The sequence below is a fragment of the Kitasatospora sp. NPDC041917 genome (assembly GCF_055589745.1).
The window spans coordinates 1-56,574 of record NZ_JBVJBI010000029.1; the positions used below are offsets into that span (position 1 = coordinate 1).

Sequence of the window (56,574 nt, forward strand, 5' to 3'; positions counted from 1 at the left end):
GATCAGGTCCGGCTCCAGGGCCAGCGCCATCGCGATCATGATGCGCTGGCGCATGCCGCCGGAGAACTGGTGCGGGTAGTCGTTCACCCGCTGCCTGGCGGCCGGGATGCGCACCCGGTCCATCAGCTCGATGGCCCGCTCCCGGGCCTCCTTGCGGGAGACCCCCCGGTGCGCCCGGAACATCTCCCCCAGCTGGTAGCCGACGCTCAGCACCGGGTTCAGCGCCGAGAGCGCGTCCTGGAAGATCATCGCGATCTTCTGGCCGCGGATCCGCCGCCGCTCCTCCTTGCTCATCCTGAGCATGTCCTGGCCCCGGTAGAGGATCTCGCCGCGCGGGATCCTGGCCGGCGGCATGTCCAGGATGCCCATGATCGCCTGCGCCGTCACCGACTTGCCCGAGCCGGACTCCCCCAGCACCGCCAGCGTCTCCCCCGCCGCGACGGAGTAGTTGACGCCGTTCACGGCCCTGGCGACGCCGTCCCGGGTGACGAACTCGACGTGCAGGTCCCGCACGTCGAGCAGCGGCCCCTGGTACGGCGCCTCCTGCACGCGCCCGGTGGTGTCCACCGCTGTACTCACGATGCGCTCCCTCGCTCAGCGAAGCTTCGGATCGAGGGCGTCGCGGACCGCGTCGCCCATCATGATGAAGGCCAGCACGGTGATGGAGAGCGCCGCGGCCGGGAAGAACATCACGTACGGCGCGGTCCGGATCACCTTCTGGGCGGAGGAGATGTCGATGCCCCAGGAGATGGTCGGCTCCTGAAGACCGATGCCGAGGAAGCTCAGCGTCGCCTCGGTCGCGATGTAGCCGCCGAGCGCGATGGTCGCCACCACGATCACCGGCGCGACCGCGTTCGGCAGGATGTGCCGGAGCATCAGCCGTCCGGTCCCGGCCCCGAGGGCCCGGCCCGCCGTCACGAAGTCGGACTGTTTGACGGTCAGCACCGCACCGCGCATGACGCGGGCGATCTGGGTCCAGCCGAGGACGGCCAGGGCGACCACCACGGTCCACACCGTGCGGACGGTGAACGCGTTCAGCAGCACCAGGGCGCCGAGCAGCAGCGGGATGCCGAAGAAGATGTCGACGATCCGGGAGACCACCGCGTCGACGGCCCCGCCGTAGTACCCGGCGACCATGCCGGTCAGCCCGCCGAGCAGGGTGACCGCGGCGGTCACGAAGATGCCGACGGTGATCGAGGCCCGGGCGCCGTAGACCACCCGGGCGTAGATGGACCGGCCCTGGGCGTCGTAGCCGAACCAGCCGGCGCCGAAGAAGTCCGTCCAGTCCGGCCGCCGGAGGTAGTCGTGCACCAGGTCGGCCCTGCGCGGGTTGGCGTCGGTGAAGGCCCAGGGAAAGATCGCGATGAGCACCAGCAGCACGATCAGCACGACCGAGAGCAGGAAGATCGGCCGCCGGCGCAGGTCCCGCCAGGCGTCGCCCCAGAGGCTGCGGGCCTCCTCCCGCTTCTCCACGTCGGATTCGACCAGGGTCTCCTGCTCCACCGCCATGCCCTGCTCCCCCGCGAAGTCGAGACGGGAGACACCAGGCTTGGGATGCGGTTCGTAGGAGTCCTCGTCGTGGATGTCAGACATAGCGGATCCTCGGGTCCAGGACCGCGTAGAGCAGGTCGACGAGCAGGCTGGCGACCAGGTAGATGATCACCAGGACGGTCACGATGCCGACCACGGTCGGGCCTTCCTTCTGGTTGATCGCCCGGTACAGGACGTTGCCGATGCCCTGCACGTTGAAGATGCCCTCGGTGACGATCGCCCCGCCCATCAGCGCGCCGAGGTCGGTGCCGAGGAAGGTGACCACCGGGATGAGCGAGTTGCGCAGCAGGTGGCGGGAGATGATGGTCCGCCGGGGCAGGCCCTTGGCGGTCGCGGTCCGGATGTAGTCGGCCCGCAGGTTCTCGCCGATGGAGGTCCGGGTGAGCCGGGCGACGTACGCGAGCGAGAGCGAGCCGAGGACGACCGCCGGCAGGATCAGCTGGGAGAGGTCGTAGCTGTCCTGCACCGTCGGCGTGACCCAGCCCAGGTTGGTGGCGAACACGGTCTGCGCGATGTAGGCCAGCACGAAGACCGGGATCGAGATCACCACCAGGGTCAGGATGAGCACCAGGGTGTCCGCGATGCTGCCGCGCTTCAGCCCGGAGAGCACGCCGAAGGCGAGGCCCACGATCATCTCGAAGAGAAAGGCCATCAGCGCCAGCCGGATGGTGACCGGGAAGGCGTCCGCCATGATGTCGGAGACCGGGCGGCCGGTGAAACTGGTTCCGAAGTCCCCCTGGAAGAGGTTCCCCATGTAGTGCAGGTACTGCTTCCAGAGCGGCTGGTCGAGGTAGTACGTGTGCTTGATGCTCGCGACCACCGACGGGTCTGCGGCCTTCTCGCCGAACAGCGCGACCACCGGGTCGCCCGGCAGCGTGTAGACCATCACGAAGATCAGCAGCGTGGTGCCGAAGAACACCGGGATCATCTGCAGCACCCGCCGCAGCACGTAACTGCCCATCCGAGCCTCCTTCCTGTGTGGCCGACCGGGCCGGGCCGGTCGGCCGGGAGACCGCGCCCCGCCCTCCGCGCGGGGAGGGCGGGGCCGGTGCGCGGGGATCAGGGTCCGGGGATCAGGGCCCGGGGATCAGCCCTTGACCTCGACCTGCGTCCAGGCCGGGTTGCCGAAGGAGTCGAAACTCACGTTCTGCACGTTGGTCGAGTAGCCCGAGTTGGTGCGGTAGTACCAGAGCGGGACGGCCGGCATGCCGCTCTGCAGCACCGCCTCGGCCTGCTGGTAGCCGGTCACCGTGTCGGCGACGCTGGCGGCCTCGTCGGCCTGGGTCGCCGCCTGGTCGAACTGCGGGCTGCTGTACCCGGTGTCGTTGGACGCGGCACCGGTGCGGTACACGTCGGCCAGGAAGTTGGCGTTCAGCGGGTAGTCCTGCACCCAGCCGGTGCGGAAGGCGCCGTTGAGCTGGTGCGCGGTGATGGCCTGGCGGGCGGTCTTGAAGTCGGGCTTCGGGTCGCCGAGGCAGTCGACGCCGGTGTTCTGCCGGATCGAGTTGCAGACCGCGTCGACCCACTCCTTGTGGCCGCCGTCCGCGTTGTAGGTGATCAGCACCTTGTTGCCGGGGACGCCGCCGCCCTGCTGGATCAGCTGCTTGGCCTTGGCGGGGTCGAAGTTGCAGAAGTCCCCGCAGGTGCCGGCCTTGTAGCCCTCGACGCCCTCCGCCACCCAGGCGCTGGCCGGCGCGCGGGAACCCTGCAGCACCGTCTTGGTGATGGTCGCGCGGTCGATCGCCATCGACAGGCCCTGGCGCACCTGGGCCTTCTCCGGGGCGGCCCAGTCGGCCTGGTAGAGGGTGAAGCCGATGTTCTGGATGGCGCCCTGCGGCGCGTCCACCGCGCGGTCGCCGAGGTCGCTCTTGTACGTGGCCAGCGCGGACGGCGGCACCTGGTCCATCACGTCCAGGTTGTTGGACTGGAGGTCGGCGTAGGCGGCCTCGGACGTGGTGTACATCTTGAAGACGACGCCGCCGTTCTTCGGCTTGTCCACGCCCTGGTAGTCCGGGAAGCTCTTGGTGACCACCTGGCTGTTGTGCGCCCAGCTGACGAACTGGTACGGGCCGTTGCCCACCGGCTTCTGCCCGTACCCGGCCGGGTCCTTGAAGAAGCCCTCGGGCAGCGGCGAGAAGGCGATGTAGCCGAGCTTGTACTCGAAGTACGAGACCTTGTGGTTCAGCTTGACGGTGAAGTGCAGGTCGTCGGTGACGGTCAGTCCGGACATCTTGTCCGAGGTGGGCTGGCCGGAGGCCGGGTGGACGTCCTGGTAGCCCTCGATGTCGGAGAACCAGGAGCTGTTGATCTGGTTGTTGGCGGGGTTGGCGCCCCAGTTCCAGGCGTCGACGAAGTTCTGGGCGTGCACCGGGGTGCCGTCGTGGAACTTCCAGCCGTCCTTCAGGGTGACGGTGAAGGTCAGCGAGTCACTGGTGTCGATCGCGTCGGCGACCTGCATCCGGATCTTGGCATTGGTGGGGTCGTAGTCGACCAGCCCCTTGAAGAGGTTCTGGATGATGCGACCACCGCCGACCTCGTTCGCGTTGGCGGGCTGCAACGGGTTCTGCGGCTCGTTGCTCTGGTAGCTGAAGGTCTTGCTGGCGTCCGACGAGCCGCTGCCTCCTCCGCCGTTGCTGCTGCACCCGGTGGCCACCAGGGCCACGGACGTCGCAACGGCGAGGACCCATCGAGCACGGGCGGCTTCGGGCATGGAGGTCCCTCCTCAAGGTGTGTGTCGCATCACATCCCATGAGAAGCGCGCCCCGGCGACGGCGCGAGTCAGGTGCACCCGCACGGGTGCCGTGACCCCCTGCCGAGTTGACGCGGCGCCGGATCGACGCAGCACCGGATCAACGCGGCGCCGGATCAACAGAATGCCGGAAGGGCCCGTGGCGCGAACGCCACGGGCCCTTCCTGGGACCAGCGGGGGAATCAGGCCGCGGCCTGCTCCCGGACCTCGGGGAAGTGGCAGGCCGACTCGTGCGCGGCCGGGCCCTTCAGCAGCGAGGGGACCGCGAGCAGCGGGACCTCCTCGGAGCACCGCTCCTCCGCCTTCCAGCAGCGGGTGCGGAAGCGGCAGCCGGACGGCGGGTTGGCCGGCGAGGGGATGTCCCCGCTGAGCACGATCCGGTCGCGGGTCTCGCGCGCCGCCGGGTCCGGCACCGGCACCGCGGAGAGCAGCGCCTGGGTGTACGGGTGGGTGGCGTTCTCGTAGATCTCCTCGTCCGAGCCGATCTCGACCATCTTGCCCAGGTACATCACGCCGACGCGGTCGGAGATGTGCCGGACGATGGAGAGGTCGTGCGCGATGAACATGTAGGAGAGGCCGAACTCGCCCTGCAGCTGCTCCAGCAGGTTGATCACCTGCGCCTGGACGGACACGTCCAGCGCGGAGACCGGCTCGTCGCAGATGATGATCTCCGGCTTGAGCGCGAGACCGCGGGCGATGCCGATGCGCTGGCGCTGGCCGCCGGAGAACTGGTGCGGGTACCGGTTGATGTACTCCGGGTTCAGACCCACGACGTCCAGCAGGTCCTGGACGGCCTTGCGGCGGTCGCCCTTGGGCGCCACCTCGGGGTGGATCTCGAACGGCTCGCCGATGATGTCGCCGACCGTCATGCGCGGGTTGAGCGAGGTGTACGGGTCCTGGAACACCATCTGGATGTTCCGGCGGACGGCCTTGAGGGCCGCCCCCTGGAGCGTGGAGATGTCCTCGCCCTTGAAGAGCACCTGGCCGGAGGTGGGCCGCTCCAGGTTCATCAGCACCTTGGCCAGCGTGGACTTGCCACAGCCGGACTCGCCGACGATCCCGAGCGTCTCGCCCTTCTTCAGCTCGAAGGAGATGCCGTCGACCGCCTTGACCGCGCCGACCTGCTTCTTCAAGAGGATGCCCTGGGTCAGCGGGTAGTGCTTGACCAGGTCCTTGACCTCCAGGATGTTCTCAGCCATGGAGGGTCTCCTTCCAGAGGTGGCACGCGCTGCGGCGGCCGGTGAGCTCCTTGCCGTCCTTGTCCGTCACGTGGTGCAGCGCCGGGGTCTCGGTGCGGCACAGGTCGGTGGCGACGTCGCAGCGGGGGTTGAACGCGCAGCCGGCCGGAACCTTGAGCAGGTTCGGGGGCAGGCCCTTGATCGCGTACAGCTCCTGGCCCTTCTGGTCCAGGCGCGGGATGGAGCGGAGCAGGCCCTTGGTGTACGGGTGCGCGGGGTTCGCGTACAGGTCGTGCACCGGGGCGGTCTCCACGATCCGGCCCGCGTACATCACGGCGATCTTGTCCGCGACGTCGGCGACCACGCCGAGGTCGTGGGTGATCAGGATCAGGCCCATGTTGTACTCGGCCTGGAGCTCGGCCAGCAGGTCCATCACCTGGGCCTGGACGGTGACGTCCAGGGCGGTGGTGGGCTCGTCCGCGATGATCAGGTCCGGCTCCAGGGAGAGCGCCATCGCGATCATGATGCGCTGGCGCATGCCGCCGGAGAACTGGTGCGGGTAGTCGTTCACCCGCTGGCGGGCGGCCGGGATGCGCACCCGCTCCATCAGCTCGATGGCCTTCTCCTTGGCCTCCTTCCTGGAGGCCCCCTGGTGCACGCGGAACATCTCGCCGAGCTGGTAGCCGACGCTGAGCACCGGGTTCAGCGCGGAGAGCGCGTCCTGGAAGATCATCGCGATCTTCCGGCCGCGGATCCGGCGCCGCTCCTCGCCGCTCATCGTGAGCATGTCCTGGCCGCGGTACAGGATCTGGCCCTGGGTCACCTTGCCCGGGGGCATGTCCAGGATGCCCATGATGGTCTGCGCCGTCACGGACTTGCCGGAGCCGGACTCGCCGAGCACGGCGAGGGTCTCGCCGGCCGCGACGGAGTAGTTGACGCCGTTCACTGCCTTGGCCACGCCGTCCCGGGTGTGGAACTCCACGTGGAGGTCCTTCACCTCCAGGAGAGGAGTGCCGACTTCGAGCCGGTCATTCTTCTGGTTGTTCTCGATCACGGTGGTCATCGGGTCGTCACCTCTTCTCTCAGCGGAGCTTCGGGTCGAGGGCGTCGCGCACCGCGTCGCCGAGCATGATGAACGCCAGCACGGTAAGGCTCAGCATTCCGGCGGGGAAGAACAGGGCGAACGGTGCCGTGCGGATCACCTTCTGGGCCGAGTTGATGTCGATACCCCAGGAGATGGTCGGGTCCTGAAGACCGATGCCGAGGAAGCTCAGCGTCGCCTCGGTGGCGATGTAGCCGCCGAGCGCGATGGTGGCGACGACGATCACCGGGGCGATCGCGTTCGGCAGGATGTGCTTGAACATGATCCGGCCGGTGCCGGCGCCGAGCGCCTTGGCCGCCGTCACGAAGTCGGCCTGCTTGACCGTGATCACCGAGCCGCGCATGACACGGGTCATCTGGGTCCAGCCCAGGGCGACCAGCGCGAACACCACGCTCCAGACGGTGCGGTCGGTGAAGGCGTTCAGGACCACCAGCGAGCCGAGCAGCAGCGGGATGCCGAAGAAGATGTCGGTGATGCGGGAGATGATCGTGTCGACCCAGCCGCCGAAGTAGCCGGCCACCATGCCGGCGAGGCCGCCGAGGATGGTCACGCCCAGGGTGACGCAGATGCCGACCACGACCGAGGCGCGGGCGCCGTAGACGACGCGGGCGTAGATGCTGCGGCCCTGGAGGTCGTAGCCGAACCAGTCCGCCTGGAAGAAGTGGCTGTAGTTCGGCTTCGACAGGTAGTGGTTGCGCAGGTCGCCGGCCCGCGGGTCCACCGAGGTGAACAGCCCGGGGGCGATGGCGATGACGATCAGCAGCAGGATCAGCAGCCCGGAGATCACGAAGATCGGCTTGCGACGCAGGTCGTGCCAGGCGTCCGAGCCGAGGCTGCGGGCTTTCTCCTGCTTCGGCGCCGGGGCGTCCGCCGCGCGCTGGGCCGGGATGTCCCCGGCGGTCTTCTTCTCGGTCAGGTCAGGCATAACGGATCCTCGGGTCCAGGACCGCGTAAAGCAGGTCGACGATCAGGCCGGCGGCCAGGTAGACGATCACGAGGAAGGCCACGAAGCCGGAGACGGTCGCGCCCTCCTTCATGTTGATCGCTTGGTAGAGCGCGTGACCCACGCCCTGGACGTTGAAGATGCCCTCGGTCACGATCGCGCCGCCCATCAGGGCGCCGAGGTCGGTGCCGAGGAAGGTGACCACCGGGATCATCGAGTTGCGGAGCAGGTGGGTGCCGATCACCTTGCGGCGCGGCAGGCCCTTGGCCACCGCGGTGCGCACGTAGTCGGCCTTGATGTTCTCGGCTATGGAAGTACGGGTGAGGCGCGCGACGTAGGCCAGCGAGAGCGAGCCGAGCACCACGGCCGGCAGCACCAGCTGGGTGATGTCGTTGCTGTCCTGGACGGTCGGGGTGACCCACTTCAGGTTCTGCCCGAAGACCGTCTGGAAGATGAAGCCCAGCACCGGGACCGGGATCGAGATCAGCAGCAGGGTGAGGACCAGGGCGCCCTTGTCGAACATCTTGCCGCGGCGCAGACCGGCGTACAGGCCGATGCCGATGCCGAGCACGATCTCGATGGCGAACGCGAACAGCGCCAGCCGGGTCGTGACCGGCAGCGCCTCGGTGATCTTGTCGATGACCGGGCGCTGGTCCAGACCGGTGCCGAAGTCACCGGTGAGCAGCTTGCCCATGTAGTCGAAGTACTGCTGGATCAGCGGCTTGTCGAAGCCCTGCTGGTGCTTGAGAGCGGCGAGCTGCACCGGGTCCGGTGCCTTGTCGCCCCACAGTGCTGCCACCGGGTCACCAGGCAGCAAGTGCACCATGAAAAAGATGAGTGCGGTCGTTCCGAGGAACACCGGGATCATCTGGAGCAGTCGCCTTGCGACAAAGCGCCCCATCGTGCCTCCATGTATGGCCCTGCCGAGCCCGTCAACTCGGCAAGAGAAAAGTCGGCGTGCCAACGGCCGGTGCCAGTCCTCGCCCTCGTGGGGATGGACGGGCACCGGCCGTTGTCACCGGGTCAGGCGGTGCCGACCGATTACTTCTTCTTCTTGACCTCGACGTCGGTGTAGACCGGGTCGCCGAAGGAGTTGAACTTCACGTTCTGGACGTTCTTGGAGTAGCCGGAGCTGGTCTTGTAGTACCAGAGCGGGATGGCCGGCATGTCCTTGGCCAGAACGGCCTCGGCCTGCTGGTAGAGCTCGGCGGTCTTCTCGACCGTGGTGGCGGCGTCCGCCTCCTTCGACAGCTTGTCGAACTCGGGGCTCGAGTAGCCACCGTCGTTGGCCGCGGCACCGGTGCCGTAGACGTCACGCAGGAAGTTGGCGTTCAGCGGGTAGTCCTGCACCCAGCCGGTCCGCATCATGCTCTGGACCTGCTTGTTGGTGATGATGTCGCGCGAGGTCTTGAAGTCCGGCTTCGGGTCACCGAGGCACTCGACGCCGGTCGCCTGGCGGATGGAGTTGCAGACCGCGTCCACCCACTCCTTGTGGCCACCGTCGGAGTTGTACTGGATGAGGACCTTGCCACCGGGGACGCCGCCACCCTCGGTGATCAGCTGCTTGGCCTTCTCCGGGTTGTACTTGCAGGCGTCGCCGCAGGTGCCGGCCTTGTAGCCCATGACGCCGGGCGCCACGAACGAGTCGGCGGGCAGGCGGTTGCCGTTCAGCACGGTCTTGGTGATGGTCTCGCGGTCGATCGCCATCGAGAGGCCCTGGCGGACCTTCTCCTTGCCCTGCTCGCTCCAGCCGCCCTGGTACAGCGCGAAGCCGATGTTCTGGATGGCGCCCTGCGGCTGGTCGACCGCGCGCTTGCCCAGGTCGTCCTTGTACTTCGGCAGGTCGGTCGGGTCGACCTGGTCCAGCACGTCCAGCGTGTCGGACATCAGGTCCTTGTACGCGGCCTCACCGGCGGTGTAGTTGCGGAAGACGACACCGCCGTTCTTCGGCTTGTCGATGCCCGTGTACTTGTCGTACGCGGCCAGCGTGATGGCCTTGTTGTGCTCCCACGAGACGAACTTGTAGGGGCCGTTGCCGACCGGCTTCTGGCCGTAGCCGGCCGGGTCGGCGAAGAAGCCCTCGGGCAGCGGGAAGAAGGCCGAGTAGCCGAGCTTGTACGTGAAGTACGAGACCGGGCTGGTCAGTTCGATCGTGAAGTGGGTGTCGTCGACGACCTTCAGGCCGGACATCTCGGTGGCGGTCGGGTCACCCTTCTCCGGGTGCACGGCGTCGTAGCCGACGATGTCCGAGAACCAGTCCGAGTTGATCTGGTTGTTCTTCGGGTTGGCCGACCAGTTCCAGGAGCCGACGAAGGACTTGGCGGTGACCGGGGTGCCGTCGTGGAAGGTCCAGCCGGACTTCAGCGTGACGGTGTAGTTCTTGGCGTCGGTGGTCTCGATCTTGTCGGCCACCTGGTTGCGCAGGGCACCGGTCGCGGGGTCGTAGTCGACGAGGCCCTTGAAGAGCTGCTTGACGATACGGCCGCCCTGGTTCTCCATGGCGTTCGCCGGCTGGAGCGGGCGCTGCGGCTCCGCGCTCTGGTAGCTGAAGCTGGCCCCGGGGTCGACCGCAGCGCTGTCGGAGCTACCCCCGGAGGAGTCGCTGCTGCTGCACGCAGTCGCAGCGAGGGCGACAGCAACAGCTGCGACAACCCACTTGGCCTGGCTCGCACCGCGCATCGGTGTGCCTCCTGAATTCGACGTTGCAACGAGGAGGGCACTGCGGAACGGTGATCACCGGGCCCGCTGTGCCGTCCGCGCTCGTGGTTTCGGCGCGCACCCCTGCGCGTTCACCCTTGACCCGAGCCTGACTGCACCCACTATCCGTCACGCACGGACACGAAAGTGACCAGTGACGATCTCAATTAGGTCACATGAACAGTCGGTAAGTTTCGAAAACCGGACATTTGAGACATAGCCAGACAGGCACCAAACGGACAGTCGTCACGGATGACGAACTGTCACGTCCGCTCAGCGGACACTCGGCTGTGATGAGCGCTATTCCGTGAATAGCGGCCCCGACAACTTGGAGTAGTTGAAAAAGTTCGCCCCCCTCTCCATGGGAAAGGGGGGCGAATCATTCCGGCCAATGGCCGTTCAGTGCGTCCGGATCACGCCTTCTTGGCGCGCGAGGCAGTGCGTCCGCGGTCCTTCTGGTCAAGGACGACCTTACGGATGCGAACCGTCTCCGGGGTCACCTCGATGCACTCGTCCTCGCGGCAGAACTCCAGCGACTGCTCCAGCGAGAGCTTGCGCGGCGGGACGATCGACTCGGCCACGTCGGCGTTCGCCGACCGCATGTTGGTGAGCTTCTTCTCCTTGGTGATGTTCACGTCCATGTCGTCGGCACGCGAGTTCTCACCGACGATCATGCCCTCGTACACCTCGGTGCCCGGCTCGCAGAAGAGCACGCCGCGCTCCTGCAGGTTGGTCATCGCGAAGGCGGTGACCACGCCGGCCCGGTCGGCGACCAGCGAGCCGTTGTTGCGGGTGGTCAGGTTGCCGAACCACGGCTCGTGACCCTCGTGGATCGAGTGGGCGATGCCGGTGCCGCGGGTGTTGGTGAGGAACTCGGTGCGGAAGCCGATCAGGCCGCGGGACGGCACGACGAACTCCATCCGGACCCAGCCCGAACCGTGGTTGGACATGTTGTCCATCCGGCCCTTGCGGATGCCCATGAGCTGCGTGACCGCGCCCATGTGCTCCTCGGGCACGTCCACCGTGAGGCGCTCGACCGGCTCGTGGGTCTTGCCGTTGACCTCCTTGGTGACCACCTGCGGCTTGCCGACGGTCAGCTCGAAGCCCTCGCGACGCATGGTCTCGATCAGGATGGCCAGCGCCAGCTCACCGCGGCCCTGCACCTCCCAGGCGTCCGGACGCTCGGTGTCCAGGACGCGCAGCGAGACGTTACCGATCAGCTCGCGGTCCAGGCGGTCCTTCACCTGGCGGGCGGTGACCTTGCGGTCCACCTTGCCGGCGGCCTTGGCGTCCGCGCCCTTGCCGCTGCCACCACGGCCGACCAGCGGGGAGGTGTTGGTGCCGATGGTCATCGAGATGGCCGGCTCGTCCACCGTGATCAGCGGCAGCGCGATCGGGTTCTCCGGGTCGGCCAGGGTCTCGCCGATCATGATCTCGCCGATGCCGGCGACGGCGCAGATGTCACCGGGGCCCGCCACCTCGGCGGGCTTGCGGGTGAGCGCCTCGGTCATCAGCAGCTCGGAGATGCGGACGTTCTGGATCGAGCCGTCACGCTTGATCCAGGCCACGGTCTGGCCCTTGCGCAGCTCGCCCTGCTCGACGCGGAGCAGCGCGATGCGGCCGAGGAAGTTGTCGGCGTCCAGGTTGGTGACGTGGGCCTGGAGCGGCGCGGCCTCGTCGTAGCTGGGGGCCGGGACGTGCTCCAGCAGGGTGGAGAAGAACGGCTCCAGGCTGGTGCTGTCGGCCGGGACGGTGCCGTTCTCCGGCTTGGTCAGCGAGGCGACACCGTCACGGGCGCAGGCGTAGACGATCGGGAACTCGATCTGGTCCTCGTCCGCGTCCAGGTCCAGGAACAGGTCGTAGGTCTCGTTGATGACCTCGTCGATCCGGGAGTCCGGACGGTCGGTCTTGTTGATGCAGAGGATGACGGGCAGGCGGGCCGTGAGCGCCTTGCGGAGCACGAAGCGGGTCTGCGGCAGCGGGCCTTCGGAGGCGTCGACCAGCAGGACGACCGCGTCCACCATCGACAGACCGCGCTCGACCTCGCCACCGAAGTCGGCGTGGCCCGGGGTGTCGATGATGTTGATGGTGATCGGCGCGCCACCATCCTTGGGGTGGTACTTGACCGCGGTGTTCTTCGCGAGAATGGTGATGCCCTTCTCGCGCTCCAGGTCGTTGGAGTCCATCATCCGGTCATCGAGGTGCTGGTGGGCGGCGAAGGCGCCGGCCTGCTTGAGCATGGCGTCGACCAGCGTGGTCTTGCCGTGGTCGACGTGGGCGACGATGGCGACGTTACGGATGTCGTTGCGCGTGGGCATGCCTAGCGGATTCTCCCGGAATCGTGGGTTACGGCGCCCGGCCGCGAGACGCGCACTTGCGACCTCTTCGGTCGCCGCCACCCGTTCCGCCTGCTACTACCGGTCCACCCGCCGGGCATATCGACATGCCTCGGCTTCCTCCTATCGTACGGGGAAGCGCCCAGGTGAGCAGAAACGGGCAGGTCGCACGGGATCAAGATCACAGGTGGGTCACATGCCCTTCACCCCGCGGCCCGCCTCCGACACTCTTCCGTCCGTGATCCAACACCTCCGGGCCTCGCTGCCCTGGCTGTTCCGCGCCGTCGGCACCGTGCTCCTGTACCTGGCGATCCTCCACGGCCTGCCGGGCCCAACCGCTCTCGGCTGCGCGATCGGCTTCCTGGTGGGCCAGGAGCCGCTGTCCGACCTCTGGTTCCTGCTCACCCACCGGCTCTGCGGCGGGCGGCTGTACTGCGCCTCGTACGGCAGGGGCCGGGCCCTGTGGAGCGGCTCGGTCGCCGGGGTGCCCGTCGAACTGGGGCTGCGGCCGACGAGCGGATTCCTGTTCCCCTGGGGCCTGCTGCCGGTCCGCGCGCCCCGGCTGCGGCTGTGGCTCGCCTCGGTCGCACGGTTCGGAGTCCACGCGGGGCTCGGAGCCTGGCTGGCGGCCTCCGCCACGGAACTGCCCCGGGGCATCGGCCTCGGGCTGCTGTTCTCCCTCGCCATGACCGCGGTGACCACCGCGACGAGCCCGGTCAACTCCCTCTGGGCCGTGTTCGTCATGCCCTTCCGGCCGGGCTCCGTGACGGTCGACGCCGAGTCGCCGAGCGCCGTCGAGGCCGAGCGGTTCCTGGTCCGGGGCCGGATCTCCGAGGCGCGCCGCGAGCTGGGCAAGGGCACACCCATGGTCCTCACCGCTGCCGGGATCGCGCTGGCCGAGGGCCGCTACGAGGAGGCCGAGCGGCTCACCGACGAGGCCTTCGAGCGGGGCCACACGCCCGCCGACTCGAGTGTGGCCTTCATCGCCGCCATGGCCCTCGTCGGCCGCGCCGACGCCGGGGAGCACTCCCCCGCGCGGGCCGGAGCACTGCTGGAGCCGTATCTCGTCCGACTGGGCGTCCACGACCGGACGCTCGCCCGCGACTTCCTCCCGGCGGCCGAGCTCGCCCGGTTCCAGAACGATCCGCGGGCCGCCGTCCGAGCGGCCCGCCGTCTGTCGAACGCGGTCGGCTCCCGCTTCCACCGGTCCCTGGCCTGCTGCTCCCTCGCCGCAGCCCTCATCGCCGACGGGCGTCCGGAGGAGGCCCGCGAGGCGCTCGCCCGGGCCCGCCGGGAGTGCCCCGGACTGGCCCGGATCGCCGAGGTCGAACGCATGCTGGAGCCGGTCGAGGCGGCCCGGTGAGTGTCCCGATCGTCCTGGCGCGCGGCACCCGGTTCAGTGCCGGGCAGTGGAGCCCCCAGCTGTCCGCGCTGCGGGAGGAGTTCCCGGTGGTGGCCGTCGACCTGCCGGGGCACGGGGCCAGGCGCGGCGAGCCGTGGAGCCCGACGGCCGCCTGCGCGGCGGTCGCGGCGGGCGTCGAGGAGCTGGGCCGCTTCGAGCCGGGTGCCCTGCGCCGGATCGAGGCGCCGGTGCTGATCCTGAACGGGGAGAAGGACCCCGCCTTCCGCTCCGGCGAGCGGGCCCTCGCCGCCGCCCACCCGCGCGGGCGGGCCCGGGTCCAGCTGGTTCCCCGGGCCCGGCACCTCGCGAACCTCGACGCTCCGGAGGCCGTAACTGACGCCGTGCGCCGCTTCGCCCGGGAGCTCTAGCGGAGCAGGCCCACGTCCTGGAAGCGCGGCCACCCGTAGCCGTACGCGCCCGCGCCGGCCACCCCGGTCCGGACCCCGACCAGCTCCGGCCGCTGGTAGAGCGGGACCGAGTGGCCGAGCTGCCAGATCCGTACGTCCGCCTCCTGGAGCAGGCCCAGCCGGGCCTCCGGGTCCGGTTCGGCGGCCGCCCGGTCGAACAGCCGGTCGATCTCCTCGGTACCGCTGCGGCCGAAGTTGCCGCCCGGCTCGGGCACGCCGTCCAGGTCCGGCCGGGGCTTGGCGTAGACGGAACGCTGTTCGACCGCCGGGCTGGGGCCGGCCGGCCAGGAGAGGAGCGCGAGGTCGTAGTCCCCGGCCGCCAGGTGCTCCCCGACGAAGGACTCGGCGGGCGCGGGCACCCGCTGCACCGCGATCCCGGACTCCCCGAGGCCTGCGATGAGCGCGTCGGCGGTGCGCTCGGCGGTCGCCGAACCGGCCGGGACGAGCAGCGAGAGGGCGAGCGGCTTGCCGTCCTTGGCCCGGGTGCCCCCGCCGGCGGGCCGCATCCAGCCCGCCTCGTCCAGCAGCCGGCCCGGGTCCGCCGGACCGGCCGCGTCGCTGTTGTCCCGGTAGCCCTGCTGGTCGCCCGCGAACAGGTGGCTGCCCAGCGGGGCGGCGGGCAGGCCGAGCGGGGTGAGCGCGGCGTCGGCGATCCGCCGCCGGTCGACGGCCCGGGTGAGGGCGCGGCGCACCAGCGGGTCGGTCAGCGGGCCGCGCGCCGCGTTGAGGGTGAGCTGGGTGAGCGAGGCCGCGGCGGCCCGGTGGACGGTGACGTCGGGCAGCGATTCGGCCCGCCGCAGCGCCAGTGCCGCCGCCTCGGGCGCGGCCGCGGGCGGCGGCGCGGCGGAGGCTGACACGGAGGTGGAGGCAGAGGCGGAAGCGGAGGCGGACGGCTCGGGAGGGGCGGCCGGCGCCGCCCGGTCCACCGCCGCGGTGAGCGGGGCGATGTCCAGGCGCTCCTGGTCCAGCGCGTCCAGCCGCTGCTCGGGCCGCACGGCGAGGAAGTCGATCCGGTCGGCCTTCGGCGGATCGCCCCACCAGAGCGGGCTGCGCACCACGGTGACCGTCCCGCCCTCGGCGTCGTACCGGGAGAGGGTGTACGGGCCGGCGTCCGGCCGGCCGCCGTCGGCCGGCGTCCGGGGAGCAGCGGCCGGACCGGCCGTCTCGGCGGCCGGGTAGAGCGGGCCGAACAGTGCAGGCCACTCCGCGTACGGCCGCCGGAAGGTCACCCGCACCTCGTGCGGGTCGGCGCCCTGGGCGACCGAGTCGATGGCGTCGTACCCGGCCGCCTTCCCGCTCCGGCGGGCCGGGTCCGGGCCGGACAGCGCGGTCCGCTGGGCGTCGAGGTCGGCGGCCGAGATCGGGGTGCCGTCGCTCCAGACGGCGCTCGGGTTGAGCCGGTAGGTCACCACCTGCGGCTGCTCCCCGGGCGGGGTGGAGTCGACGCCCGCCAGGTAGTCGGGGTCGGGGACGAGCCGGCCGTGCTCGTCGGGCCGGAACAGCGAGGGGTACAGCGCGTGGGCGAGCAGCGCCGAGTCGGCGGTCGCCGCGCCCTGGTAGACGTTCAGCGTGGCCGGGACGCCGTCCACCGCCCAGCGCAGCGTGCCGCCGTCCTGGACGGCGGTGCGATCGGCGGGCCCGACGTCCCCGGTGGTGGCGGTGGGGTCGGCCGGGGCGGGCACGGGGGCGGGGGCACGGGGGCCCGGGTCGTCGGAGCAGCCGCCGAGAGCGGCGGAGAGCAGCAGCGCGGCGGCTGCGGCGGTGAGCTGGCGGACGCGCATGGCGGCTATCGAACGCCGCCGCGGGTGCCCGGGCCGCGCCGACACGGCGGGCCGCCGGGCGACTGCACCCGTCCGGCCCACCGTTGCGGGCGGCTAGAGGGCCAGCTCGAACCAGACGATCTTGCCCTTGGGCGTGCGCCGGCTGCCCCAGCGCTCGGCCAGCAGGCTGACCAGTTGCAGGCCGCGCCCGCCCTCGTCGGTCTCCTGCGCGCGCCGCTGCCGGGGCTGCGCGTAGCCGTCGTCCCAGACCTCGCAGACCAGGCTGCGCTCGCGCAGCAGCCGCAACCGGATCTCGCCCCGCCCGTGCTTGAGCGCGTTGGTGACCAGCTCGCTGACCAGCAGCTCGGTGGTGTCGACCAGCTCGTCCAGCCCCCGGGCGAGCAGCCAGCTGCACGCCAGCTCCCGGGCCTTGGCCACCGAGGTGGGCTCGGGCGGCAGGAACCAGTTGCCGACGGCGTCGTCGGGGAAGGCGTGCACCTTGGCCATCAGCAGGGCGATGTCGTCCTCGCCGTGGTGCGGGTTGAGCTCCCCGAGCACGTGGTCGCAGAGGTCCTCCAGCCCCTTGCCCTCGTGGGAGAGCGCGGAGCGGAAGGCCCGCAGGCCCTCGTCCAGCGGGTGCTTGCGGCTCTCCACCAGGCCGTCGGTGTAGAGGCCGAAGACGGCGCCGTCCGGGAGGTCGATCGCGACCTCCTCGAAGGGCTCGCCACCGACGCCGAGCGGCAGGCCGGGCGGTACGTCGAGCATCCGGGCGCCCTCGCCGGGGCTGAGCAGGACGGGCGGCAGGTGGCCGGCGTTGGCGATCCAGCAGCGCCGGCTGACGGCGTCGAAGACCGCGTAGACGCAGGTCGCCAGGTAGACCTCGCGGGCCTCCTCGTCGGCGGTCGAGGTGAGCCGGCCGTACGGGGTGGGCGGGCCGACCGGCACCGAGTCGTCGCCGAGGCCGCGGGCGATCTCGTCCAGGGCGGTGAGCACCTCGCCCGGTTCCAGGTCGAGCATGGCCAGGGTGCGGACGGCGGTGCGCAGTTGGCCCATGGCGACGGCGGCGCGCAGGCCGCGGCCCATCACGTCGCCGATGACCAGCGCGGTGCGGTTGCCGGGCAGCGGGATGACGTCGAACCAGTCGCCGCCGACCTCGGTGTTGTTGTTGCTGGGCAGGTAGCGGCAGGCGATCTCCAGGCCGCTGGCGGCCGGGTTGCCCGGGGGCAGCAGGCTGCGCTGGAGGATCAGCGCCCGCTCGTGCTCGCGCCGGTAGAGCCGGGCGTTGTCGATGCAGACGGCGGCGCGGGCGACGAGTTCCTCGGCGATCGCGACGTCGCGGGCGTCGAAGGGCTCGCTGCCGATCGCCCGGGAGAGCTGGACGAGGCCGAGCACCTGGTCGCGGGCGACCAGCGGGACGATCAGGGTGGAGCGCAGCAGCGGGTCGCGCCCGGGCTCGGGGACGACGCTGCGGCCGGTGCGCAGCGCCCGGGCGTGCGGGGAGCGGCGGGGGTAACAGAGGGTGCCGCCGGCCTCGGCGATCGGCAGGCCGGTCACCGAGCCGAGCACCGAGGAGGCGCCGCCGACCACGCTGGAGACGGCGACCCGGCGCAGTTCGCCGCTGCCGTCGGTGAGCACGGTGTCGCCGAGCCGGCCGGCGCTGGGCACGGTCTCGCCGGAGAGCAGCGCGGTGTAGAGGTCGACGGTGGCGAGGTCGCAGAACGGCGGGACGACGACGTCCAGCAGTTCCTTGGCGGTGGTCTCCAGGTCGAGCGTGGAGCCGATGTGCGCGCTGGCCTCGTTGAGCAGGGCCAGGTTGCGGCGCACGCCGTCGGCCTCGCGCTCGGCGACGTGCCGGCTGGTGACGTCGGAGACCTGCCCGGCGACGCCCATGGTCTGCCCGGCGGAACCGTTCAGGCGGTACAGCGAGACGGCCCAGAGCCGGTTGCCCTCGCGGGTCGGGACGGCGCCGTGGAAGCGCAGGTCGAAGACGGGCTCGCCGGTGGCCAGCACCTTGCGCAGGGCGGCGGAGAGCCGGTCGGCCTCGGACGGCGGGAAGAGGTCGTGCGGGGTGAGGCCCTCCAGGTCGGTGGGGACCAGGCCCATGCCGGAGGCGAAGGCGTCGTTGACCCGCTGCAGCCGCAGCCGGTCGTCGAACAGCACGAAGCCGGTGGGGGTCTGCCCGAAGACGGCCTCGGAGGCGGCCAGGTCGGTCTCGATCCGGCGCAGCCGTCCGAGGTCGACGGCCAGGCAGGTGGCGCCCGCCGTGGGCAGGGAGCTGTCGGGCATCAGGTAGAGCTCGGCGAGGCCCTCGCCGCCGTCGGCGTCCCGGTACGGGGTGGTGCCGACCCATTCCTCGCCCGCCAGGGTGCGCTCCAGCCGGGCCCGGCCGCGCTGCCAGAGCTCGCGGGGGACGAAGGTGGAGATCGGGTCGGCGCCGACGGCCTCGGCGGCCGGGACCCCGAAGAACTCGGCGGCGCGCTCGCTCCACTGGCTGATCCGCCCGTCGGGGCCGATCGCGAAGGTGGCGACCCGGATGTAGTCGTAGATCGAGCCGGGGTCGCCCGCGCCCCACGGCCGGTCCTCGGCGACGGGGTGGTGGCCGCGGCCGACGGGCGCGCCGTCCGGTACGGGCAGGTGCGAGGAGCCGGCCTGCCCGGGTACAGCGGCATGACCGCTGCTCCTCGGCGACACGCTCCGCGCCGGAGTGCTGTTCAACGGACCGACCCCTCCAACCCGCGACCGTCCGGATGTCGAGAAGACCGAGTATTCATCATCGAGGGGTACGTTCACACGCCCTCAACATCACAACATCAGATCGGGCGAAGGTTTTTGTCCTACCGCCCGCGCAACCACAATGCCACGCCCGCGCCCCCTTCCGGAGCGCGCGCTCCCCCTGAGCGCCCGATGGCATATGCGGCACCCCCTCCTCGCTGTTCGCTCCGCTCACGATCCGTCCGGCTCATTACCCGGCAGCGCCTGCTCGAACCAGACCACCTTGCCGATCCCCTCGGCCCGGGCGCCCCAGTGCAGGGCCAGCCGGTGGACCAGCTCCAGACCGCGCCCGCCCTCGTCGGCCTCGGCGGCGTGCCGCTCCTGGGGCGGGTCGGGCAGCGGATCGGAGATCTCGACCAGCAGCGTCTCGCCGAGCGTCAGCCGCACCCCGATGGGGGCGCTGGCGTACCGGACGGCGTTCGTCACCAGCTCGCTGACCAGCAGCTCGGCGATGTCGGTGAGCTCCTCGACGCCCCACTCGGCGAGCGTGGCGCGGACCAGCCGGCGTGCCCGGGAGACGGCGGTGGGCTCGGCGGGCAGGGTCCAGCCCGCCGTCGGGGTGCCGGCCTGGCCGTGGCCGAGCCGGGCCAGCAGCAGCGCGACGTCGTCCGGCTCCCGGCCCTGCTCCATGGTGTCCAGCACCGCCTCGCAGGCGGCCTGGATGGAGGCGTGCGGCTCCTGGAGCACCGTGATCAGCCGGCCGAGGCCGACGTCCAGGTCCTTGTCCCGGGACTCGACCAGGCCGTCGGTGCACAGCGCCAGCAGGCTGCCCTCGGGGATCTTCAGTTCGACCGATTCGAACGGAACTCCGCCCACCCCGAGCGGGGCGCCGGAGGGCAGGTCGAGGATGCGGCCGGCGCCGCCGCGCAGCGGGCCGCCGTTGCGGGTCGGCTCCGGGGCGGCCTCGCCCGGCACCACCAGCACCGGCGGGATGTGCCCGGCCTTGGCGACGGTGAGCCGGGCCGTCGTCGGGTCGAAGACCGCGTAGACGCAGGTGGCCAGCAGCGCCTCGTCCGGGCCCTGGGCGAGGTCGTCGGCCAGCTCGTGGACGTGCCGCAGCAGGACGTCCGGCGGCAGGTCGAGGGCGGCCAGCACCCGGACGGCGGTGCGCAGCCGTCCCATGGTGGCGGCGGCCCGCAGGCCGTGGCCCATCACGTCGCCGACCACCAGCGCGGTGCGGTCGCCGGGCAGCGGGATGACGTCGAACCAGTCGCCGCCGACCTCGGTGCCGCTGCTGCCGGGCACGTACCGGTAGGCGACCTCGACGCCGGTGGGCTGCGGGACCTGCTGCGGGAGCAGGGTCCGCTGGAGGGTGAGCGCGGCGGTGCGTTCGCGGGCGTAGAGGCGGGCGTTGTCCAGCGAGCTGCCGGCCCGGTCGGCCAGCTCCACGGTGAAGGCCAGGTCGTCCCGGTCGAAGCCCTCGCGGTAGCCGGACCGGCTGACCAGCAGCAGGCCGATCACGATGCCCCGGGCGCGCAGCGGCACGACCAGCATCGAGTGCACGCCGAGGTCCCGGGCGGCCTGCATCTTCGGGTCGCCGGGGTAGGTCACCTCGTCCAGCTGGTCGGCGCCGGACAGCGGCTCGGGCACGCCGGTGCGCAGCACCCGGCCGCAGACGGAGTCCTCGGCGAAGGTGATCCGGGCGCCGCGGCGCAGCATCACGTCCACCTCGGGGCCGTCCTGGACGGAGGCGGTGCCGAGCTGGAGCAGCGAGGTGCGCCGGTCGTGGCCGTGCCGGGGCAGGTCGTCGCCGTGCGCGACGGCCTGGAGCAGGATCACCGCCGAGTGGTCGGCCAGCCGGGGGACGACCGAGCCGGCCAGCTCCTGGGCGATCCGGGAGGCGTCCAGCAGGTCGCCGACCCGGGAGCCGAACTCGTTGAGCAGCGAGAGCCGGCGCCGGGCGTGCTCGACCTTGGCGACCGCCCGGTAGCGCTCGGTCACGTCCATCACGGTGCCGGAGATGCCGAGCACCCGGCCGGAACGGTCGGTCATCCGGCTGTAGGAGATCGAGCGGTAGCCGGCCCGGGTGGTGACCGGGGAGGCCAGGGTGACGTCGATGACCGGCTCGCCGGTGGCCAGCACCTGGCGCTGGATGGCGGTGATCTCGTCGGCGGCCCGCTCCGGCAGGGTCTCGCCGGTGGTGCGGCCGACGTGGTCGTCCAGGGCGACGCCGTTCATCTCGGCGAGGGTCTGGTTGACGGCGGTGTAGCGCAGGTCGGTGTCCATGATGGCGATGCCCAGCGGGGACTGCTCGAACAGCGCGTCGCGCACCGCGAGGTCCCGCTCGACGGCCTGGACGGCGGCCGCCTCGGCCATGTTGACCTGGAGGAACGGGGTGCCGTCGCCGTCCACCAGGAGGGAGATCCGGGCGTCCACGGCGACCGGGGAGCCGTCCCGGTCGCGCAGCTCGGCGGGGCCGGCCCAGCGGCCGTGCCGCAGGGTGTCCTGGATCGCGCGCCGGATCCGGGCGACCTGCTCCCGGTCGGGGATCAGCTCGTCGATCCGGCGGCCGACCAGCAGCTCGTTCGGCCAGCCGAGCAGTTCCTCGGCGGCCGGGCTCCAGAGCACCACCCGGCCCGCCGTGTCCAGGATCGCGATGGCGACCTTGAGCATGTCCAGCAGGCTGCCCTCGGCGGGCGCGCCCGGGCCGCCGGGACCCCCCGTGCCGGCCGGACCGCCCGGGGCGTCGGCGGGCCCGCCGGGGAACGGCCGGCCGGGACGGCCGCGCAGATCGGACCAGGCGCCGGGGCCGGGCGCCGGGGCCGGCGCCGGCTGGTCGGGGCCCGCGGCGCCGGGGGCCCCGCCGGTGCCGCCGCGGCGACGGCCGGCCGACGGCCGGGGAGCGGCCGGACGGGCGGCGCGGCGCAGTCGGGCGCGGGCGGCGGCGCTCCCCGCGGAGCCTGCCCGCCGCTCTCCCCCGGTAGTCGACACCGACGGGGCCTCCGGCTCTGGTCGGGATCGGCGTCGCCGGCTGGGGACGGCTCACCGATGGTGACGAATAGTGCCGAAAAGTGACATACCCAGCAGCCTCCAGGCTATCCCGGCCCCTGGGTCGTCTTGTCCGATTGACCTACCCGGCGGACGACGCGTCGCCCCCGGTCGGGACGCCGCCCGCCCCCGCCGTCCCGCCCTCCGTGAGCAGCCGGGCGACGTGCGGCAGCACGTCACGGTCGTGGTCGATCCAGTCCACGGCGGCCAGCTCGTCCGGGCCCAGCCAGCGCAGCGCGTCGTGGTCCTCCAGCGCGCGCGGCTCGCCCGCCAGCAATTCGGCGGCCCAGAAGCGCAGCTCCAGGCCGGGGCGCACGGCCCACGCGCCCGGCAGCCGGGTCAGCGCGCGCGCCCGGACGCCGAGCTCCTCCAGCAGCTCGCGCTCCAGCGCCTGCGCCTCCGTCTCCCCGGGCTCGGCCTTCCCGCCGGGGAACTCCCACCGGCCGGCCACCGCCTCGGGCGCGCTGCGCCGGGCGGCGAGCACCCGGCCGCCGCGGACCAGCGCGCCGCCGACCACGATCCGGGGAGCGGCCGGGGTCGCGCGGGGGTCGGGGGTCTCGGGGGTGTCCGTCGTGGCGTCCATGGGGCCGACCCTACGGGTTCAGGCGTTGCGGACCGTCCCGTCCGCCGCTCCCGGCCGGGCCTCCCCGTCCGCCTCGACCCAGTACATCTGCTTGTGGCCGCGGGCCTCGAACCCGGCGGCCAGCCGTCGGGCCTCGGCCCGGTCGAGGTCCTTGGCGACCAGGAAGCGGTTGCCGTTGTCGTCCTGCCGCATGACCCGGTGGGTGCCCATGGCGGGAGGGTACCCGGGGTCTCCCGCCGGACGTCCCGCTCCGGGCCGGACCCGTTTCCACTCGCGTGGGGCGGGCCGGTCCCCGGCTCGCGTGGGGGTCGGGCCGGGGACGCGCCCACGACGGTACGGCCGGTGGGTTACCGGCAGGTACGGGCCCGGTCAACGGCCGGTAACCAGGGCGCGGGCGCCTCAGACCCGCAGGTCGGGCGCCTGCTCACCGGTGGACAGGCCCAGCCCGCGGCGGATGTCCAGGATCGTCGGCGCCGTCCTGGCCTCCGTCGCCCTGGCCCGGCGGAGGTCGCCCGCCAGGTCGCTGCCGGAGGCCGCGGCGTCCCAGGCGGCGGCCGCCTGCGACTTGGCCTCGACCAGCTTGGCGATCTTCGGCCGGACGTCGGCCGGCCAGGGCACCGACGGCCCGCCCAGCACCGCCGCCTGGGTCCGCGAGGCCACGGCCATCCGTCGGGCCCACGCCCGGTGGTCGGACTCGGCCTCGGCCACGTCCGCGTCCGGCGGGTCCAGGTAGACGTCGTTGAAGCTCCGGGCGGCCTCCAGGTAGGCCAGCTGGGGCGCGGTCAGGCGGCTCCGGTCGGTGCGGACCGTTCCCCGGTGCCGGTCCTCGCGGTCCTCGTAGGCGCAGGTGACGTACCGTGAGCCGGACGCCCAGTTCCTCGCGGTCGGGTAGAGGTAGACGTCGTCCATGCCGTCCGGGACGGTCCACTGGTCGAGCGCGTAGCCGTTCAGCACCGCGCGGCACAGCCGGCCGGCCGACTCGCGGGCCGCGCTCTCGCCGGGGTAGAGGCCGTTGCCGCTCGGGAGTTCGGCGGTGCCCGCCACCTCGCCGTGGTGCGGCTCGGTGCAGGCCACCCGGTGCACCCAGTACACCGTCTCGTCGCCGGCCCCCTGCGTCGTCGAACCGCCCTGGGGGGAGTCGTAGCAGTCGCCGGCCTTGAGCTCGGACCAGTGCACCGAGCCGGCCGGCGCCTTCGGGGCCTGGCCGAAGCGGCCGGCCCGCGCCGAGCTGAAGTCGGCCGCGCCGAGTGCGAGGGCCAGCAGGACCGTGCCGATCGTGCCGAGCACCAGGCCGGTCACCGCCATGCCGGAGCCGCGCTCCTTGCGGCGGTTGATCTGCACCAGCGCGAGGATGCCGAACACCAGGGCCACCGGGGACACCAGGAGCAGGCCGGTGACCAGGGAGCCGACCGCGAAGCCGTTGGTGGGGGCGTGCCCGGGACCGGGGCCGGGGAGGAACCCGGGCCCGGGGACGGCCTGACCCGGACCGGGGGCCTGGGCGTACGGGTGGCCGGGCGGGAAGACCGACCCGGCGGGGGGAGTGACGGAGGCCCAGCCACCGGCGGGCAGCGGGTACGGCGGCTGGGGCGGGGCGGCCGACGGCGGGACGGCCCGCGGGGCCGGGGCGACGGACGGACCCGCGGGCGGGCCGGCGGAGAGGTCGGGCGCGGCCCAGGGGTCGACGGCGGCGGGCGGTGCCCAGGGGTCGACGGCGGGTGGGGCGGGCTCCGACCCGGCCTGGTCCTGCTCGGGCGCGACGGCCCCGGCCTGGTCCTGCTCGGGCTCGACCGGGCTCGCGGACCCCGCGGTGTCCTTGCGGAAGTCCACCCGGGGATCCTGACCGGCCGTCGGCGCTTGCGCCGGGTCCGGGTCCGGGTCCATGCCTGTCCCCGTACCGGTGTCCGTCCCCGTACCGGTGTCCGCGCCCGCCCCCGGACGGGTGTCCGTGTCCGCGTCGGCCCCCGTGGCCGCGGGCGACTCCGGCCCCGGAACGGGCGGCTCGGACTCAGGCTTGGACACGTGGACTCCCCCAACCCACCGGAACGGGCATCGGCTCGGCACTCGGCACCATGGCTCGGACCCGAACGGGCCCGATCTGAACGGTCGCGCGACTTTACCCGATCTTTCCGAACGCCTGCCCGCCCTGCCCGGACCGCCCTGTCCGCCCTGCCCGGACCGCCCTGTCCGCCCCTCGTCGGTTCGGCCGCGTCGGCTCAGCCGCGGGCCAGGATCTCGCCGTGCAGCATCGAGAACCAGCCGTCCCCGGCGGCGCTCCACTCCCGCCAGCCGTCCGCGATCCGGCCCAGCTCGTCCTGGTCCGCGAAGCCCCGCTCGACCGCCGTCCGGCCCAGCGCGGTGCCCGTCACCCGGTCCGCCCACAGCCCGCCCCACCAGGCGCGCTGCTCGGGCGTCGCGTACGTCCAGGTGCCGGCGCTCGCGGTGACCTCGGTGAAGCCGGCCGCGCGGGCCCAGGACAGCAGCCGCCGGCCGGCGTCCGGCTCGCCGCCGTTGGCGCGGGCGGTCCGCCGGTACAGCTCCAGCCACCGGTCCAGCGCGGGCACCTCCGGGAACCAGGTCATCGAGGCGTAGTCGACGTCGCGGACCGCGACCACGCCGTCCGGCGCAGTCACCCGTCGCAGCTCGCGCAGCGCGGCCACCGGGTCGGCCACGTGCTGCAGCACCTGGTGGGCGTGCACCACGTCGAACTCGCCGTCCGGGTACGGCAGTCGGTGCACGTCGGCACAGGCGAGGGCGACGTTGGACAGGCCCCGGCCGGCGATGTGCCCGGCGGCCTGCTCCAGCACCTCGGCGGAGGCGTCCACCGCGACCACCCGCCCCTGCGGGCCGACCAGTTCGGCCAGGTCCGCGGTGATCGTGCCGGGCCCGCAGCCGACGTCCAGCAGGGCCTGCCCGGGCCGCAGTTCGGGCAGCAGGTAGCCGGCCGAGTCGGCGGCGGTGCGGGAGCGGTGCGAGCGCAGCACGGCCTCCTGGTGGCCGTGGGTGTAGACGGCGGCGGGCTGCGGTCCGGTCATGAGATCCCCCTCGATGCGGTCGGCCGCGGGGCTCCGCGGCGCCCCCGACGCTACCCGCCGTTCCGTATGTCGAGAAGATCCGTCTCGAATGTCGGTCACGGCGAGCCCGGGCCGCACCCGGCCGCCGTACCGTGGAGGCGCCCCCGACAGAACGGTCCCCGCCCATGCCCGGCCCGCGCCCCTACGTCCTGCTGAGCGCCGCCGTCTCGCTCGACGGCCACCTCGACGACGCCTCCCCCGACCGGCTGCTGCTCTCCAACGCCGCCGACTTCGACCGGGTCGACGAGGAGCGCGCCGCCGCCGACGCGATCCTGGTCGGCGGCAACACCCTGCGCGCCGACAACCCCCGGCTGCTGGTCAACGACCCCGCCCGCCGGGCCGCCCGACTGGCGGCCGGCCGGCCCGAGTACCCGCTGAAGGTGACGCTCAGCGCGAGCGGCGCGCTCGACGCCGGGCTGCGGTTCTGGCACACCGGCGGCGCCCGCCTCGCCTACACCACGGACGCCGGGGCGGCGGTGCTGCGCCCCCGGCTGGACGGGCTGGCCGAGGTGGTCGCACTGGGCGACGCGGTGGACCTCGGCGCGGTGCTGGACGACCTGGGCGCCCGCGGGGTTCGCCGGCTGATGGTCGAGGGCGGCGGGGGCGTGCACACCCAGTTCCTGGCCCAGGGGCTGGCGGACGAACTCCAGCTGGCCGTCGCCCCGCTGCTGGTCGGCCAGGCCGAGGCGCCCCGGTTCGTCCGCCCCTCCGCGTTCCCGGGCGGGCCGGCCCGACGGATGCGGCTGCTGGAGGCACGTACCGTGGGCGACGTCGTCCTGCTCAGGTACGCCCCGAAGGAGCCCGCGCCGTGACCCCGTCCGCGTCCACCGACCTCGACCACCTGCGCCGGGCCGTCGAGCTCTCCCGCCGCTGCCCGCCGTCCGGGACGGCCTTCTCGGTCGGCGCGGTGATCGTCGGCGCCGACGGCACGGTGCTGGCGGAGGGCTACAGCCGGGAGACCGACCCGCACGACCACGCGGAGGAGGCGGCGCTGGCCAAGCTTCCGGCGGGCGACCCCCGGCTGCGCGGGGCGACCGTCTACAGCTCGCTGGAGCCCTGCGGGCAGCGCGCCTCGCGGCCGATGCCGTGCGCCCGACTGCTCGTCGCGGCGGGCGTGCCGCGAGTGGTGGTCGCCTGGCGCGAGCCGGACCTGTTCGTCACCGACTGCCAGGGCACCGCGCTGCTGACGGCGGCCGGCATCGAGGTGGTGGAGCTGCCGGAGCTGGCCGCCGAGGCCCGCGCGGTCAACGCCCACCTGCTCGGGTGATCTTTTGTATCATTGAGAAACAAAGAGCTCGCATTCTCCGGCTCTGCCGTCGTCGCACCCCCCGAGGAGCCGCCCCATGCCCGCTACCCCCGTCCGGCTGACCGCCCGCGCCGTCCTCCTGGACATGGACGGCACCCTGGTCAACTCCGACGCCGTGGTCGAGCGCTGCTGGAGCCGCTGGGCCGGGCGGCACGGCCTGGACCCCGCCGAGGTGCTCGCCGTCGCGCACGGCCGCCAGGGCCACGCGACCATGGCCGCCCTGCTGCCCGAACGCCCGGTCGCACTCAACCTGGCCGACAACGAGCGGATGCTCGACGAGGAGCGCGCCGACACCGAGGGCGTCGTCCCGGTGCCCGGCGCCGCCGCCTTCCTCGCCTCGCTGGCCGGCCTCCCGCACGCCCTGGTCACCTCCGCCGACCAGCCGCTCGCCCGGGTCCGGATGGCCGCCGCCGACCTGCCGCTGCCGCCCGTCCTGGTCACCGCCGAGTCCGTCGGCGCCAGCAAGCCCGACCCCGAGGGCTTCCTCAAGGGTGCCGCCGCCGTCGGCTTCGCCCCCGCCGACTGCCTCGCCTTCGAGGACTCCGGCGCCGGCATCGCCGCCGCCAAGGCCGCCGGCACCCGCGTCATCGGCATCGGCCCGCGCGCCCTCCCCCACCACCCGGACGCCCACGCCGACACGCTCGCCACCGTCACCGTCACCGCCGCCCCCGACGGCCTGCTCACCGTCACCATCGGCTGACCCCGGACCGCCGGACCCCCGGGGCCCGCACAGCACCGGGTCGGCACGGGAAAACGCACGGGGCCCGCCTCAGGGGAGGCGGGCCCGTCCGACCTGCGCATGCGGCAGGTCGGGTCGGCTCAGGGAGCGGGTCGATCAGACGTTGAAGCGGAATTCCCACCACAAGGCTGCGACCTGCGAGGATGCCGATCCTGGCGACCCAAGTCAGCACAGAATCAGCACGGTGACTCGAACACGCAGCCACCCATCAGTAGTGGTAGCGGGCGGCCAGAACGATGATCTCCCGGTCCGTCACCAAGTAGACGAGGCGATGCTCGTCATCGATCCGCCGCGACCAGGCTCCTGGCAAGTGGTACTTCAGCGGCTCGGGCTTGCCGATGCCGGTGAACGGGTCGCGCAACACGTCCTCGATGAGTTTGTTGATCCTCGCGAGCATCTTGCGGTCGCTCTTGAGCCAGGACGTGTAGTCCTCCCAGCCCTGTTCTTCGAAGACGAGCCTCACTCGACACCCCGCCCGGCATCAGCCGAGTCGGGGTCGATGAGTGTGCGCTCGGAGAGCCCTATACCGTTCAGCGCATTGTCGTACGCCTTGAGCAAGCGACGCGCATTCGCCGGCGAACGCAGGAGGTACGAGCCCTCACGCAGGGCGGCATAGTCCTCGGCAGAGACGAGCACGGCATTTCCGTGCTTGGACACGATCTCGATGGCGTCGTGATCCTCGTTGACCTTCTTGATCAACGGGAAGAGATCCCTGCGGGCCTCGCTCGCGGTGATGGACATGACGCGTACCCCCTTCGGCGAGTGGTACCGAATAACGTACCACCCGAGTGCGCTTCCGAGGGGGTCGACGACCGGTGGGGACCCCCGAAAGTCAGCACCGGGTCGGCACGGGAAAACGGACGGGGCCCGCCTCAGAGGAGGCGGGCCCCGTCCGACCCTGCGCATGCGGCAGGTCGGGTCGGCTCAGGGAGCGGGTCGATCAGACGTTGAAGCGGAACTCCACCACGTCGCCGTCCTGCATGACGTACTCCTTGCCCTCGATGCGGGCCTTGCCCTTGGAGCGGGCCTCGGCGATGGAGCCGGTCTCGACCAGGTCGGCGAAGGAGATCACCTCGGCCTTGATGAAGCCCTTCTGGAAGTCGGTGTGGATGACTCCGGCGGCCTCGGGGGCGGTGGCGCCCTTCTTGATGGTCCAGGCGCGGGTTTCCTTGGGGCCGGCCGTCAGGTAGGTCTGCAGGCCGAGGGTGGCGAAGCCGACCCGGGCGAGGGTGGCGAGGCCGGGCTCCTCCTGGCCCATGGACTGGAGGAGCTCCAGGGCCTCGGCGTCGTCCAGCTCGATCAGCTCGGACTCGATCTTGGCGTTCAGGAAGATCGCCTCGGCCGGGGCGACCAGCTCGCGCTGGGCGTCCTTGAAGTCCTCGTCGGCCAGCTCGTCCTCGTCCACGTTGAAGACGTAGAGGAAGGGCTTGGCGGTCAGCAGGTGGAGCTCACGGATCGGGGCGGTGTCGAAGCCGGCCTCGAAGAGGGTCTTGCCGGTCTCCAGGATCGCCTGCGCGGCCTCGGCGGCGGCCAGCACGGGGGCGGTGTCCTTCTTGAGGCGCGCCTCCTTCTGGAGCCGCGGCAGGACCTTCTCGACGGTCTGGAGGTCGGCCAGGATCAGCTCGGTGTGGATGGTCTCGATGTCGTCCTTGGGCGACACCTTGCCGTCCACGTGCACCACGTCCGGGTCGGTGAAGGCGCGCACGACCTGGCAGATCGCGTCGGACTCGCGGATGTTGGCGAGGAACTTGTTGCCCAGGCCCTCGCCCTCGCTGGCGCCGCGCACGATGCCGGCGATGTCGACGAAGTCGACGGTGGCCGGGAGGATGCGCTGGGAGCCGAAGATCTCGGCGAGCTTGGCCAGCCGCTCGTCCGGGACGCCCACCACGCCGACGTTCGGCTCGATGGTGGCGAACGGGTAGTTGGCCGCCAGCACGTCGTTCTTGGTCAGGGCGTTGAACAGGGTCGACTTGCCGACGTTCGGCAGGCCGACGATTCCGATCGTGAGCGACATGAAGCGCAGTCCCGTGGGCTTGGAGGAGTTGGGTCGGCACCGTACGGGCCGACCCCCAAGTCTACGGGCAGCCCCCGCCCCGCCTCACAGCTCGTCGTCCCACCGGACGCGGACGGGCCGTTCGAAGGTGAGATCGGTCATGCCGTCCCCTGCGAGGAGACCCGTGCGCGGATCCGGTGACCGTGGTGCGCCGAGCCGACGGGGCAGGTCAGCCGACCTGAGTGACGATCACATCACTGCTCCGCCCGGAGACACGGGCCGGGACCTGAACGGTCCATTACACAGTGTGGCGATGATCGGACCGTACGTTGGACGGGTGGAGCAGAGCATCCGTACCCAGCCGCCAGGGCCCAGACGCCGTCCCCCGACCCGCGCGACCGCCCCCGCCGTCCCCGGTCCAGGCCGGGCTCCCGAGACCGCCGCAGCCCCCTCCGGGCCCGCCCCCGCCTCCCGGCCGCGCCCGGTGCCCGGACCGTCCGCCGCCGCCCGCCCGGCCGGCCCCCGGCTGCGCCTGCGCCTGCCGCTGCGCGGGCGCGGGCGCGGCGACGACCAGCTGTACGGGCGGCGGCGCACCGGCCGGCCGGCCCGGCTGACGGCCATCGGCACCGGGGTGGTCGCCGTCCTGGCGACGCTCGCGGTGGCGGGCCTGGACCGGCTGCTCTTCGACGACCTGGGCTGGCTGTTCGGCCTCGGCTACCTGGTGGTCTGCTTCCAGCTGGCCGTCCGGGTGCGCTACGCCGATCTGCTGGCCGCGCCGATCAGCGGGCCGATCGCCTTCGCGCTCGCGCTGCTGCTGCTCGAACCGGTGAGCTCCCCCGGCGTCACCGCCCAGGTGGTCTCGCTGGCGACCGGGCTGGCGCTGCGGGCCGGCTGGCTGTTCTCCGGCACCGGGCTGGCCACGCTGATCGTGCTCGCCCGGTTCGTCGCCCAGCGCCGGATCCACCGCACCCGCTGAGCCCCTCCCCGCCGGTCGCGGCCGGGGGCCCGCCCCGCCGGTCGCCACGGAGACGGGGCCGGGGCCGGGGCCGGGGCCCGCCCGTCAGCCCTCCGCCCGGGCCGCCGCCATGGCGGCGCCGACGATGCCCGCGTCGTTGCGCAGCTCCGCCGGCACCACCCGTGCCTCGCGGTCCTTCAGCAGCGGCAGGAACTTCTCGTGCTTGCGGCTCACCCCGCCGCCGATCACGATCAGCCGCGGCGAGAACAGTCCCTCCACCAGGTCCAGGTACTCGTCGACCCGCCCGGCCCACTGCTCCCAGGTCAGCCCGTGCCGCTCCTTGGCCGCCGAGGAGGCCCGGCGCTCGGCGTCCTTGCCGCGCAGCTCCAGGTGGCCCAGCTCGGTGTTGGGCACCAGCGTGCCGTCCACGAACAGGGCGCTGCCGATGCCGGTGCCGAAGGTGAGCACCAGGACGACGCCCGGCTCGGCCCGTCCGGCGCCGTGGGTCAGCTCGGCCAGCCCGGCCGCGTCCGCGTCGTTCAGGACGGTCGCGGGCATGCCCAGCGCCTCGCGGAAGAGGCCCGCCGCGTCCAGGCCGATCCAGCCCTTGTCGACATTGGCCGCCGTCCTGGTGCGGCCGTCGACGACCACGCCGGGGAAGGTCAGCCCGACCGGGCCCTGGTGGCCGAAGTGGCGGACCACCTCGCAGACGGCGTCGACCACGGCCCCGGGGGCGGACGGCTGCGGGGTGAGCACCTTGTGGCGCTCCTCGGCGAGCGTGCCCCGGGCGAGGTCGACGGGCGCGCCCTTGATCCCCGAGCCGCCGATGTCCACGCCGAATACCGCCGTCATCACGTCACCCTCCGCCGTCGGCCGCGGACCGGGCCGGTTCGCGGCCGGTGAATTGTCCACAGCCTGTGCACAAAACTACGAGAGTGCGCCGGGGCCCGCACAGCAGGAAGCCGCACCACCGGGAGCCGCGCGGCGCGAGGCCGCACGGCGGAAGGGCCGGCACCCCGTGCGGGGTACCGGCCCTTCCGGGTGGGGTCAGAGCTTGCCCGCCGCCTCGGCGCGCAGGTCGCGGCGCAGCTCCTTGGGCAGCGAGAAGACCAGGTGCTCCTCGGCGGTCTTGACCGTCTCGACCGTGTCGTAACCGCGCGCGGCCAGGAACTCCAGCACGCCGTCGACCAGGATCTCCGGCACCGAGGCGCCGCTGGTCAGGCCGACCGTGGTGACGCCCTCCAGCCACTCCTCGCGGATCTCCTCGGCGAAGTCCACCAGGTGGGCGGCCTTGGCGCCGTACTCCAGGCCGACCTCGACCAGGCGCACGGAGTTGGAGGAGTTCTTGGAGCCGACCACGATCAGCAGGTCGGTCTCCGGGGCCAGCTGCTTGACCGCGACCTGGCGGTTCTGGGTGGCGTAGCAGATGTCGTCGCTGGGCGGGCTGACCAGCTGCGGGAAGCGGTTCTTCAGCTCGCCGACGGTGGCCATGGTCTCGTCCACGGACAGGGTGGTCTGGGACAGCCAGACGACCTTGGACTCGTCCCGGACCTGCACGTTGGCGACGTCCTCGGCACCGTCCACCAGGTGGATCCGGTCCGGGGCCTCGCCCATGGTGCCGATGACCTCCTCGTGGCCCTCGTGGCCCACCAGCAGGATGTCGAAGCCCTCGTCGGCGAAGCGGACGGCCTCCTTGTGCACCTTGGTGACCAGCGGGCAGGTCGCGTCGACGGTGGCGAGCTTCCCGGCCCGCGCCTCGTCGTGGACGGACGGGGCGACGCCGTGCGCGGAGAAGACGACGATCGAGCCCTCCGGCACCTCCTCCGTCTCGTCGACGAAGATCGCGCCCTTCTTCTCCAGGGTCTGCACCACGTACTTGTTGTGGACGATCTGCTTGCGGACGTAGATGGGCGCCCCGTACTGCTCCAGGGCCTTCTCCACGGCGATCACGGCGCGGTCGACTCCCGCGCAGTAGCCCCGGGGGGCGGCGAGCAGGACACGGCGCTGCGCGGTCTTGGACATGGCTCCATCGTACGGGCGGCCACGACCCGCGCTCGTCCTCCCGGCCTCCCGCCGGGCCGCCCCACCAATGGCGGACACTTTCCGCGCAGACCCGGTCAATTGCGCCCAAAATATGGTGTCTATGAGCTCTGTGAGCGAGCAGGCGACGCCGAGCGGCCTGCGCCGCAGCCTGGGCGTGCGCGATCTGATGGTCTACGGGCTGCTGTTCATCGCCCCGATGGCGCCGGTGGGCGTGTTCGGCGTGCTGGACGCCAAGAGCCACGGAGCCGTCGCCACCGTGTACCTCGCCGCGACGGTGGCGATGGCCTTCACGGCCTCCTCGTACGCCCAGATGGTGCGCGCCGTGCCGCAGACCGGCTCGGTGTTCGCCTACGCGCGGGCCGGGCTGGGCGAGGGCCCGGGCTTCATCGCCGGGTGGATGGTGATGCTCGACTACCTGCTGATCCCCGCGGTGGCCTACCTGTTCTCCGGGATCGCGCTGAACTCCCTGGTGCCGGACGTCTCGCGCTGGGTCTGGACGGCGCTCGCGGTGGTGGTGACCACCGCGCTCAACCTGGCCGGGGTGCGGACGGCGGCGGCGATCGGCTTCGCGGTGCTCGCGATGGAGATCGCGGTGCTGCTGGTGTTCATGGCCGCCGCCGTGGTGGCGCTGGCCCAGGACGGCGCCCGGCGCGGCTGGGACACCCCGTTCACCGCCGTCGGGGACTTCTCGCTGACCGCGGTGATCTCGGCGGTGTCCGTCGCGGTGCTCTCCTACCTGGGCTTCGACGCGATCGCCACCTTCGTGGAGGAGGCGGTCGGCGCCTCGGCGGCCGTGGCCCGGGCGGTGCTCTGGTGCCTGGCGCTGGCCGGGGTGCTGTTCGTCGCCCAGACCTACCTGGCGGCCCTGCTGGAGCCGACCGGACCGCAGCAGCTGGCCGCCGACCCGGCGGCGCAGGGCTCGGCCTTCTACGACACCGTGGAGAGCGGCGTCGGGCACTGGCTGCACGTACTGGTGGCGGCCAGCAAGGCGATCGGCGCGGCCTTCGCGGCCCTGGCCGGGCAGGCCGCGGCCGGGCGGCTGCTCTTCGCGATGGCCCGGGACGGCCGGCTGCCGCGGGCCCTCGGTTCGGTCGACCCGGCCAGCGCGGTCCCGCGCCGGGCGCTGCTGGCGGCCGCGGTGATCACGATGGCGGCGGCGGTCTGGGCGGCCAACCGGGACGACGGCCTGGACCGGCTCACCTCGGTCGTGAACGTGGGCGCGCTGACCGCCTTCGCGCTGCTGCACGCCTCGGTGATCGGCTGGTACGCGGTGCGGCACGGCTCGCGGCGGTGGCTCCCGCACGTGGTCGTGCCGGTGCTGGGGATCGCGGTGATCGCGGCGGTCGTGTACGAGGCCTCGGGCACCGCGCAGCTCGTCGGGCTGGTCTGGCTGGTGGTCGGCCTGGTGGTGCTCGCCGTCCAGGGCTCCACCGGCCGGGGCGGCACCGGCCGGGGTCCCGGCCGTGTCGGCGGACGCCGCTAGCCTCGTACGCATGGCCAACACCAGCTCCCCCGAAGCGCCGCTCCCGGTCGGCAAGGTCTCCGCGCTGATCGGCGGCTGGATCGACCGGCTCGGCGCGGTCTGGGTGGAGGGGCAGATCACCCAGCTCAGCCGCCGCCCCGGCGCGGGCGTGGTGTTCCTGACCCTGCGCGACCCGCAGGCCGACGTGTCGCTCACGGTGACCTGCTTCCGCTCGGTGTTCGACCAGGTCGCGGACGTGGTGCAGGAGGGCGCGCGGGTCGTCGTGCACGCCAAGCCGGAGTGGTACGCGGCGCGCGGGCAGCTGTCCCTGCGCGCCTCGGAGATCCGCCCGGTGGGCCTCGGCGAGCTGCTGGCCCGGCTGGAGCAGCTGAAGCGGCGGCTCGCCGGGGAGGGCCTGTTCGCGGCGGAGCGCAAGAAGCCGCTGCCGTTCCTGCCGCAGTGCGTCGGGCTGGTCACCGGGCGCGGCTCGGCGGCCGAGCGGGACGTCCTGGAGAACGCCCGGCGGCGCTGGCCGGCCGTACGCTTCGAGGTGCGCAACGTCCCGGTGCAGGGGGTCAGCGCGGTGGAACGGGTGAGCGCGGCCGTGCGGGAGCTGGACGAGCACCCCGAGGTGGACGTGATCGTCGTGGCCCGCGGCGGCGGCAGCGTGGAGGACCTGCTGCCGTTCTCGGACGAGGGCCTGGTGCGGCTGGTCGCGGCCGCCCGTACGCCGGTGGTGAGCGCGATCGGGCACGAGCCGGACCAGCCGCTGCTGGACTTCGTGGCCGACCTGCGCGCCTCCACCCCGACCGACGCGGCCAAACGGGTGGTTCCGGACGTCGGTGAGGAGCTGGCCAAGGTCCGCCAGCTGCGCGACCGCGCCCGCCGGTACGTGCTGTCCCGGGTCGAGCGCGAGCAGCACGGGCTGGACGGGGTGCGCAGCCGCCCGTCGCTGGCCGCCCCGCACCGGATGCTGGACGGTCGGGGGCAGGAGGTGGACGGCCTGCTGGAGCGGGCCCGGCGCACCCTGCGGCACCGGCTGGACCACGCGCAGAGCGACCTCGGGCACACCCTGGCCCGGGTGGTGGCGCTCTCCCCGGCGGCCACCCTGGAGCGCGGCTACGCGGTGCTCCAGCGCACGGACGGCACGGTGGTGACCGACCCGGCGCAGGTCGCGCCCGGCGAGGGGCTGCACGCGCGGGTGGCGGGCGGCGGCTTCGATGTCACCGCGACTCCCGGGTAGTCGCCCGCCGCCGCGGGCCGGGGCTGGGGAGTGTCGGCCCGAGCCCCTACGCTGGCACCCATGGCAGAGCAGCAGGAGCAGCAGGACGCGGCGCCGAACCCGGACGACGCGCTGGGCTACGAGCACGCCCGGGACGCGCTGCTGGACGTCGTCCGGCAGCTGGAGACCGGCGGGACCTCGCTGGAGGAGTCGCTGGCCCTGTGGGAGCGCGGCGAGCAGCTGGCGAAGGTGTGCCAGCGCTGGCTGGACGGCGCCCGGGCCCGGCTGGACGCCGCGCTGGCCGCCGAGGAGGGGGCGACCCCCGACGGGGAGTGAGGCGGATCACATCCGCTTGGGGAATCGTTGAATCTTCACCTATGTTGGAGGAAGTGAACGGCCGCGGCCGATCACCCCGACGAACCCCTTTTCCGCATGAGGTGCAGAAGCATGACCACCGACGCCCTGGTACTCGACGCTGCCGCTCAGGACCTCCTGTTCCGCGAGGCCCGCACCGCCAACACCTTCACCGACGAGCAGGTCTCCGACGAGCAGGTCCAGGCCATCTACGAGCTGGTCAAGTACGGCCCGACCGCCTTCAACCAGCAGCCGCTGCGCGTCGTCCTGGTCCGCTCGGCCGAGGGTCGCGAGCGCCTCGTCCGGCAGATGGCGGACGGCAACAAGGCCAAGACCGCCGCCGCCCCGCTGGTCGCCATCCTGGCCGTGGACAACGAGTTCCACGAGGAGCTGCCGACCCAGCTCCCGCACTTCCCCCAGGCCAAGGACCTGTTCTTCTCGGAGCGCAGCGTCCGTGAGCAGTCCGCCACGATGAACGGCGCCCTGCAGGCCGCCTACTTCATCATCGGCGTGCGCGCCGCCGGCCTGGCCGCCGGCCCGATGACCGGCTACGACGCCGAGGGCATCAACAAGGAGTTCTTCGGCGACGGCGAGCACTCGGTGCTGGCCGTGGTCAACATCGGCCGCCCGGGCGAGGACGCCTGGTTCCCGCGTTCGCCGCGCCTGGCCTACGACGAGGTCGTCACCACGGCCTGATCCGCCCCGCGCACGCCGAAGGGCCCCGCACCGGTTCGTCCGGTGCGGGGCCCTTTCGGCGTGTCCGGGAAGGCGGGCGGAAGCGGGGCTACTTGAGCGCCTGCGCCAGCTCGGCCAGCTCCTCGTAGGAGGCGGTGCCGGTGAGCAGGGTGGTCCCGGGGCCGGTCTGGACGGCCAGCGCGCGGTCCTTCTCGCCCTGCACCCGGTCCCAGGTGCGGCCGGCCACCTCGGAAGTGCCGTCCGACGCGGCGCCCTTGACGTGGTCGGCCAGCAGGGAGTCGCGCGGCACGTCGCTCTGCTCGATCGCCGCGTACCGGCCCGAGGGGGTCACGAAGCCCAGGTGCCAGGCGTTGCCCTTGCCGTTGTTCTGGTCGGCCGGCCGGTAACCGACCGAGGTGGCCCGCCACTTGTCCGACAGCCCCTCCGGGGAGAGCAGCGGGTACGGCGCGGCGCGCTTGGCGGAGGCCGCCTCCACCCGGTACCCGACCACGCGCACCGGGTCGCCGCCGGATCCGTGCGGGAGGAACAGGTACCCGATCCCGACGACGAAACCGACGGCCAGCATCGACAGGACCATGTCCCGTACGGTCTGCCGGCCCCTCATGCCCTTGCTGTCTGCTGCCACCCCCACATGGTGACTCATCCACATCCCCGGGCGGTCACCAGGGGTGTCCACGGACGGGTGATACCGGGCGAATCGGTGGTTTCCGCCACAGAGCAGCGACCTGCGCCACAGACAGTCATCTCGTGGGCAGATACGATCGCAATACCCTCACCACGGCGTTCGACCTGGCAGTAGTCGGGCGCTCACTGGCCGTCGCGTACAGAGAGGTAACGACGATGACCACGCAGTACCCGCACCACCTTCCCAGTGCCCTGGAGGTCGCGCCCGAGGCTCCGGACCGGAACCTCGCGCTCGAACTCGTCCGGGTCACCGAGGCGGCCGCGATGGCCGCCGGCCGGTGGGTCGGACGTGGCGACAAGAACGGCGCGGACGGTGCCGCCGTGAAGGCGATGCGCACCCTCGTCTCGACCGTGTCGATGAACGGCGTCGTCGTCATCGGCGAGGGCGAGAAGGACGAAGCCCCGATGCTCTACAACGGCGAGCGGGTCGGCGACGGCACCGGCGCCGAGTGCGACGTCGCCGTCGACCCGGTCGACGGCACCACGCTGACCGCCAAGGGCATGAACAACGCGGTGGCCGTACTGGCCGTCGCCGACCGCGGCACCATGTTCGACCCCAGCGCCGTGTTCTACATGGACAAGCTGGTGGCCGGCCCGGAGGCCGCCGAGTTCGTCGACATCACCGCCCCGGCGGCGGTCAACATCCGCCGGGTCGCCAAGGCCAAGGGCAGCGCCGTCGAGGACGTCACCGTCGTCGTGCTCGACCGCCCGCGCCACGACGGCCTGGTCCGGGAGATCCGCGAAGCGGGCGCCCGGATCAAGTTCATCTCGGACGGCGACGTGGCCGGCGCGATCATGGCCGCCCGCGAGGGCACCGGCGTCGACCTGCTGATGGGCATCGGCGGCACCCCGGAGGGCATCATCGCGGCCTGCGCGATGAAGTGCATGGGCGGCGTGATCCAGGGCCGGCTGTGGCCCAAGGACGACGCCGAGCGGCAGAAGGCCCTGGACGCCGGCCACGACCTGGACCGGGTCCTCACCACGGACGACCTGGTCAGCGGCGAGAACGTGTTCTTCGTCGCCACCGGGATCACCGACGGCGAGCTGCTGCGCGGCGTGCACTACCGCTCGGAGACCGCCACCACCAGCTCGCTGGTGATGCGCTCCAAGAGCGGCACCATCCGCGAGATCAACTCCACCCACAAGCTCTCGAAGCTGCGGGCGTACAGCGCGATCGACTTCGACCGCGCCAACTGAGCCCCACCCGAGCGCGCTTCGCGGCCCCGGCGGAATCCCCCTCCGCCGGGGCCGCGGTGCGTCGCCGTCCCGCTCTCGGGCCCGGGCCCGTCGTCACCCGGCTATCCGGCGCCGCGCGGCCGCCGTCACCAGGGCCGCCTCGCGCAGTTCCGTGTCCCGGCGCCGCCGCCGGGCCAGCACCACCCGCCGCTCGGCGGCCGTCAGCCCGCCCCAGACCCCGTACGGCTCCGGCTGGGCCAGCGCGTGCTCGCGGCACTCCAGCAGCACCGGGCAGCGGGCGCACACCTGCTTGGCCTGCTCCTCGCGCGACAGCCGGGCCGCCGTCGGCTCCTTGGAGGGCGCGAAGAACAGCCCCACCTCGTCCCGCCGACACGCGGCGCCGGTGTGCCAGGGGTTGTCCTCGCCCGCGGGGGAACCCGCCGGGCCGCCCTGCGGCTGCGGCTGCGGACGGACGCCGGGACGGCGTTCCAGGACCTGCGCAGCGGCGACTGGCGAGGTGGTGCGGGACTCGATCGGATGCAGCACGGCCGTACTCCTGACGAGGCTCTCGGACACGGGGACCCCTCGCTCCCCCGCCGGCCGCGAGCCCCCGCTGTCCAGCCCGGGCACGGCCGCTCGGCCGCCTCCGGTGCGCAGCCGTCCAAGAAGCGATGTGCGGAAGGAACTACCCCGCCCGGCCGCGATTCATGCACACTGCACGCAATCGACTACGCAGAGCACCGGCCGCAACGCCGAGCGCCCGACCGGGAGTTGATCCCCGATCGGGCGCTGTGCAGGTCAACGGCGGTCAGTCGGTGCCGAGTTGGCGCCGCACCCATTCCTTCAGCTTCTTGCCCCGGCGCGGCTTCGCCTCGCAACCACCGAACAGCGCAAGGCCCTTGATCCGGACAACCGGAGCGTACGGGTCCGCCGCGGTCGTCTCCCGGACGTCGAAGCCGCCGAAGATGCCGATGCCGGATCCCTGCAGGCTCACGTTCTCCGGGACCCTGACCTGGACCCCGCCGAAGATCGCCGTCACCGTGATCTCCACCTCGGGGGACTCGAACACGGCGTCGGTCAGGTCGATCTCCACCCCGCCGAACGCGGCGAAGGCGCTCAGGTGCGAGCCCACCCGCCAACGGCCCTTGCGGGCCGCGCCGCCGAAGACCGCCACCACCGTCGGCGACTCCTGGCGCGCGGGCGGCTGCGGCGGCGGGCCCTGCGGGGCACTCAGCGGCTGCTTCTCGAAGGACAGCGGGCGGGCCGGCAGGTCCCGGGTCAGCGGCACGAGGTCGCCGAAGGTCTTCGAGGCGTACGCGGCCTCGATCCGCTCCGCGTGCTCGTCCGCGTCCAGGCGGCCCTCGGCGTAGGCGTCCCGCAGCAGTTCCGCGACCTTCTCGCGGTCGGCGTCGGAGACCCGCAGGTCCGCCTCCGCGACCGGCGCGTGCGGCCGCGGCGCGGCCTCCGCCCTGGTCTCGGGCTTGAGTTCCGGCTCGGGTTCGGGCTTGGTCATCGGTACGGGCGCCGGCACCGGCGGCTGCCCCGAATCGTCGTGCGACGGCGAGTTGTCCACGGGGGTCAGCCTAGTCGCTCGCACTCCTGCGCGAGTGAGCCCGGTCACGCAAGGCTGCCCTGTCCGCATGCCGACGTCCACCGGGTCCTACCCTGGATGATGCTTCGCCGACGCAGCCGGACCAACTGGACAGCTAAGGACCGCCCCCATGGCTCCCACGCCAGACTTCGAGTACAGCGACCTGCTCCCCCTGGGCGCTGACCCGACCCCCTACCGCAAGATCACCTCCGAGGGTGTCTCCACCTTCGAGGCCGGCGGCCGCACCTTCCTCCAGGTCGAGCCCGAGGCGCTGCGGCTGCTGACGGCCGAGGCGATGCACGACATCTCGCACTACCTGCGCCCCGCCCACCTCGCCCAGCTGCGCCGCATCCTGGACGACCCGGAGGCCAGCCCCAACGACCGCTTCGTGGCGCTCGACCTGCTGAAGAACGTCAACATCTCGGCCGGCGGCATCCTCCCGATGTGCCAGGACACCGGCACCGCGATCGTCATGGGCAAGCGCGGCCAGAACGTGCTCACCGAGGGCGGCGACGAGTCCGCCATCGCGCGGGGCGTCTACGACGCGTACACCAAGCTCAACCTGCGCTACTCCCAGATGGCCCCGGTGACCATGTGGGACGAGAAGAACACCGGCAACAACCTGCCGGCCCAGATCGAGCTGTACGCCACCGACGGCGACGCGTACAAGTTCCTGTTCATGGCCAAGGGCGGCGGCTCCGCCAACAAGTCGTACCTGTACCAGGAGACCAAGGCCATCCTGAACGAGGCGAGCATGCTCTCGTTCCTGGAGCAGAAGATCCGCTCGCTGGGCACCGCGGCCTGCCCGCCGTACCACCTGGCCATCGTGATCGGCGGCACCAGCGCCGAGTTCGCGCTGAAGACCGCCAAGTACGCCTCGGCGCACTACCTGGACAACCTGCCGACCTCGGGCGACGCCAGGACCGGCCACGGCTTCCGCGACCTGGAGCTGGAGGCCAAGGTCACCGAGCTGACCCAGAAGATCGGCATCGGCGCCCAGTTCGGCGGCAAGTACTTCTGCCACGACGTGCGCGTGGTGCGCCTGCCGCGGCACGGCGCCTCGCTCCCGGTCGCGATGGCCGTCTCCTGCTCCGCCGACCGCCAGGCGCTCGGCAGGATCACCGCCGAGGGCGTGTTCCTGGAGCAGCTGGAGACCGACCCGGCGAAGTACCTGCCGGACACCACCGACGAGCACCTGGACGACGACGTGGTGCGCGTCGACCTCGACCAGCCGATGTCCGCGATCCGCGCCGAGCTGTCCAAGTACCCGGTGAAGACCCGGCTCTCGCTCACCGGCACCCTGGTCGTCGCCCGCGACATCGCCCACGCCAAGATCAAGGAGCGCCTGGACGCCGGCGAGGGCATGCCCAAGTACCTCCAGGACCACCCGGTCTACTACGCGGGCCCGGCCAAGACCCCCGAGGGCTACGCCTCCGGCTCCTTCGGCCCGACCACGGCCGGCCGGATGGACTCCTACGTCGACCAGTTCCAGGCCGCCGGTGGCTCGATGGTCATGCTCGCCAAGGGCAACCGCAGCAAGCAGGTCACCGACGCCTGCGCCGCGCACGGCGGCTTCTACCTCGGCTCGATCGGCGGCCCGGCCGCCCGCCTCGCCCAGGACTGCATCAAGAAGGTCGAGGTGCTGGAGTACGCCGAGCTCGGCATGGAGGCGGTCTGGCGCATCGAGGTCGAGGACTTCCCGGCCTTCATCGTCGTCGACGACAAGGGCAACGACTTCTTCCGCGAGACCACCGAGGGCCCGCTGATCACCAACCTGCGCGTCCGCTCCAAGGAGTAGTCCCGCACGCCCCCGCCCCGCCCCGGTCGCCCCTGCGGCCGGGGCGGCGGTGTTCCCCCGCCGGGGACGGCAGCCGGCCGCGGCCGGTGGGCGTCATCCGGCGTTCAGGCGTCGAAGTCGTACTCCAGGACGTAGGAGGCGGCGTCCAGGATCATCTCGTTGAGCTCGACGACCTGGCCCTCGTCGGCGAAGGCGGTGCGGCAGATCAGGATGACGGGGGTGCCGGCGGACAGTTCCAGGCGGGCGGCCTCCTCGGCGCCGGGCATCCGGGAGCGGACCTCCTCGCGGAAGTGCACGGGCTTGGCGCCGATCTCGGCGAGCCGGGCGTAGGTGCCGCCGGGGCCGGTGTCCTCGCGGGTGATCGCGGTGCCCGCGACCAGGACGGCGGGCAGGTAGGAGGTCGACAGCAGCACCGGCTTGCCGTCGAGGACGAAGCGGCGGTGCCGCACGCACATCGGGGCGCCCGGGGCGACCCCCAGCATCCGGGCCACGTGCTCGGGCGCGCCCTGCTCGGTGACGGACACCTGGTCGACCACCAGGCTGCGGTTGTCTATGTCCGCCGACCATATCGACCGGCCGGACCCCCACTGCCCCTGCGCCAGCCGCTGGATGCCGCGCCGGCGCAGCGGCCGGAAGTCCCGGACGAACACCCCGGCGCCGCGGCGCGCCTCGGCGATGCCCTCGCTCTGCAGCACGCCCAGCGCCTGGCGGGCGGTCATCCGGGCCACGCCGTACTCGTCCATGAGGTCGTTCTCGCCGGGCAGGCGGTCGCCCGCGCGGTACCGGCCGGTGTCGATGGCCGTTTTCAGCGCTTCGGCGATCCGCTGGTACTTGGGCTGCTTGTCGCCATTGCTGCCGGTCATCGCCGCTCCCTCTGCCTCGGACAAATCGTAGGCGTGCCCGCGGTCGCCGGTAAGGAGATACGACCGTTGACATCTCTAGAGATATTAGCTTCTCTAGAGATGCTGGCCAGTCGCCGACCAGAGCGAGGAGCAGCACGGTGAGCACCCGACAGCGAAACACCCCGGCCTACCGGCCCCACGTGGGTGAACTCGTCCTCGACCGGAGGACCGGACGCACCGGCATCTACATGGACACCATCGGCGGCGAGCACTACCTGCGCCCCGAGCCCGGCGGCCGGGAATGGACGGCCGACCCCCACCAGGTCGCCCCCGCCCCCGGGGCGGGCGATTCAGCCGAATACGATCTTCCTCGGCAATTTCGGCAGAACGCGGGCAAACGGCGGCATTCCGACCACCGCAATACCCCCGGGTGAATCCGGAATTCCGGAACGTCCCGCACCCGCCGTCGGGCACGTTACGGATATCGCCGGTCACCATGAGTGCACCGCGGGCATGTTTCGGCCACCCGGTTGACACCTTTGGGGAATTGGCGTGCCCATAACCACCGGTGCCCCCGCGCCCGGACGGGGGCGACGGGGGCACTCGACCGGCACGGCTCACGCGTGGCCGAAGACGATGCTCTCCGGCTCGTACTTCTCGCCCGGCTTGCCGGTGTCCGGCTTGGCCGGCTCCAGCAGGTGGTCGGCCTCGTCGCCGAAGATCCCGTTCTCGATCGCGTTCTTCCGGTCGGCACTCGGCTCGGTGTACTCGGTCGGGTCCGAGGTCGCGGCGACCGCGCCCTCGACAGCCTGGCCGGCCTCCACAGCGGAGTCCGGGGCCGGGGTCTGCGCCTGGTTCTCGGGCGTCGACGGCACCGGGGTCTCGCTCTGGTCGTTGGCCATTGGCGGCCGCCTTTCGGTCATCAAATGTCGTCAGCCCGACCGGCTTGGCGCGGGCGCGGGCACAGTATCGTAGGGTTGATTAAATGTCCGATAAACATCGTGCGGCTTGCGGGACCGTCCGGCAGAGTCGGGCGTCCGCCTAAGCTGAAGCACCGCGGCGGACCGCCGAGCGCCCTTTCACGAAATCGACACCACAGGCCATCGGGGGACTTCATGGAGTTTCAGGAGACGCCGCCCTCGCCCGCGCTGCGCTTCCAGGTCCTCGGCCCGGTCCAGGCCTGGCTCGACGGGAAGCCCGTCTCCCTCGGCTCCCCCCAGCAACAGGCGGTCCTGAGCGCCCTCCTGCTGCACGCCGGCCGCCCGGTCACCACCCAGGACCTGGTCGACGCCCTGTGGGGCGATCGCCCGCCGGCCCAGGCGGTCGCCGCCCTGCGGACCTACGTCTCCCGGCTGCGCTCGGTCATCGAGCCGCGCCGCGAGGTCCGCGCACCCGCCGAGCTGCTGGTCTCGGTCGCCGACGGCTACGCCTTGCGCATCCCGGGCGAGGCCCTCGACCTGACGGTCTTCGAGCGGCTCTGCGCCGAGGCCGCGGCCGCCCGGACGAACGGCGGCAAGCAGGAGGCGCACCGGCTGCTGACCGAGGCACTGGGCCTGTTCAGCGGCCGCCCGCTCACCGGCATCCCCGGCCCCTATGCCGACACCCAGCGGCTCCGACTGGCCGAGCGCCAGGTGGCCGCCGCCGAGGACCTGTGCGCCGCCGCCCTCGCCATCGGCCAGCACGCGGAAATCGTCGGAGAGCTCAACAACCTGACGACGGAACATCCGCTGCGCGAACGGCTGCGCGAACTCCTGATGCTGGCGCTGTACCGCTGCGGCCGCCAGGCCGAGGCCCTCGGCGTCTACACCGACACCCGCAAACTGCTCATCGAGGAACTCGGGGTGGAACCGGGCGTCGGCCTGTCCACGATGCACACCCGCATCCTCGCGGCCGACCCCGCGCTCGCCCTCCCGGCCGTGCCCGAAGTGGCGGCGAAGGACCGGCCCACCGCCCCGGCGCCGGCCCAACTCCCGGCCGATGTCCTGGACTTCAGCGGCCGCACCGAGCTGGTGAGCGACCTCTCGACGGTCCTGATGAACGCCACCGGCCAGGCCGTGGTGGTCACTTCGCTGGCCGGCATCGGCGGCGTCGGGAAGACCACCCTCGCGGTCCACGTCGCCCACCGGGTCCGGGCCGAGTTCCCGGACGGACAGCTGTACGTCGACCTGCGCGGCGCCGGCGCCTCGCCGGCCGACCCGGTCGTCGTCCTCGGCGACTTCCTCCACGCCCTCGGTGTCACCGAGAACCCGGAGTCGATGGAGCAGCGCGCGGCGCTCTACCGCTCGCTGCTCGCCAACCGGCGGATGCTCATCCTGCTGGACAACGCACGGGACGCCGACCAGATCCGGCCGCTGATCCCGGGCGTCTCCGGCTGCGCGGTGCTCGCCACCAGCCGTTCCCGGCTCGCCGGCATCCCCGGCGCGCAACTGTTCGACGTCGAGGAGCTGACTCCGCGGGAGGCCCTGGCACTGTTCTCGGCCATCGTCGGGGAGCAGCGGGTCGCCGCGGAGCCGGAGGCGGCCATGGCGGTGGTCACCGCGTGCGGCTTCCTGCCGCTGGCGGTCCGCATCGCCGCCGCCCGGCTGGCCAGCCGGCCGCGGTGGAGCGTCTCCGACCTGGCCCGTCGGTTAGCCGACCAGCGTCACCGCCTGGACGAGCTCCAACTCGGCAACCTCGCCGTGGAGACCACCATCGGGCTCGGCTACGGACAGCTGTCCACGGCCGAGGCCCGCGCCTTTCGACTGCTCGCGCTGATCGACTCCCCCGACATCCCGCTCGCGGCCGCCGCGGCACTCCTCGGCGTGGACGAGGACACCGCCGAGGAGCTCGTCGAGGCCCTGGTGGAGGCGAACATGCTGGAGTGCTTCACCCCCGGCCGCTACCGCTACCACGATCTGCTCCGCCTCTACGCCCAGCGGCAGAACGACCGGTCGGGCGACGGCGGGGAGCAGGAACGGGCCGTCCTGCGGCTGCTCGACCTGCTGATCCCGACCGTCCGCAACGCGGCCCGGACCCTCGAACCGGACGACCCCGAGCCCGAGCTGCTCACCACGCCGTCCTCGCCCGGGATCGGCCTGCCGACCAGCGGTTCCGCTCAGTCCTGGCTCCGGAGCGAGAGCGCCCTCCTGCTCAACTCGACGGCGGCGGCGGCGAACGGGCCCCGCTCCTCGCAGCACGCGGCGATCGACCTGTTGATCCTGCTGTACGGCCTCGATCCGGACCCGACCCACGGCCCGCAGGTACGACCGGTCCTGGAAGCCCTCGGACGCGAGGCGGAGCTCCGCGACGACTCCGCCGCACTCGCCCGGGTGCACTTCGTCCTGGGTGCCCTGAACTACGTCACCAGTGACTTCCAGGGCGCCGAGCACTCGCTGCGCCGCAGTCTGGACCACCAGTCACCGGACGTCCCGACCGTCCAGCTGCTGGCCACCGCCAACATCCTGGGCGTGATCCTTAGCCTGGGCAACCGTCCGGCCGAGGCCCTGCCGTTCATGGAACAGGCCCGGGCCACCAGCCAGGCGGTCGGCGCGCCGACCGCCGAGGCCCGCATCGTCAGCAACATGGCCCGGGCACAGCACCGGCTCGGGATGACCGAGACGGCGGTCCGGTCCGCCGGTGACGGTGTCGCCGCCGCCCGGGAGTCCAAGAACGGCCCGCTGCTCGCCCAGACCCTCTACCAGCTGGGTGTGGTGCTCTCCGGCGGCGACGCCGTTCCGCACCTGCGGGAGGCGCACCGGCTCTACCAGTCGCAGCAGAACCCCCTGTGGGAGGGCTACACCCTGGCCAGGCTCGCCTCGGCCCTGCTGGTCGCCGAGCAGCCCGCCGAGGCGGCCTCGGCGGCCGACGAGTCGCTGGCGATCGGCCAGGAGCTGGGCTCCGCCTACTGCCAGGGCCTGGCGAACGCCGCACTGGGCGAGGCCCTGTTGGCGCTCGCCCAGCCGGCTCGCGGACTCGCCTGCCTCCAGGAGGCCCATGCGATCTTCACGCGGCTCGGTGTGCCTGAGGCCTCCCCCGTGGCGGACCTCATCTCCCAGCAGCACACCGAGCCCCTCTCTCCCCCCGCGCCGTAAGGCTTCCGCTCCCCCACGGAGAACCTCCCCCGTTCCACGCGTCGGCGCCCCCGCAGCCCCCCGGCTGCGGGAGCGCCCTCAACGCTTCCCCGGCGCTGGACTCCACTGTGCACCGGACCGATTGACGTTCGATAAACGTCCGATAGTCAGCCTGCGGATCGGCAAAACCGCAGGTCATCGACGTTCCCTTGGCGCGCTGTCCGGCGTGCGTGGCCACGCGCACAACCCCGCCCGCACCCCCGTGCTTCCGCAACCCCGGCCACAACCGCCCAAGCGCGGCGAGTTGGCCGGAAAGGAACCCCACGGCACAGTGATCACGCATATTCTCAGATGCCAGTACGCACACGAGTGTCTGCTCGGAAACGCATCGGGGTGCAGTCCGTCCGCGTGGTGCGCAGAGCGTGACGTACCGCCACCGGCAGCGGCCCGCGGGGCCGCGGAGGAGCCACCGGAGGCCACGGGTGGAAGGGTGCCTCGCAACGTGACGACCGGACAGATATCGGACCCGTTCCCCGTCGACGAGGACGCCGGCGACGACGAACCCGAGGTACGGCGGCGGCGGGCGGCCCGGGCACTGCAGGCGGTCGCCTTCGACACCATCGGCACGGAGTACGGCGAGGCGTTCCCCGCCAAGGACGGACAGCTGGCCTGCGGCCGGCGGCTGCTCGCCGAGCTCGAACCCGGCGCCCGGGTGCTGGACGTGGGCTGCGGCACCGGCGAACCGACCGTCCGCCAGCTGGTCGCCGACGGTCTGCGGGTGACCGGCGCGGACCTCTCCGACGGGATGCTCACGCTGGCCCGGCGGACCGCCTTCCCGGGCGTGTTCGCGCCGGTGTTCCATCGGATCGACCTGTACGATCTGGCCACCGAGCGTGCGGACCGGGTCTGGAACGCCCCTGAACTGGGGCCGGACGGCCGGGGCCGGTTCGCCGCCGTCACCGCGTTCTTCTCGCTGATCCTGCTGCCGCAGGACGAGATCCCGACCGTGCTGCGGCAGCTGCGCGAACTCCTGTGGCCGGGCGGACTGCTGGCGCTCGGTATGGTCGAGGCGGACCTGGATCACGTTCCGCTTCCGTTCCTTGGCAGAGAGCTGCGGATCAGTGGGTATCTGAGGGAGGATCTGGAGCGGGTTCTGGTCTCGGCCGGCTTCGCCGTCGAGGAGTGCTCGGGGCATCCGTACGCACCGGCCAGTACCTCGCTGCCGCCGGAGGAACAGCTGTTCCTGCGCTGTCGACGCGTCGGCTGATCGAACCGGGACAGGGCCGGCCGCACCCGCGGCCGGTGCAACAGAACAGCTCACCGACCACACCGAATCCAGGACAGGCAGCCGTGCGCGACCAGCTCAAGACCGAGGCGGAGCAGCCGCCCGCCGTCCCGGGCCAGCGCCGCCAGGTCCCGGCCGCGACACCGGCCCCGGCGACGGCCCTGCCGGCAGCCCCGGTACGACGGGCGGGCGCACGGCCGGAACGCACCGAGATGGCGGACCGCCTGGCGTACCTCGACTCGGCGACCCGGCGGATCAACAGCGCCCTCGACCTCGCCGCGACGCTGCGCAACATCGGCCGGGTGCTGGTCCCGACGCTCGCCGACGCCGCCGTCGTCCACCTGCGCGACCCGCTGCCCAACGTCGAACGCGAACCCGGCTTCCCGGAGGAGCTGCGGATACACCACAGCACCGGCACCCGGATCGGCCGCCGCGGCCGCCCGAGCGGTCTGGACGACCGGCGCCGCTCCCGCTACGGCGCCCGCTCGACCGCCGACGGCGGCCCGGCCACCCCGGTGACCCGCGGCGGGGCGCTCGCCCACGCCCTGCTGAGCCGCCGCCCCGCCGAGGCCGCCGTCCTCGGCACCCCCGCCGCCGAACGCGCCGAGACGCTGCTGCGCGAGCTGTACGGCACCCGCGGGGTGGCCCGGCTGGCCGCCGGGACCTCCGTCCTCGCCCTGCCGCTGCGCGGGCGCAAGGCCGTGCTCGGGCTGCTGATACTGATCCGCCGCCCTCCCGAACGCACCGGCCGCCCGGTCTTCGACGCCGCGGACACCGCGACCGCCGCGCACCTCGCCACCCAGGCCGGGCTGGCCGTGGACACCGCACTGCGCTACGCCCGCGAGTGGGAGATCGCCAACGAACTCCAGCGCAGCATGCTGCCGCTGCGCCTGCCGCAGTCGCACGGCGTCCGGATCGCCCAGCGCTACCTGCCCGGCGAGCGCGGCGCACAGGTCGGCGGGGACTGGTACGACGCCGTCCCGCTGCCCGGCAACCGGGTCGCCCTGATCGTCGGCGACGTGATGGGCCACTCCCTCACCTCGGCCGCCATCATGGGCCAGCTGCGCACCAGCGCCCAGACCCTGGCCGCCCTCGACCTGCCGCCCCACGAGGTGCTCTACCACCTGGACGAACAGGCCCAGCGGCTCGGCCGGGAACAGCACCTGGCCACCTGCGTCTACGCGGTGTACGACCCGATCGCCAACCGGGTGGTGATGGCCAACGCCGGACACGTCCCACCGGTGCTGGTCCGCCCGGACGGCATCGCCGAGCTGGTCGAACTGGACTCCGGGGCACCGATCGGCGTCGGCGGGGTGGACTTCAACTCCGTCGAACTGCCCGCACCGCCCGGCTCGGCCCTGCTGCTGTTCACCGACGGCCTGGTGGAGACCCGCACCCGCCCGATCAGCGACGGCCTGGAGATGCTGCGCGCCCGGATCGCCGCCGCCCGCTGGCAGTCCCCCGAGCAGCTGTGCCAGGAGGCGCTGCGGATCCTGCCGCCCGGCGACCGCGGCGACGACATCGCCCTGCTCGGCGCCTGCTTCGACGGCATCCCGGCCGGGGACGTCGCCCACTGGTACCTCCAGCCGCGCAACGAGACTCCGGGCCGGGCCCGCCGACTGGCCGCGCACACGCTGCGCCGCTGGGGGCTGGACGAGCTGAGCGAGGCGACCGAGCTGATGGTCAGCGAGCTGGTCACCAACGCCGTCCAGCACGCGACCCGGCCGGTCACCCTGAGCCTGGTGCGCACCGCCCGGCTGCGCTGCGAGGTCGGCGACGACAGCCCGCTGCTGCCGCGCCCGCGCCGCACCGGGCCGGAGGACGAACGCGGGCGCGGGCTGCAGATAGTGGCCCGGTGCGCGGACCGCTGGGGTGCGACCAGGCTGGGCACCGGCAAGGTGGTCTGGTTCGAACAGCGGCTGCCCGCGGGGATGTGACCGCGCCCCCTCCAACGCGGGGGCGCCCGGCGGGAACGGATCCCACCGGGCGCCCCGTACGGGTCGTCCGACCACTGCCCCCGGGCCGGGCCTCCTGGCGCCGGGGCTTCTGGCGCCGGGGCTTCTGGGGCCGGGGCCGTCAGATCCGGGTCGGCTCCACGGCCGGCTGCTCGGCCGGCTCCCGCGTCCCGTCCTCGGCCGGCCGTCGCGCGAGCCGGGCCATCAGCTGCTCGCCCTCCATGTCCACCCGCGGCACGACCTTCTCCAGCCGCTTCGGGAACCACCAGGCGGCCTTGCCGAACAGCGCCATCGCGGCCGGCACCAGCGCCATCCGCACCACGAAGGCGTCCACCAGCACGCCCACCGCGAGGGCGAAGCCGATCGGCTGGACGACCGGGTCGTGGCCGAAGACGAACGAGCCGAACACCGCCACCATGATCAGCGCGGCCGCCGTGACCACCCGGGCCCCGTTCCGCACCCCGGCCACCACGGCCTCGCGCGGCGCCGCGCCGTGGACGTGCTGCTCCTTCATCCCGGAGACCAGGAACAGCTCGTAGTCCATCGCCAGCCCGAACAGCACGCCGATCAGCAGGATCGGCACGAAGCTCACCACCGGCCCGACCTTGGGCACGTCGATCAGCCCGTCCAGCCAGCCCCACTGGTAGACCGCGACCACCGCGCCGAGCGAGGCGGTGACGCTGAGCAGGAAGCCGGCCACCGCCTTGAGCGGGACGAGCACCGAGCGGAACGCCAGCGCCAGCAGCACCACCGCGATCCCGACGATCACCGCGAGGAAGGGCGGCAGCGCCTGGCCGAGCTTGGTGGAGACGTCGATGTTGGCGGCCGTGGTGCCGGTGACGGCGATGTCCGCGCCGGTCTCCGCCTTCAGCTCCGCCTTCCGGTCGCGGATCTCGTTGACCAGCGCCTCGGTATCCGCGTGGTCCGGACCGGTCTGCGGGATGACGGTCACCAGCGCGGTGCGGCTCTCCTGGTCGACGGTCGGCGGCAGCAGCGTCCCGACGCCCTTGAGGGTCTGGAGCTTCGCGGCCACCTCCCGCACCGCCTGCTCGGGCTGCGGGGCGCCGTGGGCGTCCACCACGACCACCAGCGGAGCGTTGAAGCCCGGCCCGAAGCTCTCGCCGACCAGGTCGTACGCCTTGCGCGCGTCCGTCCCGGCGGCCTGCGAACCGCCGCTCGGCAGACCGAGGTTCAGGCTCGCGGCGGGCACCGCCAGGGCGCCCAGCCCGGCCAGTGCGACCAGCAGGACGGGCAGCGGACGGCGGACCACGAAGCGGCCCCAGCGCTCGCCCATGGTGGTGCGGCCGTTGGCGGTCAGGGCCCGCTTCCAGATCGGCAGCCGGTCGATCGCCCGGCCGGTGAAGCCCAGCACGGCGGGCAGCAGCGTGATCGCGACCAGGACGGCCACCACGACGGCCCCGGAGGCGGCCAGACCCATCACGGTGAGGAAGGGCACGCCCGCGACGGCGAGTCCGGCGAGCGCGACGACCACGGTCAGGCCGGCGAAGACGACGGCGCTGCCGGCGGTCGCGGTGGCCCGGGCGGCGGCCTCCTCCGGCTCCAGGCCCTCGTCCAGGTGGCGGCGGTACCGGAAGAGGATGAACAGCGCGTAGTCGATGCCGACCGCGAGGCCGACCATCAGGGCCAGCACCGGCGCGGTGGTGATGATCTCGAAGGAGCCGGTGAGCGCCAGCAGGCCGGCCATCGTCACGCCGACGCCGACCAGCGCGGTCAGCAGCGGCAGCCCGGCGGCGACCAGCGTGCCGAGGGTGACCACCAGCACCAGCCCGGCCACCACCAGGCCGATCGCCTCGCTGCCGCCCTCGATCTGGGCCATCGTGTTGTACGCGTCGCCGCCGAAGGCCACGTCCAGCCCGGCCGCGCGGGCCGGCTCGGCGGCGGCCTTCACCGCGTCGCGCTGCCGGTCGGTGACGTCGGCGAGCTTGTGGTCGAAGGAGACCAGCGCGAGAGCGACCGTCCCGTCCGGCGAGAGCGCGCCGGTGGCGTACGGGTCCGGCACCGCGGCCACGCCCGGCACCTGGGCGATCCGGGCGACGGCCTCGCCGACCGCCCTGCCGGCCTCGGGCGTCCCGATGCCGCCGGGCGCGCCGGCGGCGAAGACGACCTGCGCGGAGCCGTGGCCCTGCGCCGGGAAGGTGTCCTTGATCCGGTCCAGGGCGGCCTGCGCCTCGGTGCCCGGGACCTTGAACTCGTCGGTGGTCTTGCCGGCGAAGGCGCCCGCGGCCCCGCCGATGGCGAGGAGCAGGGCGATCCAGACGGCGACGACGGCCCGTCGCCGCCGGAAGCAGTATCGGCCCAGTCGGTACAGGTACGTGGCCATCGGCGGTCCCTCGGGTCGGTCAGGGCAGGTCGCGTCCCACCGTAGACCGAACTTTGTCGGGTGACAAAGTTGACCGACAAGATCGCACGACACAGTTGCCTGCCCGTGGCGCTACCCTGACTGGATGGCCCACGTCCCCGCCTCCGAACGCCGACCGCAACTGGTCCAGGCCGCGATCGACCTGATGACCAGGGAGGGAATCGCCGCCGGCAGCACCCGCGCGATCGCGGCCGAGCTGGGCGTGGCGCAGGCGACGGTGCACTACACCTTCGGCACCAAGAAGGATCTCTACCGGGCGGTCGTCCAGCAGCTGAAGTCCGACTTCGTCGGCGAGGTGCGCGCCGCCTCCCCCGGCGACGGCGCGTTCGGCGAACAGGTCCGCACCCTGGTGCTCGCGCTCTGGGAGGCCGCCACCGGCGAGCACGGACGCTGCGTGCTGCTGAGCGAGTTCGGGGCGCTGGCCATGCGCGACCCGGACATGCAGGAGATCATGCTCGGGCTCCAGCACGACATCGAGGGCACCGCCACCGAGATGCTCGACGCCCTCGCGGCCGCCCACGGCCTGAGCCTGGCGCTGCCCGCCCGCCGGATCGCCGTCCACTTCCTCGGCGGCTTCGACGGTCTGACGGCCCGCCACCTCACCCTGCGCCGGCCCGGCGACCGGCCCGACCAGGACACCCTGGAGGCGCTGGAGCTCCTCGTCGCGACGACGGTCGGACTCTGCCTGGGCACCCCGGCGGCGGAACTCCGCCGGCCGGACCCCCTGCGCGCTTCGCGCTAGGAAACGATCCGGACCGGCAGCTCGACCAGCACCTCGCGCAGCGCGGCCGCGAAGCGCTCGTACTCGGCGTTGCGGGCCGAGCCCGGCCGGACGGCCAGCCCGATCCTGCGGCCGGGCTGCGGTGCGGCGAAGCGGACGGCGGCCAGCCGGTCGGTGCGCCCGGCCTCGACGTCCAGCGCGGTGGCGGGCAGCAGGGTCACCCCGAGGCCGCCGGCGACCAGCTGGACCAGGGTGGACAGGCCGGCAGCGCGGGTGGTCGAGCCCGCCGGGTCGGCGCCGACCTCGCGGCAGATGTCCAGCGCCTGGTCGCGCAGGCAGTGGCCCTCCTCCAGCAGCAGCACGTCCAGGTCGAGCAGCACGTCGCGCGGGACGTCGATCCGCCCGGCGAGCGGGTGGCCGGGCGGGGTGAGCAGGACGAAGTCCTCGTCGAACAGCGGGATGTCCTTGGTCGGCGAGGCCCCGCCGGCCGGCAGCGCGAGCAGCAGGACGTCCAGCCGCCCGGCGGCCAGGCCCTCCAGCAGCGAGGGGGTGCGCTCCTCGTGGACGTGCAGCTCCAGGTCCGGGAAGCCGTCGCGGACCAGCCGCAGCACGGTGGGCAGCAGGTAGGGCGCGACGGTCGGGATGACACCCAGGTGCAGCGGCCCGGTGAACGGACGGCGGGCGGCCTCGACCTCCTCGGTGAGGGCCTGCAGCGAGGCGAGCACCCGGCGCGCGTGCTGGTGCACACGCTCCCCCAGTGGGGTGACGATCACCTTGCGCGTCGTACGCTCGACCAGCTGTGCGCCCAGCGACTCCTCCAGCGCTGCGACCGCCCCGGACAGCGCGGGCTGGCTGGTCCCGGTGGCGGCGGCGGCCTCCCGGAAGTGCCGGTGCTCGGCCACCGCGACGAAGGCGCGCAACTGGGCGACGGTCGGGGTGCGCGGGCTGCGGACTGTGGCGCTCGCCACAGTCGGGTCGCCCTTGGGGTCGCCGTTCCGGCGGGGACGCGGCCGCGACGTGGGGGATTCAGTACTGATAACAATCTCCGATCAGACACATCCAGTGTAGCTATTTCCCTGATCAGTCCACGATGTGGAACTGTGAGTGGTGTCCGGATTCCGGACAAGCTCCCCTCATCTCACTTCAGGAGAAGCGAACGTGCTCACGATCGGTGACAAGTTCCCCGAGTTCGACCTCAAGGCCTGTGTCGACCTGGACGCCGCGAGCGCCTTCGCCGATATCAACCACAAGTCCTACGAGGGCAAGTGGAAGATCGTCTTCTTCTGGCCGATGGACTTCACCTTCGTCTGCCCGACCGAGATCGCCGCGTTCGGCAAGCTGAACGACGAGTTCGCCGACCGCGACGCCCAGGTCCTCGGCGTCTCCGGCGACTCCGAGTTCGTGCACCACGCCTGGCGCAAGGACCACAAGGACCTGCGCGACCTGCCCTTCCCGATGCTGGCCGACATCAAGCACGACCTGATGCGCGCCTGCGGCGTCGAGGGCGAGGACGGCACCGCCCAGCGCGCCGTCTTCATCGTCGACCCGAACAACGAGATCCAGTTCGTCATGGTCACCGCCGGCTCCGTCGGCCGTAACCCCAAGGAGGTCCTGCGGGTGCTGGACGCCCTGCAGACCGACGAGCTGTGCCCGTGCAACTGGAACAAGGGCGAGGACACCCTCGACGCCCAGGCCCTGCTGGCGGGCTGACCCATGGCTCTCGACGACCTGAAGGCCGCCCTCCCGGACTACGCCAAGGACCTCAAGCTCAACCTGGGCTCGGTCATCGGCAACTCCGACCTCCCCGCCCAGCAGCTCTGGGGCACCGTGCTGTCCTGCGCGATGGCCACCCGCAGCCCCGGCCTGCTGCGTGAGCTGGAGCCCGAGGCCAAGGCCAACCTGTCCCCGGAGGCGTACAACGCCGCCAAGGGCGCGGCCGCGATCATGGGGATGAACAACGTCTACTACCGGACGCTGCACCTGCTCTCCGACAAGGAGTACAGCACGATGCGGGCCGGTCTGCGGATGAACATCATCGGCACCCCGGGCGTCGAGAAGGTCGACTTCGAACTCTGGTGCTTCGCGGTCTCCGCCATCAACGGCTGCGGCCAGTGCCTCGACTCGCACGAGGCCGTGCTGCGCAAGGCCGGCGTCGAGCGCGAGGTCGTCCAGGCCTCGATGAAGATCGCCGCCGTCCTGCAGGCCGTGGCCGGCGTCCTCGACTCCGAGGCCGCCCTCGCCGCCGTCACCGCCTGACGCACCCGGCACCCCGACGGGCCCTCCCGGACACCATGTCCGGGAGGGCCCGTCGTCGTTCTCCCCACCGGCAGTCCGGCACGGCGGAGGGTCAGTCGGTGGCGGGCGCGGCCGGCGGGGCGGAACTGGTGGCCGCGGTGCGCTCGGCGGCCTGTCCGGCCGTCCGTTCGGCGGCCTCGCGGGCGGCTTCGAGCGCGGTGAAGACGGCCTGGCCGGCCTCGTTGCGCCGGCGCAGGTGGGTGACCACGGTGTTGGTGACGGCGATCAGCGGGACGGCGACCACCGCGCCGCCGATGCCCCCGATGATGCCGCCGGCCGCGACGCCGAGCACCACGCCGAGCGGGTGGACCCGGACGGCCCGGCCGAGGATCAGCGGCTGGAGGATGTGACTCTCCACCTGCATCACCACCACCAGCACCACCAGCACCATCAGCGCCGTCCACGGCCCCTGGGTGACCAGCGCGATCAGCACCGCGACGGTGCCGGTGACCAGTGCGCCGACCAGCGGGACGAAGGCGCCCAGGAAGATGATCACAGCCAGCGGCAGGGCCAGCGGCACGCCCAGCAGATCGACGCCGATGCCGATGCAGAGCGCGTCGATGAAGGCCACGCAGACCGTGCCGCGCACATAGGCGGTGAGCGTCGCCCACGCCTTCGGGCCGGCCCCGGCCATCGCGAAGCGGGAATGCCGCGGCAGCCCGCGCAGCGCCCAGTTCCAGATCTTCGCCCCGTCGTAGAGGAAGAAGAAGGTGGTGAAGAAGGTCATCAGCAGTGCGGTCAGCACCTCGACGGCGATCTGCGCGCCGGTGATCGAGGCCGAGGTGAGCTGATCGGTGTTGGTGGTGATGGCCTTGGTGATCTGGTTGGCGAAGTCGGTGATCTGCTGCTGGGTCAGGTGCAACGGCCCGGTGACCAGCCAGTCCCGCATCTGGTTGACGCCGGTCTTCACCTGGGTGGTGACGTCCGAGAGGTTGGTCGACACCTGCCAGACCACGAACCAGCCGACCAGTCCGATCCCGGCGAGACCGCTGAGGAACACCCCGCCCGCCGCCAGCGAGCGCGGCACCCCGCGCCGGCGCAGCCAGGAGACCGAGGGCTCCAGCAGCGCGGTGATCAGCAGCGAGGCCAGCACCGAGAAGGCGACCAGCCGCAGCATGTCGACCACGTAGAAGACGACGTAGAGCGCGGCTCCGAGCAGCAGCAGCCGCCAGGTCGACTCCGCGGCCACCCGCAGCCCCCACGGCACCGCCTCGGCGGGGGTGGCCGGGCGGCCGGGGTGGTACTCCCGCCCGAACCCGGTGTGCGCGACCGGCGCGGGCGCGGTGACCGGGGCCGCCGCGGCGGACGGCGGGACCGCCTCGGCCGCCGGGGCCGGGTCGGTCCGCGGGACCGGGACCGGTCCGGGCGCCTCGACGAGTGCCGGGACAAGTGCCGGGACGTGCCCGTCCACGAGCGCCGGAACGTTCCCGGCGGCCGGCCCCGGGAGGGCCGGCTCGTGCGGGTCGGCCGCCATCGCGGCCCGCCGGCG

The 56,574-nt window shown here is 72.5% G+C and carries 47 protein-coding genes and 1 pseudogene (1 of these 48 only partly in view); 18 read left to right on the forward strand and 30 right to left on the reverse strand.

Annotated elements, in window-relative coordinates:
- The 10 genes from ACZ6EM_RS28470 to typA form a co-directional block, all read right to left on the reverse strand.
- Positions 1-579: ABC transporter ATP-binding protein (locus ACZ6EM_RS28470; protein WP_465773553.1), on the reverse strand; the 579-nt coding region annotated here is incomplete at its 3' end.
- Between the two features lie 15 nt (positions 580-594).
- Positions 595-1,509, reverse strand: coding sequence for an ABC transporter permease (locus ACZ6EM_RS28475; RefSeq protein ID WP_401054963.1), 915 nt, complete (start codon positions 1,507-1,509; stop codon positions 595-597).
- A gap of 76 nt (positions 1,510-1,585) precedes the next feature.
- On the reverse strand, positions 1,586-2,512 hold the full coding sequence (locus ACZ6EM_RS28480; protein ID WP_380633855.1) for an ABC transporter permease: 927 nt from the start codon (positions 2,510-2,512) through the stop codon (positions 1,586-1,588).
- Positions 2,513-2,638: 126 nt separating this feature from the next.
- Positions 2,639-4,261 (reverse strand): peptide ABC transporter substrate-binding protein, encoded by a 1,623-nt coding sequence (locus ACZ6EM_RS28485; protein ID WP_465773554.1) that lies wholly within the window; start codon positions 4,259-4,261, stop codon positions 2,639-2,641.
- Positions 4,262-4,482: 221 nt separating this feature from the next.
- On the reverse strand, positions 4,483-5,499 hold the full coding sequence (locus ACZ6EM_RS28490) for an ABC transporter ATP-binding protein (RefSeq protein ID WP_401043465.1): 1,017 nt from the start codon (positions 5,497-5,499) through the stop codon (positions 4,483-4,485).
- Positions 5,492-6,541 (reverse strand): ABC transporter ATP-binding protein, encoded by a 1,050-nt coding sequence (locus ACZ6EM_RS28495; RefSeq protein WP_380551698.1) that lies wholly within the window; start codon positions 6,539-6,541, stop codon positions 5,492-5,494. The genes ACZ6EM_RS28490 and ACZ6EM_RS28495 overlap by 8 nt, the downstream gene beginning before the upstream one ends.
- Positions 6,542-6,560: 19 nt before the next feature.
- Positions 6,561-7,505 carry an ABC transporter permease gene (locus tag ACZ6EM_RS28500; RefSeq protein ID WP_401043467.1) on the reverse strand — a complete coding sequence of 315 codons (945 nt, stop codon included), beginning with the start codon at positions 7,503-7,505 and terminating at the stop codon, positions 6,561-6,563.
- A complete protein-coding gene (locus ACZ6EM_RS28505; RefSeq protein WP_380551692.1) occupies positions 7,498-8,424 on the reverse strand; it encodes an ABC transporter permease in 927 nt (308 codons plus the stop codon). The genes ACZ6EM_RS28500 and ACZ6EM_RS28505 overlap by 8 nt, the downstream gene beginning before the upstream one ends.
- Positions 8,425-8,564: 140 nt before the next feature.
- A complete protein-coding gene (locus ACZ6EM_RS28510) occupies positions 8,565-10,202 on the reverse strand; it encodes a peptide ABC transporter substrate-binding protein (protein ID WP_401043469.1) in 1,638 nt (545 codons plus the stop codon).
- A 431-nt stretch (positions 10,203-10,633) separates the two neighbouring features.
- The gene (gene typA, locus ACZ6EM_RS28515; RefSeq protein WP_359899557.1) at positions 10,634-12,538 is read right to left on the reverse strand and encodes a translational GTPase TypA; all 1,905 of its coding nucleotides are present in this window, start codon (positions 12,536-12,538) and stop codon (positions 10,634-10,636) included.
- Positions 12,539-12,794: 256 nt separating this feature from the next.
- Between typA and ACZ6EM_RS28520 the strand changes: the two genes are divergently transcribed.
- Both ACZ6EM_RS28520 and ACZ6EM_RS28525 read left to right on the forward strand, forming a co-directional pair.
- Entirely contained in the window at positions 12,795-13,919 is a 1,125-nt protein-coding gene (locus tag ACZ6EM_RS28520) for a hypothetical protein (RefSeq protein WP_465773555.1), read from the forward strand.
- Positions 13,916-14,326, forward strand: a complete 411-nt coding sequence (locus tag ACZ6EM_RS28525; RefSeq protein ID WP_401043473.1) for an alpha/beta fold hydrolase — start codon at positions 13,916-13,918, stop codon at positions 14,324-14,326. The genes ACZ6EM_RS28520 and ACZ6EM_RS28525 overlap by 4 nt, the downstream gene beginning before the upstream one ends.
- Here ACZ6EM_RS28525 and ACZ6EM_RS28530 read toward each other — a convergent pair.
- The 7 genes from ACZ6EM_RS28530 to ACZ6EM_RS28560 form a co-directional block, all read right to left on the reverse strand.
- A complete protein-coding gene (locus tag ACZ6EM_RS28530) occupies positions 14,323-16,146 on the reverse strand; it encodes an ABC transporter family substrate-binding protein (RefSeq protein WP_465773556.1) in 1,824 nt (607 codons plus the stop codon). The genes ACZ6EM_RS28525 and ACZ6EM_RS28530 overlap by 4 nt on opposite strands.
- A 93-nt stretch (positions 16,147-16,239) precedes the next feature.
- Positions 16,240-18,840, reverse strand: a complete 2,601-nt coding sequence (locus tag ACZ6EM_RS28535) for a SpoIIE family protein phosphatase (RefSeq protein WP_401043477.1) — start codon at positions 18,838-18,840, stop codon at positions 16,240-16,242.
- 228 nt (positions 18,841-19,068) lie between these two features.
- Positions 19,069-21,828: a SpoIIE family protein phosphatase gene (locus ACZ6EM_RS28540; protein WP_465773558.1), complete on the reverse strand. Its 2,760-nt coding sequence runs from the start codon at positions 21,826-21,828 to the stop codon at positions 19,069-19,071.
- A gap of 139 nt (positions 21,829-21,967) precedes the next feature.
- Positions 21,968-22,468, reverse strand: a complete 501-nt coding sequence (locus tag ACZ6EM_RS28545) for an NUDIX domain-containing protein (RefSeq protein ID WP_452179627.1) — start codon at positions 22,466-22,468, stop codon at positions 21,968-21,970.
- A gap of 18 nt (positions 22,469-22,486) precedes the next feature.
- Positions 22,487-22,678: an SPOR domain-containing protein gene (locus ACZ6EM_RS28550; protein ID WP_401043486.1), complete on the reverse strand. Its 192-nt coding sequence runs from the start codon at positions 22,676-22,678 to the stop codon at positions 22,487-22,489.
- Between the two features lie 189 nt (positions 22,679-22,867).
- Complete coding sequence (locus ACZ6EM_RS28555; protein WP_465773559.1) at positions 22,868-24,295, reverse strand: DUF4190 domain-containing protein; 1,428 nt, start codon at positions 24,293-24,295, stop codon at positions 22,868-22,870.
- 386 nt (positions 24,296-24,681) lie between these two features.
- The gene (locus ACZ6EM_RS28560; protein WP_465773560.1) at positions 24,682-25,500 is read right to left on the reverse strand and encodes a methyltransferase domain-containing protein; all 819 of its coding nucleotides are present in this window, start codon (positions 25,498-25,500) and stop codon (positions 24,682-24,684) included.
- 164 nt (positions 25,501-25,664) lie between these two features.
- Here ACZ6EM_RS28560 and ACZ6EM_RS28565 point away from each other — a divergent pair.
- Together ACZ6EM_RS28565 and ACZ6EM_RS28570 are read left to right on the forward strand one after the other, a co-directional pair.
- Positions 25,665-26,806: pseudogene (locus ACZ6EM_RS28565) on the forward strand (dihydrofolate reductase family protein).
- Between the two features lie 76 nt (positions 26,807-26,882).
- Complete coding sequence (locus ACZ6EM_RS28570; protein ID WP_452179630.1) at positions 26,883-27,545, forward strand: HAD-IA family hydrolase; 663 nt, start codon at positions 26,883-26,885, stop codon at positions 27,543-27,545.
- 247 nt (positions 27,546-27,792) lie between these two features.
- Here ACZ6EM_RS28570 and ACZ6EM_RS28575 read toward each other — a convergent pair whose 3' ends face one another.
- The 3 genes from ACZ6EM_RS28575 to ychF all read right to left on the reverse strand — a co-directional run bounded on the left by ACZ6EM_RS28575 (position 27,793) and on the right by ychF (position 29,598).
- Positions 27,793-28,047 carry a Txe/YoeB family addiction module toxin gene (locus ACZ6EM_RS28575; protein WP_452179631.1) on the reverse strand — a complete coding sequence of 85 codons (255 nt, stop codon included), beginning with the start codon at positions 28,045-28,047 and terminating at the stop codon, positions 27,793-27,795.
- Complete coding sequence (locus tag ACZ6EM_RS28580; RefSeq protein ID WP_329927349.1) at positions 28,044-28,325, reverse strand: type II toxin-antitoxin system Phd/YefM family antitoxin; 282 nt, start codon at positions 28,323-28,325, stop codon at positions 28,044-28,046. Before ACZ6EM_RS28580 ends, ACZ6EM_RS28575 begins: the two co-directional genes overlap by 4 nt.
- 199 nt (positions 28,326-28,524) lie before the next feature.
- Positions 28,525-29,598 carry a redox-regulated ATPase YchF gene (gene ychF, locus ACZ6EM_RS28585; RefSeq protein WP_401056190.1) on the reverse strand — a complete coding sequence of 358 codons (1,074 nt, stop codon included), beginning with the start codon at positions 29,596-29,598 and terminating at the stop codon, positions 28,525-28,527.
- A 463-nt stretch (positions 29,599-30,061) separates the two neighbouring features.
- On the opposite strand from ychF, the gene ACZ6EM_RS28590 reads away from it, so the two are divergent.
- Positions 30,062-30,553, forward strand: coding sequence for a DUF6542 domain-containing protein (locus ACZ6EM_RS28590; RefSeq protein WP_452179633.1), 492 nt, complete (start codon positions 30,062-30,064; stop codon positions 30,551-30,553).
- Between the two features lie 84 nt (positions 30,554-30,637).
- On the opposite strand, the gene ppgK is transcribed toward ACZ6EM_RS28590, so the two are convergent.
- Complete coding sequence (gene ppgK / locus ACZ6EM_RS28595) at positions 30,638-31,384, reverse strand: polyphosphate--glucose phosphotransferase (protein WP_452179634.1); 747 nt, start codon at positions 31,382-31,384, stop codon at positions 30,638-30,640.
- Between the two features lie 195 nt (positions 31,385-31,579).
- Positions 31,580-32,554 carry a 4-hydroxy-3-methylbut-2-enyl diphosphate reductase gene (locus ACZ6EM_RS28600; protein ID WP_359899533.1) on the reverse strand — a complete coding sequence of 325 codons (975 nt, stop codon included), beginning with the start codon at positions 32,552-32,554 and terminating at the stop codon, positions 31,580-31,582.
- A gap of 121 nt (positions 32,555-32,675) precedes the next feature.
- Between ACZ6EM_RS28600 and ACZ6EM_RS28605 the strand changes: the two genes are divergently transcribed.
- From ACZ6EM_RS28605 to ACZ6EM_RS28620, 4 genes are all read left to right on the forward strand, one after another.
- Positions 32,676-34,058 (forward strand): APC family permease, encoded by a 1,383-nt coding sequence (locus ACZ6EM_RS28605; protein WP_452179635.1) that lies wholly within the window; start codon positions 32,676-32,678, stop codon positions 34,056-34,058.
- A gap of 10 nt (positions 34,059-34,068) precedes the next feature.
- Positions 34,069-35,280 (forward strand): exodeoxyribonuclease VII large subunit, encoded by a 1,212-nt coding sequence (xseA, locus tag ACZ6EM_RS28610; protein ID WP_452179636.1) that lies wholly within the window; start codon positions 34,069-34,071, stop codon positions 35,278-35,280.
- A gap of 60 nt (positions 35,281-35,340) precedes the next feature.
- Entirely contained in the window at positions 35,341-35,595 is a 255-nt protein-coding gene (locus tag ACZ6EM_RS28615; protein WP_452179637.1) for an exodeoxyribonuclease VII small subunit, read from the forward strand.
- Between the two features lie 111 nt (positions 35,596-35,706).
- Positions 35,707-36,309 (forward strand): malonic semialdehyde reductase, encoded by a 603-nt coding sequence (locus ACZ6EM_RS28620; RefSeq protein WP_359899526.1) that lies wholly within the window; start codon positions 35,707-35,709, stop codon positions 36,307-36,309.
- Positions 36,310-36,397: 88 nt separating this feature from the next.
- Here ACZ6EM_RS28620 and ACZ6EM_RS28625 read toward each other — a convergent pair whose 3' ends face one another.
- The gene (locus tag ACZ6EM_RS28625) at positions 36,398-36,934 is read right to left on the reverse strand and encodes a DUF4245 domain-containing protein (protein WP_359899524.1); all 537 of its coding nucleotides are present in this window, start codon (positions 36,932-36,934) and stop codon (positions 36,398-36,400) included.
- Positions 36,935-37,149: 215 nt separating this feature from the next.
- On the opposite strand from ACZ6EM_RS28625, the gene glpX reads away from it, so the two are divergent.
- Positions 37,150-38,190: a class II fructose-bisphosphatase gene (gene glpX, locus ACZ6EM_RS28630; RefSeq protein ID WP_030055344.1), complete on the forward strand. Its 1,041-nt coding sequence runs from the start codon at positions 37,150-37,152 to the stop codon at positions 38,188-38,190.
- A gap of 93 nt (positions 38,191-38,283) precedes the next feature.
- On the opposite strand, the gene ACZ6EM_RS28635 is transcribed toward glpX, so the two are convergent.
- Positions 38,284-38,661, reverse strand: a complete 378-nt coding sequence (locus ACZ6EM_RS28635) for a WhiB family transcriptional regulator (protein ID WP_380357098.1) — start codon at positions 38,659-38,661, stop codon at positions 38,284-38,286.
- A 316-nt stretch (positions 38,662-38,977) separates the two neighbouring features.
- Complete coding sequence (locus tag ACZ6EM_RS28640) at positions 38,978-39,742, reverse strand: DUF1707 SHOCT-like domain-containing protein (protein ID WP_401056489.1); 765 nt, start codon at positions 39,740-39,742, stop codon at positions 38,978-38,980.
- 148 nt (positions 39,743-39,890) lie between these two features.
- Between ACZ6EM_RS28640 and ACZ6EM_RS28645 the strand changes: the two genes are divergently transcribed.
- Positions 39,891-41,558 (forward strand): fumarate hydratase, encoded by a 1,668-nt coding sequence (locus ACZ6EM_RS28645; RefSeq protein ID WP_452179638.1) that lies wholly within the window; start codon positions 39,891-39,893, stop codon positions 41,556-41,558.
- A 104-nt stretch (positions 41,559-41,662) separates the two neighbouring features.
- On the opposite strand, the gene ACZ6EM_RS28650 is transcribed toward ACZ6EM_RS28645, so the two are convergent.
- Positions 41,663-42,421: a GntR family transcriptional regulator gene (locus tag ACZ6EM_RS28650; RefSeq protein WP_401055023.1), complete on the reverse strand. Its 759-nt coding sequence runs from the start codon at positions 42,419-42,421 to the stop codon at positions 41,663-41,665.
- 179 nt (positions 42,422-42,600) lie between these two features.
- On the opposite strand from ACZ6EM_RS28650, the gene ACZ6EM_RS28655 reads away from it, so the two are divergent.
- On the forward strand, positions 42,601-42,834 hold the full coding sequence (locus ACZ6EM_RS28655; RefSeq protein WP_465773561.1) for a hypothetical protein: 234 nt from the start codon (positions 42,601-42,603) through the stop codon (positions 42,832-42,834).
- 183 nt (positions 42,835-43,017) lie between these two features.
- Here ACZ6EM_RS28655 and ACZ6EM_RS28660 read toward each other — a convergent pair whose 3' ends face one another.
- Positions 43,018-43,302: a hypothetical protein gene (locus tag ACZ6EM_RS28660; RefSeq protein WP_359899516.1), complete on the reverse strand. Its 285-nt coding sequence runs from the start codon at positions 43,300-43,302 to the stop codon at positions 43,018-43,020.
- 213 nt (positions 43,303-43,515) lie between these two features.
- Here ACZ6EM_RS28660 and ACZ6EM_RS28665 point away from each other — a divergent pair, with 213 nt between their 5' ends.
- From ACZ6EM_RS28665 to ACZ6EM_RS28675, 3 genes are all read left to right on the forward strand, one after another.
- A complete protein-coding gene (locus ACZ6EM_RS28665) occupies positions 43,516-46,470 on the forward strand; it encodes an AfsR/SARP family transcriptional regulator (RefSeq protein ID WP_401049973.1) in 2,955 nt (984 codons plus the stop codon).
- Between the two features lie 574 nt (positions 46,471-47,044).
- Positions 47,045-47,716 (forward strand): class I SAM-dependent methyltransferase, encoded by a 672-nt coding sequence (locus ACZ6EM_RS28670; RefSeq protein WP_465773581.1) that lies wholly within the window; start codon positions 47,045-47,047, stop codon positions 47,714-47,716.
- Between the two features lie 230 nt (positions 47,717-47,946).
- A complete protein-coding gene (locus ACZ6EM_RS28675; protein WP_452179642.1) occupies positions 47,947-49,671 on the forward strand; it encodes an ATP-binding SpoIIE family protein phosphatase in 1,725 nt (574 codons plus the stop codon).
- 139 nt (positions 49,672-49,810) lie between these two features.
- On the opposite strand, the gene ACZ6EM_RS28680 is transcribed toward ACZ6EM_RS28675, so the two are convergent.
- Complete coding sequence (locus ACZ6EM_RS28680) at positions 49,811-52,030, reverse strand: MMPL family transporter (RefSeq protein ID WP_465773562.1); 2,220 nt, start codon at positions 52,028-52,030, stop codon at positions 49,811-49,813.
- 124 nt (positions 52,031-52,154) lie between these two features.
- Here ACZ6EM_RS28680 and ACZ6EM_RS28685 point away from each other — a divergent pair, with 124 nt between their 5' ends.
- Entirely contained in the window at positions 52,155-52,811 is a 657-nt protein-coding gene (locus tag ACZ6EM_RS28685; RefSeq protein WP_452179641.1) for a TetR/AcrR family transcriptional regulator, read from the forward strand.
- Here ACZ6EM_RS28685 and ACZ6EM_RS28690 read toward each other — a convergent pair.
- Positions 52,808-53,758, reverse strand: a complete 951-nt coding sequence (locus ACZ6EM_RS28690) for a LysR substrate-binding domain-containing protein (protein ID WP_401052395.1) — start codon at positions 53,756-53,758, stop codon at positions 52,808-52,810. The genes ACZ6EM_RS28685 and ACZ6EM_RS28690 overlap by 4 nt on opposite strands.
- A 190-nt stretch (positions 53,759-53,948) precedes the next feature.
- Between ACZ6EM_RS28690 and ACZ6EM_RS28695 the strand changes: the two genes are divergently transcribed.
- Both ACZ6EM_RS28695 and ACZ6EM_RS28700 read left to right on the forward strand, forming a co-directional pair.
- Complete coding sequence (locus ACZ6EM_RS28695) at positions 53,949-54,500, forward strand: peroxiredoxin (RefSeq protein ID WP_359899505.1); 552 nt, start codon at positions 53,949-53,951, stop codon at positions 54,498-54,500.
- Between the two features lie 3 nt (positions 54,501-54,503).
- Positions 54,504-55,046, forward strand: coding sequence for an alkyl hydroperoxide reductase (locus ACZ6EM_RS28700; protein ID WP_359899503.1), 543 nt, complete (start codon positions 54,504-54,506; stop codon positions 55,044-55,046).
- Between the two features lie 91 nt (positions 55,047-55,137).
- Here ACZ6EM_RS28700 and ACZ6EM_RS28705 read toward each other — a convergent pair whose 3' ends face one another.
- A protein-coding gene (locus ACZ6EM_RS28705) for an AI-2E family transporter (protein ID WP_401055691.1) crosses the window boundary here: on the reverse strand, positions 55,138-56,574 show its 3' portion. It continues 81 nt past the right edge of the window; 1,437 of the gene's 1,518 nt are visible here — the last part of the coding sequence; its start codon lies beyond the right edge, outside the window; the stop codon is at positions 55,138-55,140.

What these genes read in the sequence shown, in the direction of transcription:
- glpX (WP_030055344.1), top strand. Translation starts at nt 37,150, where the DNA reads ATGACCACGCAGTACCCGCACCACCTTCCCAGTGCCCTGGAGGTCGCG.
- ACZ6EM_RS28490 (WP_401043465.1), bottom strand. Translation starts at nt 5,499, where the DNA reads ATGGCTGAGAACATCCTGGAGGTCAAGGACCTGGTCAAGCACTACCCG.
- ACZ6EM_RS28530 (WP_465773556.1), bottom strand. Translation starts at nt 16,146, where the DNA reads ATGCGCGTCCGCCAGCTCACCGCCGCAGCCGCCGCGCTGCTGCTCTCC.
- ACZ6EM_RS28605 (WP_452179635.1), top strand. Translation starts at nt 32,676, where the DNA reads ATGAGCTCTGTGAGCGAGCAGGCGACGCCGAGCGGCCTGCGCCGCAGC.
- ACZ6EM_RS28650 (WP_401055023.1), bottom strand. Translation starts at nt 42,421, where the DNA reads ATGACCGGCAGCAATGGCGACAAGCAGCCCAAGTACCAGCGGATCGCC.
- xseA (WP_452179636.1), top strand. Translation starts at nt 34,069, where the DNA reads ATGGCCAACACCAGCTCCCCCGAAGCGCCGCTCCCGGTCGGCAAGGTC.
- typA (WP_359899557.1), bottom strand. Translation starts at nt 12,538, where the DNA reads ATGCCCACGCGCAACGACATCCGTAACGTCGCCATCGTCGCCCACGTC.
- ACZ6EM_RS28675 (WP_452179642.1), top strand. Translation starts at nt 47,947, where the DNA reads ATGGCGGACCGCCTGGCGTACCTCGACTCGGCGACCCGGCGGATCAAC.
- ACZ6EM_RS28660 (WP_359899516.1), bottom strand. Translation starts at nt 43,302, where the DNA reads ATGGCCAACGACCAGAGCGAGACCCCGGTGCCGTCGACGCCCGAGAAC.
- ACZ6EM_RS28685 (WP_452179641.1), top strand. Translation starts at nt 52,155, where the DNA reads ATGGCCCACGTCCCCGCCTCCGAACGCCGACCGCAACTGGTCCAGGCC.
- ACZ6EM_RS28505 (WP_380551692.1), bottom strand. Translation starts at nt 8,424, where the DNA reads ATGGGGCGCTTTGTCGCAAGGCGACTGCTCCAGATGATCCCGGTGTTC.
- ACZ6EM_RS28480 (WP_380633855.1), bottom strand. Translation starts at nt 2,512, where the DNA reads ATGGGCAGTTACGTGCTGCGGCGGGTGCTGCAGATGATCCCGGTGTTC.
- ACZ6EM_RS28495 (WP_380551698.1), bottom strand. Translation starts at nt 6,541, where the DNA reads ATGACCACCGTGATCGAGAACAACCAGAAGAATGACCGGCTCGAAGTC.
- ACZ6EM_RS28475 (WP_401054963.1), bottom strand. Translation starts at nt 1,509, where the DNA reads ATGGCGGTGGAGCAGGAGACCCTGGTCGAATCCGACGTGGAGAAGCGG.
- ACZ6EM_RS28620 (WP_359899526.1), top strand. Translation starts at nt 35,707, where the DNA reads ATGACCACCGACGCCCTGGTACTCGACGCTGCCGCTCAGGACCTCCTG.
- ACZ6EM_RS28665 (WP_401049973.1), top strand. Translation starts at nt 43,516, where the DNA reads ATGGAGTTTCAGGAGACGCCGCCCTCGCCCGCGCTGCGCTTCCAGGTC.
- ychF (WP_401056190.1), bottom strand. Translation starts at nt 29,598, where the DNA reads ATGTCGCTCACGATCGGAATCGTCGGCCTGCCGAACGTCGGCAAGTCG.
- ppgK (WP_452179634.1), bottom strand. Translation starts at nt 31,384, where the DNA reads ATGACGGCGGTATTCGGCGTGGACATCGGCGGCTCGGGGATCAAGGGC.
- ACZ6EM_RS28615 (WP_452179637.1), top strand. Translation starts at nt 35,341, where the DNA reads ATGGCAGAGCAGCAGGAGCAGCAGGACGCGGCGCCGAACCCGGACGAC.
- ACZ6EM_RS28550 (WP_401043486.1), bottom strand. Translation starts at nt 22,678, where the DNA reads ATGGGCACCCACCGGGTCATGCGGCAGGACGACAACGGCAACCGCTTC.
- ACZ6EM_RS28570 (WP_452179630.1), top strand. Translation starts at nt 26,883, where the DNA reads ATGCCCGCTACCCCCGTCCGGCTGACCGCCCGCGCCGTCCTCCTGGAC.
- ACZ6EM_RS28510 (WP_401043469.1), bottom strand. Translation starts at nt 10,202, where the DNA reads ATGCGCGGTGCGAGCCAGGCCAAGTGGGTTGTCGCAGCTGTTGCTGTC.
- ACZ6EM_RS28560 (WP_465773560.1), bottom strand. Translation starts at nt 25,500, where the DNA reads ATGACCGGACCGCAGCCCGCCGCCGTCTACACCCACGGCCACCAGGAG.
- ACZ6EM_RS28500 (WP_401043467.1), bottom strand. Translation starts at nt 7,505, where the DNA reads ATGCCTGACCTGACCGAGAAGAAGACCGCCGGGGACATCCCGGCCCAG.
- ACZ6EM_RS28600 (WP_359899533.1), bottom strand. Translation starts at nt 32,554, where the DNA reads ATGTCCAAGACCGCGCAGCGCCGTGTCCTGCTCGCCGCCCCCCGGGGC.
- ACZ6EM_RS28700 (WP_359899503.1), top strand. Translation starts at nt 54,504, where the DNA reads ATGGCTCTCGACGACCTGAAGGCCGCCCTCCCGGACTACGCCAAGGAC.
- ACZ6EM_RS28545 (WP_452179627.1), bottom strand. Translation starts at nt 22,468, where the DNA reads ATGGACGCCACGACGGACACCCCCGAGACCCCCGACCCCCGCGCGACC.
- ACZ6EM_RS28485 (WP_465773554.1), bottom strand. Translation starts at nt 4,261, where the DNA reads ATGCCCGAAGCCGCCCGTGCTCGATGGGTCCTCGCCGTTGCGACGTCC.
- ACZ6EM_RS28680 (WP_465773562.1), bottom strand. Translation starts at nt 52,030, where the DNA reads ATGGCCACGTACCTGTACCGACTGGGCCGATACTGCTTCCGGCGGCGA.
- ACZ6EM_RS28645 (WP_452179638.1), top strand. Translation starts at nt 39,891, where the DNA reads ATGGCTCCCACGCCAGACTTCGAGTACAGCGACCTGCTCCCCCTGGGC.
- ACZ6EM_RS28580 (WP_329927349.1), bottom strand. Translation starts at nt 28,325, where the DNA reads ATGTCCATCACCGCGAGCGAGGCCCGCAGGGATCTCTTCCCGTTGATC.